57 protein-coding genes and 1 tRNA gene (2 of these 58 only partly in view) are annotated in these 54,691 nt (G+C 68.8%); 31 read left to right on the forward strand and 27 right to left on the reverse strand.

Annotated features, from left to right (window positions below; all coding sequences use genetic code 11):
- Nucleotides 1–102, reverse strand: partial view of an EamA family transporter gene (locus ACZ7OI_RS05190; RefSeq protein ID WP_470262901.1) — the 5' end (the start) only. 798 nt of this gene lie to the left of the window's left edge; only the first 102 of its 900 coding nucleotides appear in the window; it begins with the start codon at nucleotides 100–102; its stop codon lies off the left edge, out of view.
- An 86-nt stretch (nucleotides 103–188) separates the two neighbouring features.
- On the opposite strand from ACZ7OI_RS05190, the gene ACZ7OI_RS05195 reads away from it, so the two are divergent.
- Nucleotides 189–1,094, forward strand: a complete 906-nt coding sequence (locus ACZ7OI_RS05195) for a LysR family transcriptional regulator (protein WP_470262902.1) — start codon at nucleotides 189–191, stop codon at nucleotides 1,092–1,094.
- Here ACZ7OI_RS05195 and ACZ7OI_RS05200 read toward each other — a convergent pair.
- Nucleotides 1,091–1,645: a TetR family transcriptional regulator gene (locus tag ACZ7OI_RS05200; protein ID WP_470262903.1), complete on the reverse strand. Its 555-nt coding sequence runs from the start codon at nucleotides 1,643–1,645 to the stop codon at nucleotides 1,091–1,093. The genes ACZ7OI_RS05195 and ACZ7OI_RS05200 overlap by 4 nt on opposite strands.
- Before the next feature lie 63 nt (nucleotides 1,646–1,708).
- On the opposite strand from ACZ7OI_RS05200, the gene ACZ7OI_RS05205 reads away from it, so the two are divergent.
- Nucleotides 1,709–2,839, forward strand: coding sequence for a serine hydrolase domain-containing protein (locus ACZ7OI_RS05205; RefSeq protein WP_470262904.1), 1,131 nt, complete (start codon nucleotides 1,709–1,711; stop codon nucleotides 2,837–2,839).
- Nucleotides 2,840–3,346: 507 nt separating this feature from the next.
- Complete coding sequence (locus ACZ7OI_RS05210) at nucleotides 3,347–4,264, forward strand: SDR family oxidoreductase (protein ID WP_470262905.1); 918 nt, start codon at nucleotides 3,347–3,349, stop codon at nucleotides 4,262–4,264.
- On the opposite strand, the gene ACZ7OI_RS05215 is transcribed toward ACZ7OI_RS05210, so the two are convergent.
- Nucleotides 4,255–5,229, reverse strand: a complete 975-nt coding sequence (locus ACZ7OI_RS05215; protein ID WP_470262906.1) for a helix-turn-helix transcriptional regulator — start codon at nucleotides 5,227–5,229, stop codon at nucleotides 4,255–4,257. The two genes, ACZ7OI_RS05210 and ACZ7OI_RS05215, sit on opposite strands and share 10 nt — an antisense overlap.
- A 10-nt stretch (nucleotides 5,230–5,239) precedes the next feature.
- Nucleotides 5,240–7,024 carry a 2-isopropylmalate synthase gene (gene leuA, locus ACZ7OI_RS05220; protein WP_470262907.1) on the reverse strand — a complete coding sequence of 595 codons (1,785 nt, stop codon included), beginning with the start codon at nucleotides 7,022–7,024 and terminating at the stop codon, nucleotides 5,240–5,242.
- A 244-nt stretch (nucleotides 7,025–7,268) separates the two neighbouring features.
- On the opposite strand from leuA, the gene ACZ7OI_RS05225 reads away from it, so the two are divergent.
- Nucleotides 7,269–7,646, forward strand: coding sequence for a hypothetical protein (locus ACZ7OI_RS05225; RefSeq protein WP_470262908.1), 378 nt, complete (start codon nucleotides 7,269–7,271; stop codon nucleotides 7,644–7,646).
- Here ACZ7OI_RS05225 and ACZ7OI_RS05230 read toward each other — a convergent pair whose 3' ends face one another.
- The 3 genes from ACZ7OI_RS05230 to ACZ7OI_RS05240 form a co-directional block, all read right to left on the reverse strand.
- Nucleotides 7,647–8,288 (reverse strand): hypothetical protein, encoded by a 642-nt coding sequence (locus ACZ7OI_RS05230; RefSeq protein WP_470262909.1) that lies wholly within the window; start codon nucleotides 8,286–8,288, stop codon nucleotides 7,647–7,649.
- 69 nt (nucleotides 8,289–8,357) lie between these two features.
- Nucleotides 8,358–8,996 (reverse strand): hypothetical protein, encoded by a 639-nt coding sequence (locus ACZ7OI_RS05235; protein WP_470262910.1) that lies wholly within the window; start codon nucleotides 8,994–8,996, stop codon nucleotides 8,358–8,360.
- A 131-nt stretch (nucleotides 8,997–9,127) separates the two neighbouring features.
- The gene (locus tag ACZ7OI_RS05240; RefSeq protein WP_470262911.1) at nucleotides 9,128–9,718 is read right to left on the reverse strand and encodes a nitroreductase family protein; all 591 of its coding nucleotides are present in this window, start codon (nucleotides 9,716–9,718) and stop codon (nucleotides 9,128–9,130) included.
- Nucleotides 9,719–9,954: 236 nt separating this feature from the next.
- On the opposite strand from ACZ7OI_RS05240, the gene ACZ7OI_RS05245 reads away from it, so the two are divergent.
- The 4 genes from ACZ7OI_RS05245 to ACZ7OI_RS05260 all read left to right on the forward strand — a co-directional run bounded on the left by ACZ7OI_RS05245 (nucleotide 9,955) and on the right by ACZ7OI_RS05260 (nucleotide 14,456).
- A complete protein-coding gene (locus tag ACZ7OI_RS05245) occupies nucleotides 9,955–11,220 on the forward strand; it encodes an aspartate kinase (protein ID WP_009084527.1) in 1,266 nt (421 codons plus the stop codon).
- Nucleotides 11,220–12,260: an aspartate-semialdehyde dehydrogenase gene (locus ACZ7OI_RS05250; protein WP_470262912.1), complete on the forward strand. Its 1,041-nt coding sequence runs from the start codon at nucleotides 11,220–11,222 to the stop codon at nucleotides 12,258–12,260. Before ACZ7OI_RS05245 ends, ACZ7OI_RS05250 begins: the two co-directional genes overlap by 1 nt.
- Before the next feature lie 569 nt (nucleotides 12,261–12,829).
- On the forward strand, nucleotides 12,830–14,020 hold the full coding sequence (locus tag ACZ7OI_RS05255; RefSeq protein ID WP_470262913.1) for an RtcB family protein: 1,191 nt from the start codon (nucleotides 12,830–12,832) through the stop codon (nucleotides 14,018–14,020).
- A gap of 58 nt (nucleotides 14,021–14,078) precedes the next feature.
- Nucleotides 14,079–14,456: a hypothetical protein gene (locus ACZ7OI_RS05260; protein WP_470262914.1), complete on the forward strand. Its 378-nt coding sequence runs from the start codon at nucleotides 14,079–14,081 to the stop codon at nucleotides 14,454–14,456.
- 482 nt (nucleotides 14,457–14,938) lie between these two features.
- Here ACZ7OI_RS05260 and ACZ7OI_RS05265 read toward each other — a convergent pair whose 3' ends face one another.
- Entirely contained in the window at nucleotides 14,939–16,087 is a 1,149-nt protein-coding gene (locus ACZ7OI_RS05265; protein ID WP_470263442.1) for an MFS transporter, read from the reverse strand.
- Nucleotides 16,088–16,760: 673 nt separating this feature from the next.
- Between ACZ7OI_RS05265 and ACZ7OI_RS05270 the strand changes: the two genes are divergently transcribed.
- Nucleotides 16,761–17,312: a hypothetical protein gene (locus tag ACZ7OI_RS05270; protein ID WP_470262915.1), complete on the forward strand. Its 552-nt coding sequence runs from the start codon at nucleotides 16,761–16,763 to the stop codon at nucleotides 17,310–17,312.
- A gap of 112 nt (nucleotides 17,313–17,424) precedes the next feature.
- Here ACZ7OI_RS05270 and ACZ7OI_RS05275 read toward each other — a convergent pair whose 3' ends face one another.
- Complete coding sequence (locus ACZ7OI_RS05275) at nucleotides 17,425–18,477, reverse strand: alpha/beta hydrolase (RefSeq protein ID WP_470262916.1); 1,053 nt, start codon at nucleotides 18,475–18,477, stop codon at nucleotides 17,425–17,427.
- Nucleotides 18,478–18,606: 129 nt separating this feature from the next.
- On the opposite strand from ACZ7OI_RS05275, the gene ACZ7OI_RS05280 reads away from it, so the two are divergent.
- From ACZ7OI_RS05280 to ACZ7OI_RS05300, 5 genes are all read left to right on the forward strand, one after another.
- Nucleotides 18,607–19,179, forward strand: a complete 573-nt coding sequence (locus tag ACZ7OI_RS05280) for an NADPH-dependent FMN reductase (RefSeq protein ID WP_470262917.1) — start codon at nucleotides 18,607–18,609, stop codon at nucleotides 19,177–19,179.
- A gap of 133 nt (nucleotides 19,180–19,312) precedes the next feature.
- On the forward strand, nucleotides 19,313–19,735 hold the full coding sequence (locus ACZ7OI_RS05285; protein ID WP_470262918.1) for an organic hydroperoxide resistance protein: 423 nt from the start codon (nucleotides 19,313–19,315) through the stop codon (nucleotides 19,733–19,735).
- A gap of 40 nt (nucleotides 19,736–19,775) precedes the next feature.
- The gene (locus ACZ7OI_RS05290) at nucleotides 19,776–20,252 is read left to right on the forward strand and encodes a Dps family protein (protein ID WP_470262919.1); all 477 of its coding nucleotides are present in this window, start codon (nucleotides 19,776–19,778) and stop codon (nucleotides 20,250–20,252) included.
- A 94-nt stretch (nucleotides 20,253–20,346) separates the two neighbouring features.
- A complete protein-coding gene (locus ACZ7OI_RS05295) occupies nucleotides 20,347–21,738 on the forward strand; it encodes a glutamate decarboxylase (RefSeq protein ID WP_470262920.1) in 1,392 nt (463 codons plus the stop codon).
- Nucleotides 21,739–21,813: 75 nt separating this feature from the next.
- Nucleotides 21,814–22,440, forward strand: coding sequence for a TIGR03085 family metal-binding protein (locus ACZ7OI_RS05300; RefSeq protein WP_470262921.1), 627 nt, complete (start codon nucleotides 21,814–21,816; stop codon nucleotides 22,438–22,440).
- Between the two features lie 363 nt (nucleotides 22,441–22,803).
- Here the strand turns inward: ACZ7OI_RS05300 and ACZ7OI_RS05305 are convergent, their stop codons facing one another.
- Nucleotides 22,804–24,651, reverse strand: a complete 1,848-nt coding sequence (locus tag ACZ7OI_RS05305; protein WP_470262922.1) for a S9 family peptidase — start codon at nucleotides 24,649–24,651, stop codon at nucleotides 22,804–22,806.
- Nucleotides 24,652–24,690: 39 nt separating this feature from the next.
- Between ACZ7OI_RS05305 and ACZ7OI_RS05310 the strand changes: the two genes are divergently transcribed.
- The gene (locus ACZ7OI_RS05310) at nucleotides 24,691–25,434 is read left to right on the forward strand and encodes a methyltransferase domain-containing protein (RefSeq protein WP_470262923.1); all 744 of its coding nucleotides are present in this window, start codon (nucleotides 24,691–24,693) and stop codon (nucleotides 25,432–25,434) included.
- On the opposite strand, the gene ACZ7OI_RS05315 is transcribed toward ACZ7OI_RS05310, so the two are convergent.
- The 3 genes from ACZ7OI_RS05315 to ACZ7OI_RS05325 all read right to left on the reverse strand — a co-directional run bounded on the left by ACZ7OI_RS05315 (nucleotide 25,424) and on the right by ACZ7OI_RS05325 (nucleotide 27,028).
- Nucleotides 25,424–25,750 carry a hypothetical protein gene (locus ACZ7OI_RS05315; RefSeq protein ID WP_470262924.1) on the reverse strand — a complete coding sequence of 109 codons (327 nt, stop codon included), beginning with the start codon at nucleotides 25,748–25,750 and terminating at the stop codon, nucleotides 25,424–25,426. The genes ACZ7OI_RS05310 and ACZ7OI_RS05315 overlap by 11 nt on opposite strands.
- A 242-nt stretch (nucleotides 25,751–25,992) precedes the next feature.
- A tRNA-Pro gene (locus ACZ7OI_RS05320) sits at nucleotides 25,993–26,066 on the reverse strand.
- A 29-nt stretch (nucleotides 26,067–26,095) separates the two neighbouring features.
- On the reverse strand, nucleotides 26,096–27,028 hold the full coding sequence (locus ACZ7OI_RS05325; RefSeq protein WP_470263443.1) for a metallophosphoesterase: 933 nt from the start codon (nucleotides 27,026–27,028) through the stop codon (nucleotides 26,096–26,098).
- Nucleotides 27,029–27,231: 203 nt separating this feature from the next.
- On the opposite strand from ACZ7OI_RS05325, the gene ACZ7OI_RS05330 reads away from it, so the two are divergent.
- Complete coding sequence (locus ACZ7OI_RS05330) at nucleotides 27,232–27,489, forward strand: hypothetical protein (RefSeq protein WP_470262925.1); 258 nt, start codon at nucleotides 27,232–27,234, stop codon at nucleotides 27,487–27,489.
- 57 nt (nucleotides 27,490–27,546) lie between these two features.
- Here ACZ7OI_RS05330 and ACZ7OI_RS05335 read toward each other — a convergent pair whose 3' ends face one another.
- On the reverse strand, nucleotides 27,547–29,697 hold the full coding sequence (locus ACZ7OI_RS05335) for a transglycosylase domain-containing protein (protein ID WP_470262926.1): 2,151 nt from the start codon (nucleotides 29,695–29,697) through the stop codon (nucleotides 27,547–27,549).
- Nucleotides 29,698–30,034: 337 nt separating this feature from the next.
- Here ACZ7OI_RS05335 and ACZ7OI_RS05340 point away from each other — a divergent pair, with 337 nt between their 5' ends.
- On the forward strand, nucleotides 30,035–30,328 hold the full coding sequence (locus ACZ7OI_RS05340; protein ID WP_020664154.1) for a WhiB family transcriptional regulator: 294 nt from the start codon (nucleotides 30,035–30,037) through the stop codon (nucleotides 30,326–30,328).
- Nucleotides 30,329–30,373: 45 nt separating this feature from the next.
- Here the strand turns inward: ACZ7OI_RS05340 and bagB are convergent, their stop codons facing one another.
- Genes bagB through ACZ7OI_RS05355 form a run of 3 tightly spaced genes read right to left on the reverse strand, consistent with a single transcriptional unit; the run spans nucleotide 30,374 to nucleotide 32,767 of the window.
- On the reverse strand, nucleotides 30,374–31,492 hold the full coding sequence (gene bagB / locus ACZ7OI_RS05345; protein ID WP_470262927.1) for an ATPase BagB: 1,119 nt from the start codon (nucleotides 31,490–31,492) through the stop codon (nucleotides 30,374–30,376).
- Entirely contained in the window at nucleotides 31,492–32,496 is a 1,005-nt protein-coding gene (gene bagA, locus ACZ7OI_RS05350) for an ATPase BagA (protein ID WP_470262928.1), read from the reverse strand. The genes bagB and bagA overlap by 1 nt, the downstream gene beginning before the upstream one ends.
- A gap of 22 nt (nucleotides 32,497–32,518) precedes the next feature.
- Entirely contained in the window at nucleotides 32,519–32,767 is a 249-nt protein-coding gene (locus ACZ7OI_RS05355; protein WP_470262929.1) for a hypothetical protein, read from the reverse strand.
- Nucleotides 32,768–32,908: 141 nt separating this feature from the next.
- On the opposite strand from ACZ7OI_RS05355, the gene ACZ7OI_RS05360 reads away from it, so the two are divergent.
- The 7 genes from ACZ7OI_RS05360 (at nucleotide 32,909) to ACZ7OI_RS05390 (ending at nucleotide 37,382) form a co-directional block, all read left to right on the forward strand.
- Complete coding sequence (locus ACZ7OI_RS05360; RefSeq protein WP_020664158.1) at nucleotides 32,909–33,070, forward strand: DUF4177 domain-containing protein; 162 nt, start codon at nucleotides 32,909–32,911, stop codon at nucleotides 33,068–33,070.
- Nucleotides 33,071–33,080: 10 nt separating this feature from the next.
- Entirely contained in the window at nucleotides 33,081–33,536 is a 456-nt protein-coding gene (locus tag ACZ7OI_RS05365) for a RidA family protein (RefSeq protein ID WP_470262930.1), read from the forward strand.
- A complete protein-coding gene (locus ACZ7OI_RS05370; RefSeq protein WP_037808399.1) occupies nucleotides 33,536–34,165 on the forward strand; it encodes a hypothetical protein in 630 nt (209 codons plus the stop codon). The genes ACZ7OI_RS05365 and ACZ7OI_RS05370 overlap by 1 nt, the downstream gene beginning before the upstream one ends.
- A 38-nt stretch (nucleotides 34,166–34,203) precedes the next feature.
- Nucleotides 34,204–35,391: a hypothetical protein gene (locus ACZ7OI_RS05375; RefSeq protein ID WP_470262931.1), complete on the forward strand. Its 1,188-nt coding sequence runs from the start codon at nucleotides 34,204–34,206 to the stop codon at nucleotides 35,389–35,391.
- Between the two features lie 135 nt (nucleotides 35,392–35,526).
- Entirely contained in the window at nucleotides 35,527–36,354 is an 828-nt protein-coding gene (locus ACZ7OI_RS05380) for an NUDIX hydrolase (RefSeq protein WP_470262932.1), read from the forward strand.
- Complete coding sequence (locus ACZ7OI_RS05385) at nucleotides 36,355–37,131, forward strand: MBL fold metallo-hydrolase (protein ID WP_470262933.1); 777 nt, start codon at nucleotides 36,355–36,357, stop codon at nucleotides 37,129–37,131.
- Complete coding sequence (locus ACZ7OI_RS05390) at nucleotides 37,128–37,382, forward strand: glutaredoxin domain-containing protein (protein ID WP_470262934.1); 255 nt, start codon at nucleotides 37,128–37,130, stop codon at nucleotides 37,380–37,382. The genes ACZ7OI_RS05385 and ACZ7OI_RS05390 overlap by 4 nt, the downstream gene beginning before the upstream one ends.
- A gap of 784 nt (nucleotides 37,383–38,166) precedes the next feature.
- Here the strand turns inward: ACZ7OI_RS05390 and ACZ7OI_RS05395 are convergent.
- Complete coding sequence (locus ACZ7OI_RS05395; RefSeq protein WP_470262935.1) at nucleotides 38,167–39,240, reverse strand: DNA polymerase III subunit beta; 1,074 nt, start codon at nucleotides 39,238–39,240, stop codon at nucleotides 38,167–38,169.
- Between the two features lie 109 nt (nucleotides 39,241–39,349).
- Entirely contained in the window at nucleotides 39,350–40,609 is a 1,260-nt protein-coding gene (locus tag ACZ7OI_RS05400) for an MFS transporter (RefSeq protein ID WP_470262936.1), read from the reverse strand.
- A gap of 92 nt (nucleotides 40,610–40,701) precedes the next feature.
- Between ACZ7OI_RS05400 and ACZ7OI_RS05405 the strand changes: the two genes are divergently transcribed.
- Complete coding sequence (locus ACZ7OI_RS05405) at nucleotides 40,702–41,859, forward strand: glycosyltransferase (RefSeq protein ID WP_470262937.1); 1,158 nt, start codon at nucleotides 40,702–40,704, stop codon at nucleotides 41,857–41,859.
- Between the two features lie 421 nt (nucleotides 41,860–42,280).
- Here the strand turns inward: ACZ7OI_RS05405 and ACZ7OI_RS05410 are convergent, their stop codons facing one another.
- Together ACZ7OI_RS05410 and ACZ7OI_RS05415 are read right to left on the reverse strand one after the other, a co-directional pair.
- Nucleotides 42,281–42,955, reverse strand: coding sequence for a Crp/Fnr family transcriptional regulator (locus ACZ7OI_RS05410; protein ID WP_009084463.1), 675 nt, complete (start codon nucleotides 42,953–42,955; stop codon nucleotides 42,281–42,283).
- A 159-nt stretch (nucleotides 42,956–43,114) separates the two neighbouring features.
- Nucleotides 43,115–43,366, reverse strand: a complete 252-nt coding sequence (locus ACZ7OI_RS05415; RefSeq protein WP_037369289.1) for a hypothetical protein — start codon at nucleotides 43,364–43,366, stop codon at nucleotides 43,115–43,117.
- Between the two features lie 237 nt (nucleotides 43,367–43,603).
- On the opposite strand from ACZ7OI_RS05415, the gene nth reads away from it, so the two are divergent.
- The 4 genes from nth to ACZ7OI_RS05435 are packed head-to-tail and all read left to right on the forward strand — an operon-like array spanning nucleotide 43,604 to nucleotide 46,791.
- On the forward strand, nucleotides 43,604–44,287 hold the full coding sequence (gene nth / locus ACZ7OI_RS05420; protein WP_470263444.1) for an endonuclease III: 684 nt from the start codon (nucleotides 43,604–43,606) through the stop codon (nucleotides 44,285–44,287).
- Nucleotides 44,284–44,886: a TlpA family protein disulfide reductase gene (locus ACZ7OI_RS05425; protein WP_470262938.1), complete on the forward strand. Its 603-nt coding sequence runs from the start codon at nucleotides 44,284–44,286 to the stop codon at nucleotides 44,884–44,886. The genes nth and ACZ7OI_RS05425 overlap by 4 nt, the downstream gene beginning before the upstream one ends.
- Nucleotides 44,883–45,599, forward strand: a complete 717-nt coding sequence (locus tag ACZ7OI_RS05430; RefSeq protein ID WP_470262939.1) for an NUDIX hydrolase — start codon at nucleotides 44,883–44,885, stop codon at nucleotides 45,597–45,599. The genes ACZ7OI_RS05425 and ACZ7OI_RS05430 overlap by 4 nt, the downstream gene beginning before the upstream one ends.
- 7 nt (nucleotides 45,600–45,606) lie before the next feature.
- Nucleotides 45,607–46,791, forward strand: a complete 1,185-nt coding sequence (locus tag ACZ7OI_RS05435; protein WP_470262940.1) for a MarP family serine protease — start codon at nucleotides 45,607–45,609, stop codon at nucleotides 46,789–46,791.
- A 69-nt stretch (nucleotides 46,792–46,860) separates the two neighbouring features.
- Here the strand turns inward: ACZ7OI_RS05435 and ACZ7OI_RS05440 are convergent, their stop codons facing one another.
- The 3 genes from ACZ7OI_RS05440 to nhaA are packed head-to-tail and all read right to left on the reverse strand — an operon-like array spanning nucleotide 46,861 to nucleotide 49,539.
- Nucleotides 46,861–47,778: an alpha/beta fold hydrolase gene (locus tag ACZ7OI_RS05440; protein ID WP_470263445.1), complete on the reverse strand. Its 918-nt coding sequence runs from the start codon at nucleotides 47,776–47,778 to the stop codon at nucleotides 46,861–46,863.
- Nucleotides 47,779–47,797: 19 nt separating this feature from the next.
- Nucleotides 47,798–48,295: a phage holin family protein gene (locus ACZ7OI_RS05445; RefSeq protein ID WP_116204929.1), complete on the reverse strand. Its 498-nt coding sequence runs from the start codon at nucleotides 48,293–48,295 to the stop codon at nucleotides 47,798–47,800.
- 59 nt (nucleotides 48,296–48,354) lie between these two features.
- A complete protein-coding gene (gene nhaA, locus ACZ7OI_RS05450; RefSeq protein ID WP_470262941.1) occupies nucleotides 48,355–49,539 on the reverse strand; it encodes a Na+/H+ antiporter NhaA in 1,185 nt (394 codons plus the stop codon).
- Nucleotides 49,540–49,826: 287 nt separating this feature from the next.
- On the opposite strand from nhaA, the gene ACZ7OI_RS05455 reads away from it, so the two are divergent.
- Entirely contained in the window at nucleotides 49,827–51,284 is a 1,458-nt protein-coding gene (locus ACZ7OI_RS05455; RefSeq protein ID WP_470262942.1) for a peptide MFS transporter, read from the forward strand.
- On the opposite strand, the gene ACZ7OI_RS05460 is transcribed toward ACZ7OI_RS05455, so the two are convergent.
- Nucleotides 51,281–52,003, reverse strand: coding sequence for a VIT1/CCC1 transporter family protein (locus ACZ7OI_RS05460; RefSeq protein WP_470262943.1), 723 nt, complete (start codon nucleotides 52,001–52,003; stop codon nucleotides 51,281–51,283). The two genes, ACZ7OI_RS05455 and ACZ7OI_RS05460, sit on opposite strands and share 4 nt — an antisense overlap.
- A 121-nt stretch (nucleotides 52,004–52,124) precedes the next feature.
- Between ACZ7OI_RS05460 and ACZ7OI_RS05465 the strand changes: the two genes are divergently transcribed.
- Nucleotides 52,125–52,463: a cupin domain-containing protein gene (locus ACZ7OI_RS05465; protein WP_470262944.1), complete on the forward strand. Its 339-nt coding sequence runs from the start codon at nucleotides 52,125–52,127 to the stop codon at nucleotides 52,461–52,463.
- Nucleotides 52,464–52,525: 62 nt separating this feature from the next.
- Here the strand turns inward: ACZ7OI_RS05465 and ACZ7OI_RS05470 are convergent, their stop codons facing one another.
- On the reverse strand, nucleotides 52,526–53,047 hold the full coding sequence (locus ACZ7OI_RS05470; protein ID WP_470262945.1) for a DUF6319 family protein: 522 nt from the start codon (nucleotides 53,045–53,047) through the stop codon (nucleotides 52,526–52,528).
- A gap of 137 nt (nucleotides 53,048–53,184) precedes the next feature.
- A protein-coding gene (gene acs / locus ACZ7OI_RS05475; RefSeq protein WP_470262946.1) for an acetate--CoA ligase crosses the window boundary here: on the reverse strand, nucleotides 53,185–54,691 show its 3' portion. Its footprint extends 473 nt past the window's final position; the window shows 1,507 of its 1,980 coding nt (coding positions 474–1,980); its start codon lies off the right edge, out of view; the stop codon is at nucleotides 53,185–53,187.

Raw genomic sequence — 54,691 nt, forward strand, 5'->3', positions numbered from 1 at the left:
GAACATCGGCGGGAACTGGCCGAGTGTGGCGTGGATCGCAATGAAGTTGAGGCCCCACAAGACGGCGACGAACACAGTGAGCAGACGGTCCCGGATGGCCATGCCTCAACTGTGCCTAGGCGAACTTTGAAGCACCAGCGAGAATAACTGCACTGACTGTGTAGCGTTGCTTCACATACACTGCCCGGATGGACTTGGGCAGGCTTCGGACGCTGCGGGAATTCGCCGATCGGGGCAGCGTCACCGCCGCTGCTCAGGCGTTGCATTGCACGCCGTCGGCGATCTCGCAGCAGTTGCGCGCGTTGCAGGCGGAGGTCGGCATCGCGCTCACCGAACCGGCTGGTCGCGGCCTTCGGCTCACCGACGCCGGCCGCGCGCTCGTCGCCCGCGCCGACGACGTGCTGGCCGCGCTGGACCGGGCCGAGGCGGAGCTGGACACCTACCGCAGCGCCCCGCGCGGCCGCGTGCGGATCGCGATCTTCCAGTCCGCCGGCCTGATGCTCCTGCCCGGCCTGCTGCGCCGCATCGACCGGCACGAGAACCTCGAGGTCGACGTCCGCGACGTCGACATGGTTCCGCCGCAGGTGCCGGGCCTGGTCGCCGACTACGACGTCGTCGTCGCCCACCGCGACGAGCACGCGGCCGAGTTCGACACCGAACGCCTCGACGTGGTCCCGCTGCTGCGCGAACCCCTGGACGTCGCCCTCCCGGTCGGCCACCGGCTCGCCGGCAACCGCCGCGTCGGCCTCGCCGATCTCGCGGACGAACGCTGGATCTCGGTGGACCACGGCTTCCCGGTCGACGACGTCCTCCGCTCGCTGACCGTGCGCACCGGCGTGCGGCCGCAGATCGTCCAGCGCATCAACGATTTCCGCATCACCGAACGGCTCGTCGCGGCCGGGCACGGGATCGCGCTGATGCCTCGGTACACAATGGACACTCGACGAGGCAGCGGCTTGGTCGGCCGTCCGCTGGCGGGGATCCGCGCGGCGCGGCTGGTGGAAGTGGTGTGCCGCACCGGTGCGGCGAACCGTCCAGCGGTCGCGACGGTCATCGACGAGATGCGTGCCGAAGTCGCCGCCCTCACGACCTAGCCAGGTTCCCGGGCGGGCAGGCCCCGCAACAGGGTGTCGAGGAAAAGCTCGAATCGCGGTGCGTCCGGTCCGAGGTCGAGCGGGTTTTCCCGGACGGCGAGCCAGCTGACCGTGCAGGTGATGAAGATGTACCAGCTCTGCTCGGCCAGTTCCGGGCGCACTCCGGCATTGGTGAACGCCGTGACCACCTGAGCGCGCAGGCGGCCGAAGGAGTCCGCGTTGTGCCGATGCGGCCGGGACAACCGGCTCGCATAACCGGGTACCGCGAGAAACTGATCGTGCATCGCCCACGCGACCTTCGCGAGCCACGGCCGCCAAGACCGTCGCGGCGGCCCCTCCGCGGGAAGCACCCGATCCAGCACCACCTCGCTGACCAGATCGAACAGCGCGTCCCGGTTGGCGACCCAGCGGTAGAGCGCGCCATGCGTCACGCCGAGCCGCGCGGCCAGTTCGCGCATGGTCAGCGTGTCGAGATTCCCTGCCGACAACGCCGCGTCGACGATCCGCTCGCGATCGAGCTGTGCGGGACGGCCGGGCCGCGGTCGAGTCATGGTCGGGGACTCTACCGAGAAGCATTAGTGACCATTGGTTACAAACTGGTGTAGCGTGGCGGCATGGCAGACATCAACGGCACCGTGCGGCCCGGCTTCGAGCAAGTGCGGGACGAGTTCGCCGCAGTAGCCGACGGATCCGCGCAACTGGCGGTGTACCGCCACGGCGAGCAGGTGGTCGACCTCTGGACCGGCGAGGACATCGACGGGGATTCCCTGATCGGCGCGTACTCCGCGTCGAAAGGGGCAGCGCACCTGACTGTCGCGCTGCTGGTCCAGGACGGCGTACTGGACCAGCAGCAGCGAGTGAGCCACTACTGGCCGGAGTTCGCGGCCGAAGGCAAACAAGACGTCACCCTGCGAGAGCTTCTGGCGCACCGAGCCGGACTGGTCGGATCCGACGAAGGCTTCAGCCGCGCGGAACTCGCGGACGACCGCATCGTCGCCGAACGACTGGCCCGGCAGCGCCCGTTCTGGCGGCCCGGCACCGCATTCGGTTACCACGCACTGGTAATCGGCGCGCTCAGCGGCGAAGTCGTCCGCCGCGCGACCGGCCGCACCCTCCAGGAAACCTTCGCCGACCGCGTCAGCGCTCCGTACACAGTGGACTTTCACCTCGGCCTGTCCGCCGAACTGGAGCCGCGATTCGTTGCCACGCAACCGATGGTGCTGACCCCCGAACGTCAGCTCCCGCTGCCCGCCGCGAACAGCCTCCAGGGCATCGCGTTCAACCGGCACCATCCAGACGCCCCGGAGGTGTGGGAACTGCCGAACCTCCCGGAAGTCCGACGGCTCGGCCCGGCGTCGTTCGGCGGGGTCGCCTCAGCCCGCGGCCTGGCCCGGATGTACGCGGCGGCGATCAGCCCGCTGGACGGCGAATCGCCCTTGCTGAAGCCGGAAATCGCCGCCGAGTTCGCGCAGATCCATTCCATCGGGCGCGACGTGGTGCTAGGCGAGCAGAAGGCGTTCGGCATCGGATTCCACGCCACCGCCGAGCGCTACCCGGAGCTGGGCCAGGGCAGTTTCGGCCACAGCGGCGCGGGCGGCCAGCAGGCTTTCGCCGACCCCCGCAACGGCATCGCATACGGCTACACCCGCCGCCGCATCCCGTTCCCCGCCGCAGCCGCTCCGGAGAACGAACCGCTGATCAGGGCGCTGTACTCGGCGCTCCGTGCCGTCGAATCCCGACGGTGATCGCCAAACCCAGCAACACCGCGATGGCCAACGACAACGCCAAGCTCACTCCCGGCAGGGCAACCAACTACCCACCGACGTAACCGAAAACGCGCCATACGACGTCCACCGCAGCACCCCCAGCGCAACGAGCCAGCCAACAGCCACCGCGCTACCACCAAGACCGGCCGCGGATGCCTCTGCAGGCATCCGTCGAGCCAGGCCAGCCCGACGGCCACACCCCTGCCGAGCAACGTCACCTCGGTGAGCAACACCCGAGATCGCGCCGGTTTCTGGACTGAGCGATTCGACGGCCCCCCGGGCCGGCGAATCGGGAGGGAAGAAACCGGCTCCCCGGCGATCTCGGCTCCCCGGCGATCTCGGCTCCCCGGCGATCTCGGCTCCCCGGCGATCTCGGCTCCCCGGCGATCTCGGCTCCCCGGCGAAGCCGGGGCAATCAACCCGGACAGTAGATGTCAGGGTTCGCGCGCACGCTGGTGGTCCACCGAGAGAAAGGGGACGAACGGAATGAGCGGGGTACTGGCCGGCAAGGTCGCGCTCGTGGCGGGCGGCACGCGCGGGGCGAGCCGGGCGATCGCGGTCGAACTGGGCCGGGCCGGGGCGTACGTGTACGTCACCGGTCGCACGACGCGGGCCGGACGGTCCGAAGTGGACCGTCCGGAGACCATTGAGGACACTCTGAAGCGGATCGAAGCCGCCGGCGGCAAGGGAAGCGCGCTGCGGGTCGACCATCTGGTGAGCGACGAGGTCGCCGCGCTCGCCCAGCGGATCGACGCCGAGCACGGCGGGCTCGACATCCTGGTCGACGGCATCTGGGGCGGCGATCGCTATCTCGAGTGGGGCAAACCGGTCTGGGAGCATTCGCTGGATGCCAGCCTGCGGATGATGCGGCTGTCCCTCGACGCGCACCTGATCACCAGCCACCATCTGTTTCCGCTGGTCATCCGGCGTCCGGGCGGGCTCGTGATCGAGTTGACCGACGGCACCGCCGAGTACAACGCGAAGTACCGCGAGGGCACTTCGCTGCCGTACTACCTGGCCAAGGCGGCGATCAACGTCCTGGCCGTCGGCGAGGCAGCCGAACTGAAGGCGCACGACTGCACGGCGATCGCGTTCACACCGGGTTGGCTGCGTTCGGAGGCGATGCTGGAGATCTTCGAGGTCACCGAGGAAAACTGGCGCGACGCGACGGTCCGCGAGCCGCACTTCGTGATCTCGGAATCGCCGACCTTCTCCGGCCGCACAGTCGTCGCGCTCGCCGCCGACGCCGACCGGCACCGCTGGACCGGCCAGACCGTTTCCAGCGGACAGCTGGCGAAGGTCTACGAGATCGACGACGTGGACGGCAGCCGTCCGGACGCATGGCGGTACATCGAGGAGGTCCAGGAACCCGGAAAACCGGCCGACGCTTCCGGCTACCGCTGAGCCTTATTGCGGTCGGCGAGCGCCTGACCGAATTCCGCGACCGCGGCGCGGATCTCCGGCGGGGCCAGCACCTCGACGCCGGGGCCGAGCGAAACCAGCTGTCCGACGGCAACTTCCTTGCCCTCCATGGCGAACTCGGCCTCGGCCCACCCGTCGTCGTCCTTCGGGCCGAGCGACACCAGCACCTCGTTCACGTGCTCCGGCCCGAAAACCCGCCGCAAGGCACCCGCCGCGGACCGGTCGAGCCGAGCTGTCACCTTCAACGGCAGCGGCATCTTCTCGAACTCCGCCGACGACGCGCGCCACCAATCGGCGAGCGAGAATTCTTCCGGCCGCGCAAAGGTTTCACCGGTTTCGGCGACCGCTTCCAACCGGGAGACGCGATACGTCCGCAGGTCCTCTCCGACCCGCGCAACCAGGTACCAAACCCCGGCTTTCAACACGAGACCCAGCGGATCGAGCGTCCGCCGGGTGATCTTGTCGCGCCGCCGATACCGCACGTCGAGCTGCCGTTGAGTCCACACCGCCTTCGCGACCGCAGGCAGCGCTGCGGCGTCGTCCGGCGAGCTGAACCAGGCAGAGGCGTCGAGATGAAACCGCCCGGCGACTGTCCGAGCCTGTTCCTGCAGCTCAGCCGGCATGCTCGCGGACACTTTCGCGTGCGCGGCGGCCACAGCGGTGCCGAGGCCGAGCCCAGCCAGCGCGTCCGGAACGTCGAGGGCCAGCAGCGCGACGGCCTCCCGAGAAGTGAGGCCGTCGAGCCGCGAACGCCAGCCGTCGACGAGCCGGATGCCGCCGTACCGCCCTGGTTCACTCCAGAGCGGCACGCCGGCTTCGCGCAATGCGGCGAGATCGCGCCGCATCGTCCGTTCGGTCACGCCGAGTTCGCTGGCCAGCTCCCCGACGGTGCCCGCGCGTTTGCGGTGCAGCGTGAAGAGAAGCGCGACCAGGCGCTCGGCTCGCATCAGGCTCGGATCAGCGGTTGGCCCGGTTGACCGCGCTCACCACGGCCCGCAGCGAAGCGGTGACGATCGACGGGTCGATGCCGATGCCCCAGAACACGCGGTCGGAGATCGCGCATTCGATGTAGGACGCGGCGCGCGAGTCGTCGCCGGGGCTCAGCGTGTGCTCGCTGTAGTCCAGGAGCCTCAGGTCGTAGCCCACAGTGGACAGTGCGTCGAAGAACGCGGCGATCGGCCCGTTGCCGCGGCCGGTGATCTCGTGCTCGTCGCCCTCGACCTTCACCGTGGCCTCGAGGTCGTACTCGCCGCCGCCGTTGTCGGTGACGCGCTGCTTGATCAGCTCCAGCGGGGTCTTCGACTCCAGGTACTCGGCCGAGAACGCGCGCCACATGGTGGCCGGGTCGACCTCGCCGCCCTCGGTGTCGGTGTAGGCCTGGATGACCTTCGAGAACTCCATCTGCAGCCGGCGCGGCAGGTCCAGCTGGTGCTCGGCCTTCATGATGTAGGCGACGCCGCCCTTGCCGGACTGCGAGTTCACCCGGATCACGGCCTCGTAGGTGCGGCCGACGTCCTTCGGGTCGATCGGCAGGTACGGGACCTCCCACGGGTGCTCGTCGACCGGGACGCCCTTCTTGTCGGCGGCGTCCTTCATCGCGTCGAGACCCTTGTTGATCGCGTCCTGGTGGCTGCCGGAGAAGGCGGTGAACACCAGGTCGCCGCCCCACGGCGAGCGTTCCGGGACGGGCAGCTGGTTGCAGTACTCGACGGTCCGCTTGATCTCGTCCATGTCGGAGAAGTCGATCTGCGGGTCGATGCCCTGGCTGTAGAGGTTCATGCCCAGCGCGACCAGGTCGACGTTGCCGGTGCGCTCGCCGTTGCCGAACAGGCAGCCTTCGATCCGGTCCGCGCCTGCCTGGTAGCCCAGTTCGGCGGCGGCGATGCCGGTGCCGCGGTCGTTGTGCGGGTGCAGCGACAGGATCACCGAATCGCGGCGCTCCAGGTTGCGGCTCATCCACTCGATCGAGTCGGCGTAGACGTTCGGCGTCGCCATCTCGACGGTCGCGGGCAGGTTCAGGATCACCGGCTTCTGCGGCGTCGGCTGCCAGATCTCGGTGACCGCGTTGCACACCTCGAGCGCGTAGGACAGCTCGGTGCCGGTGTAGGACTCGGGCGAATACTGGAAGCGGAAGTCGGTGTCCGGCTGCTTGGCCGCCAGCTCGACGACCATTTCGGCGGCCTGCGTCGCGATCTTCTTGATGCCCTCGCGCTCCTCGCGGAACACCACGCGGCGCTGCAGGATCGAGGTGGAGTTGTAGATGTGGACGATCGCCCGGGGCGCGCCTTCGAGGGCCTTGAAGGTCCGCTCGATCAGCTCGGGACGGCACTGGGTCAGCACCTGGATGTGCACGTCGTCCGGGATCGCGCCCTCTTCGATGATCTCGCGCACGAAGTCGAAGTCGGTCTGCGACGCGGCCGGGAAACCGACCTCGATCTCCTTGTAGCCCATGCGGACCAGCAGGTCGAAGAACTTGCGCTTGCGCGCGGGCGACATCGGGTCGATCAGCGCCTGGTTGCCGTCGCGCAGGTCGACCGCACACCACAGCGGCGCGCGCTCGATGCGCTTGTCCGGCCAGGTGCGGTCGGGTACGTCGATGTTCTCGACGACGTCGTACCAGGGGCGGTAACGGTGAACCGGCATGGACGTGCCGCGCTGCGGGTTCCACGAGGGCTGTCCGGCGGGCGCGGGACGAGAGGGCGTGCGCAGACGGGAGTTAGTGGTGCGGGGGTCGGTGCTCATCGCGGGAAAATCTCCTGAACGGATCGGTGCGGACGACCGGCACCACAAAGCCCCGCGACGAGGAGCCGGTCAGATCAGGCCCCGTCGCGGCAGCGAAGCAGGAGTTCACGCGCCACGGGGTCACTGTAACCACCCGGCACGCCGAAAGGAAAGCCGCCCGCCGCGATCGAACTGTTACGTCGGGTGGCTGATACCTGTTACTAGCGGGTAGCGGGCCGCGAAGCGACGTGCCAGACTGCCCGGCATGGGCGAGCACGCGGAAGAAGCGCAGGAAACCGAGGCGAAGGCGCGGCCCCAGCGCACCCCGGTGGACTGGCGGCGCACTCGTGAGCGCGCGGTGTCGTTCATCGCGTCACTCGTGCGCTGGGCAGGGCTGCTGTTCGCCGCGGTCTTGGTGCTGCACGTGATTTTCGTCATCGGCGAGGCCAACCAGGGCAACGGCATCGTCTCGTTCGTCCGCAGCTGGGCCGACGGGCTTTCGCTCGGCTTCAAGGACCTGTTCACGCCTGGCGACGCGAAGCTGCGGGTGCTGGTGAACTACGGCATCGCTGCGGTGTTCTGGCTGGTTGTGTCGGGGATTCTCGCGAAGATCATCCGTCGCGTCGGAGGCGCTGGCGCCTGATCACGGCTGCCAGACGATCGGATTTTCCCGGTAGTCCGTGCCCTTGGCCAGCCAGGCGAAAGAGTCGTCGTCGTACCTCGCGCTAGTCACTGTGGTGCCGGGGACGGCCAGTTCCATCGTGCACGAGCGGTAGGTCGCGCCCTTGGCCGTGAAGCCGACGGTGGTGTCGCTATGGCACTCCGGTGAGTCCCCGGTCAGGCCCGTCCTGCCTTTGGAGCCGTCCTTGAGCAGGCCGGTCACTTTGATCGAGTAGGCGTCGGAGAAGTCATCGCCGGTCTCGTTCGACACGGTGACCTGGACGTAGAACGGCACCAGCCCGGTGAGGTCGTCGCCGAGATTCATCTTGGCCAGTTCCGCCTCGGTGCCCCGGTCGATGCGGGTCACCATGACGCCGATCGCGCCGAGAGGCGAGGAGTCGGTCGTGAACGGCACCACGGCCTTCTCGCCGATTTTGAGAATCGTGCCCGGCTTGGTGTAGGCGATCTTCGGCCGCGCGTGCGCACTGGTCGAGGCAGGTGCCGAGGTCGAGGCGGGCGCTGAGGCCGAGGCGGTGCCCGGCGGCGGCGCGTCGGGCGCGCCCGAACACGCGGACAGTGTGAATGCCAACGCCGCCACCACGACGATCGGTCTTCTGCCAGACATCAGTTCTCCCCAGAACGCGAAAGGGGCGTCAGCCCTCGGCTGACGCCCCGCGGCGGTTTCGCGCCCAGCTTACTGCCAGGTCACCGCGTCCTTGCCGTAGTCGGTGTTCGGAGCCAGGTCCCGGTAAGTGCTAGCTCCGTAGCTAGCCCCCTTGACCTCCGCACCGGCCGGAGCCAGCGCCAGCACGCAGCTGGTGTACGAAGCGCCCTTCGTGGTGAACGCCTTGCCCGAGTTGCCGCTGTCGCACTTCTCGAACTTGCCGATCACGCTCACGTGCGGGCCGCTGGTGCCGTCCGCGAGCAGGCCGTTCATCAGGCCCAGCGAGCTGTAGGCGAAGTCCGAGCCGGTCTCGTTCGTGACCTTGACCTGGATGTAGTACGGCGTCATCCCCTTGGCTCGGTCGCCGAGCTTCAGCGGGGCCAGGTCGGCCTCGACGCCCTTGTCGATGCCGGTCACCGTCACGCCGATCGCGCCGGTGATCTTCTGCGACTTGAACGGCACCACGGCCTTCTCGCCGATCTTCAGCTTCGTGCCCTGCTTGGTGTAGTCGGCCGAGGCGGACTCGCCGGCGGGCGCGGCGGACGAGGAAGACGAAGGCGCGGCCGCGGACGAGGCGGGCGGCGTGGCGATCGCCGGAGCGGGAGCCTTGTCGTCCGAGCTGGAACACCCGGACAGTGCGAACGCCATCGCCGTTGCGGAAATCGCCATTACAACCGGCAGCCCAGTACGCATCTCGTCGCTCCTTGAGGATTCTCCTACCGATTCAGTGGCCTGACCGGCTTGGTGCCTATCTGACCGCAGAAGCGGGTTGCCGGTTCCCTCGAATGCTCACGAAACGGTCACAGTGCCGGAGACCCCCATTTGTCGCCGAAGGCGAACTCCTCGATCGGCAGCCGTCGCCGAGGGGCGAGTTCTCGTTCGATGCGTCGCGGGTCCTCCAGTACCGAAGCGTCAGCGGCCGATCCGACGGCGATCGCCACCCTGGCCACCGCCTCGTCCGGCAGGCTGAACTCCGCGCGGACCGCGTCCGGCGAGAAGCCCGCCATCTGGTGCGCGATCAGGCCGAGTTCGACCGCCTGCAGGACGAGGTTCTCGGTCGCCAAGCCCAGTCCGTAGTCGGTGTAGGGCACCTCCCCCTTCTCGTTCGTGGTGACCATCACGCCGATCAGCAACGCGCTCGCCCGGAACGCCCAGGCCTGGTTCCCGGAGTTCAGCGTCGCGAGGATGCGCGGGAAGACCGGGTCGCCTCGGCGGCCGACGAGGTAGCGCGCCGGCTGGGTGTTGCCGAAAGACGGTGCCCACCTGGCGGCTTCGAGCAAGGCGGTCAGCTGGGCGGCGGTGATCTCGGCGGTCTCGTCGTAGGCCCGCGGGCTCCAGCGCTCGGCGATGGCCGGCGCGACGGGGACGCTCGTCTCGGCTGGTTTGCGCATGCGGCGAACCGTAGTACGACCGGGAGTGCTCTCCGTCACTCCGGAGGAAGGGCTTCGAGCTTTCCCCTGGCGTCAAGGAAAATTTACTTCCAAATGCTCCGAGCGGGCCGTGGCGGACCACTCGATGGGGTGGCGGGCGCCGTTCGCGCCGGTAGGCTCTTCTCCAAATGAAGGGCCGTGGGCGCTCCTCGGTGCCCTCCAAGGAGTACGCCCCGGCCCGTCAAGGAGGTTCGGGCGTGGCCCTCGTGGTCCAGAAGTACGGCGGATCGTCGCTGGAAAGTGCCGACCGGATCAAGCGCGTGGCAGAACGGATCGTCGCGACCAAGAAGGCGGGCAACGACGTGGTCGTCGTGTGCTCGGCGATGGGCGACACCACTGATGAGCTGCTCGATCTGGCGCAGCAGGTGAACCCGGCGCCGCCGGAGCGGGAAATGGACATGCTGCTCACCGCCGGTGAGCGCATCTCGAATTCATTGGTCGCGATGGCGATTTCCGCGCAAGGCGCGCAAGCCTGGTCGTTCACCGGTTCCCAAGCGGGCGTGGTCACCACGTCGGTGCACGGCAACGCGCGCATCATCGACGTCACTCCGAGCCGCGTCACCGAGGCGCTGGAGCAGGGTTACGTCGCGCTGGTGGCCGGTTTCCAAGGCGTGGCACAGGACACCAAGGACATCACGACGCTCGGCCGCGGCGGTTCCGACACCACCGCGGTGGCGCTCGCCGCCGCGCTGAACGCGGACGTCTGCGAGATCTATTCCGATGTGGACGGTGTGTATTCGGCCGACCCGCGGATCGTGCCGGACGCCAAAAAGCTCGACACCATCCCGTACGAGGAGATGCTGGAGCTCGCGGCGAGCGGATCGAAGATCCTGCACCTGCGTTCGGTCGAGTACGCGCGCCGCTACGGCGTGCCGATCCGAGTCCGTTCTTCTTACAGCGACAAGCCGGGCACCACGGTGGCCGGATCGATCGAGGAGATCCCCGTGGAACAAGCGCTGATCACCGGTGTGGCACACGACCGCTCGGAAGCGAAGATCACCGTGACCGGCGTGCCGGACCACGCCGGGGCCGCGGGCAGGATCTTCCGGGTCGTCGCCGACGCCGAGATCGACATCGACATGGTGCTGCAGAACGTGTCCAGCACGTCGTCCGGCCGCACCGACATCACCTTCACGCTGTCGAAGGCCAACGGGGCCAAGGCGGTCAAGGAACTCGAGAAGATCAAGGCGGAGATCGGCTTCGAGTCGGTGCTGTACGACGACCACGTCGGCAAGGTGTCGCTCGTCGGCGCCGGGATGCGCTCGCACCCTGGCGTCACGGCGACGTTCTGCGAGGCGCTGGCCAACGCGGGCGTGAACATCGAAATCATCAACACCTCGGAGATCCGCATTTCGGTGCTGATCCGCGACGCGCAGCTGGACGAGGCCGTGCGCGCGATCCACGAGGCGTTCGAACTGGGCGGCGACGAGGAAGCCGTCGTCTACGCGGGGAGTGGTCGCTGATGGCACAGGGTCTTCGCGTCGGCGTGGTCGGGGCGACCGGCCAGGTCGGCGCCGTCATGCGCAAGCTGCTCGACGAGCGGAACTTCCCGGTCGAGCAGATCCGGTACTTCGCCTCGGCCCGTTCAGCGGGACGCACGTTGCCGTGGCGCGGCGAGGAAATCACCGTCGAGGACACCGCGACCGCTGATCTGTCCGGTTTGGACATCGCGCTGTTCTCCGCGGGCGGCGCGACTTCGCGCGAACAGGCGCCGCGGTTCGCCGAGGCGGGCGCGATCGTGGTCGACAACTCGTCGGCTTTCCGTCGCGACCCGGACGTGCCGCTGGTCGTCAGCGAGGTCAACCCGGAAGCGATCAAGAACGTGCCGAAGGGGATCATCGCGAACCCCAACTGCACCACGATGGCCGCGATGCCGGTCCTCAAGCCGCTCCACGACGAAGCCGGTCTGGTGCGGATCATCGCGAGCACCTACCAGGCAGTCTCCGGAAGCGGCCTCGCCGGCGTCGACGAACTCGCCGCTCAGGTGAACGCCGTCGCTTCGCGCGCGGCTTCGCTCACGCACGACGGTTCGGCGGTCGAATTCCCGGCCCCGGCCAAGTATGTCGCGCCGATCGCATTCAACGTCCTGCCGATGGCCGGGTCCATTGTGGACGACGGCACGTTCGAGACGGACGAGGAACAGAAGCTGCGCAACGAAAGCCGGAAGATCCTGGGCATCCCGGAGCTGCTGGTTTCGGGCACGTGCGTCCGCGTTCCGGTGTTCACCGGGCACTCGCTGTCGGTGAACGTCGAATTCGAGCGGCCGCTGTCGGTCGAGCGAGCGACGGAACTGCTGTCGACCGCGCCGGGCGTGCAGCTGGCCGACGTGCCGACGCCGCTGCAGGCCGCCGGCATCGACCCGAGCCTGGTCGGGCGCATCCGCACTGACCCGGGCGTCCCGGACGGCCGAGGCCTGGCGCTGTTCGTTTCCGCCGACAACCTCCGCAAGGGGGCGGCGCTGAACACCGTGCAGATCGCCGAGCTGGTGGCGCAGAACCGCTGAGTTCGCTGGCAAAACTGCCCGGTCCCTTGTTCAGGGGCCGGGCAGTTTTCACTTCTTCTTCTGCCGCGGCCTGATCGGTTTCAGTCCGAACGCGACCCGGATCTCCGGCTTCCGCACGGGCCGCAGGACGGAAGGCCACGGCGCTCGAGGTGCCGCCAAGCCCGAGCAGGCAACCGACGAACGCCACGAGCGCTAGATAGAGCACGGCCTGGCCGCCGATCGCCCGCCGCATCGCCCGGATTCCCCGCCGCACCTCCCGCTCCGCGTTCGCGCCGGACGCGGGCATCGGCTGGACGGGATCACCTCGGACAACCACCTCAGGTTCGGGAACCGGGCCAGGAGACCGCCGGGTGTCCGGGACCGCTCCCCGCTGCTCGGCGAACCGGCTGGCGCGGCTCCGGATCTTCCGGAGCAGCCCGGCCCAGTGTGGCTCCTCGGTCGCCGCCGCGTTGCCGGGCGCCGATTTCCGTTTTCGTTCCACCTGTGCCCCGATGACGGAAAACCCGTTGTCGCGAGCGGCCCGGTGCCGGATGCTGAGCGGGCAAACTTCGTTCTGGGAAAGGAAAGTCATGTACACGGCAGTGGACGGCGCGCGGGTTCCGATCCGGATGTGGGCAGATCCCGCGTCGGTCGAAGACCAGGCGATGCGTCAGCTGCGCAACGTCGCCAACCTTCCTTGGGTGCACGGCGTCGCGGTGATGCCCGACGTCCACTACGGCAAGGGCGCGACGGTGGGCAGCGTCATCGCCATGCGCGACGCCGTCTCTCCGGCCGCGGTCGGCGTCGACATCGGCTGCGGGATGAGCGCGGTGCGGACGTCGCTCACCGCGAGCGACCTGCCGGACGACCTCGGCAAGCTGCGCAAGCGGATCGAATCGTCGGTGCCGGTCGGGTTCGGGCTGCACAAGACGCCGGTCAACACCGCGAAGGTGCACGGCGTCGGCGGCTGGGACACGTTCTGGAAGGCGTTCGGCGATCTGCACGAGGGCGTTCAGGACCTGCGCAAGCGAGCGCACCTGCAGGTCGGCAGCCTCGGCGGCGGCAACCACTTCATCGAGGTCTGCCTCGAACAGGGCGGAGCCGACGAGGGCCGGGTCTGGCTGATGCTGCATTCGGGTTCGCGCAACATCGGCAAGGAACTCGCCGAGCGGCACATGGCGATCGCGCGGAAGCTGCCGCACAACCGGGATCTGCCGGATCCCGACCTGTCGGTGTTCGTCGCGGACACGCCGGAAATGCAGGCCTACCGGCGCGACCTGTTCTGGGCGCAGGACTACGCGGCGCGGAACCGGGCGACGATGATCGCGCTGGTGAAGCTCGCGGTCTCGGACGTGATCCCGGGAACGACTTTCGACGACGCGATTTCGTGCCACCACAACTATGTCGCCGAGGAAACCTACGACGGCGTCGACCTGCTCGTGACCCGCAAGGGCGCGATCCGGGCCGGCTCCGGCGATCTCGGGATCATCCCGGGCAGCATGGGAACCGGCTCGTACATCGTGCGCGGGCTCGGCAATACCGCGTCGTTCGAATCCGCGTCCCACGGAGCCGGACGGCGGATGTCGCGGACGAAGGCACGCAAGACGTTCACCGCCGCCGACCTCGCCGCGCAGACCGCGGGCGTGGAATGCCGGAAGGACACCGGGGTCGTCGACGAGATTCCGGCCGCGTACAAGGACATCGAGACGGTGATCAAGGCACAGACCGACCTGGTCGAGGTGGTCGCCCACCTCAAGCAGGTCGTGTGCGTGAAGGGCTGAGGGATTCCCGCGGGCGAACCGCACTGGTCCGCTCGCGGGACCCGCTACCCTGAAGTTCATGAAGAACTGGGGGATGGCTGTCGTTTTGGTGGCGGCGGGAACGTTGCTGGCCGGCTGCGACCAGGTCGATTCGGCGGTCAATCAGACGAATTCCGCGGTGGACAAGGTCTCCACGTGCACCGAAGCGCTGGGGCTGGCGGACCTGAACCCGTTGGTGGACGGCGAAAAGCTCAAGGCCCGAGCGCAGGACAAGGAACGACGGCTGCGCGAGCTGGCGGCGAACGTCAAGGAGGAGGACGTCAAGAACGCCCTGCTCGGTATGGCTGACTCGTATGTCCAGGTGCAGAAGGAACACCTCGAGGACGCCGGGGTGATCGCCCGGTGGACCAAGCGGAACCTGGAGAAGCTCGACGGGCTGCGCAAAGCCTGCACCTGATCGCCGCCCGTCCTGGCCTGATCTGCCCCCGGTCCTGCACCGCACCCTCCTGGCCCGCATCGACCTGGCCCGCACCGACCTGGCCCGGCCGACCTGGCCGATCTGGTCTGGCTCGCACCGGCCGCCCCGGCCCGGCCCGCTCGGCCTCGTCCTGGCTTGGTTTGGCTTGGTCGACCTGGCTCGCCCCGGCCGACGTGGCCCGTCTGGTCGACGTGGCCCGTCTGGTCGACGTGGCCCGTCTGGTCGACGTGGCCCGCCCCGGTCGACCTGGCCCGGCCCGCGCAGGCCGATCTGGTCTGGCTGGCACCGGCCGCCCCGGCCCAGCCCCCTCGGCCCGTCCTGGCTTGGCTCGGTCGGCCCGCCTTGACCTGGCTCGATCCAGCCCAGCCTGGCTCGATCCAGCCCAGCCTGGCTTGCTCCAGCCCAGCCCGCCTCCAACGCAACCGGCCACCACCCGAACCTCCGGCCCGCGGCCGTTCAACTCACCGACGAGCCCGCACCGCGGCCGCCAGTGAAGGCGTCCGCACCGGCCTCCGGCGCAGCGACCACACGAGACCCAACGCCGCCAGCGCCAGCCCGCCGAATCCGGCCGCCGCGAAACCCCACGCCGGGCTCGAATGGTCGATCGCGAACCCGACCACCGGGCTCCCCGCGGCCAGCCCGAGCCGCGTCGACGCGTCCTGCAGGCCCATCGCCTCGCCGCGAACGGCGGGCGGCGCGAGTTCGCTGACCGCCTCCGTGGTGGCCGCGAGCGTCGGGGCGCAGACCAGGTTCGTCGGGATCAGCACGAGCATCAGCAGCCACCACGGCTGCGTCACCAGCCCGACCGGGATCACCAGCAGCGCGAGCAGCAGCATCAGCATTCCCTGCGGCAGCGACTTCCGCACCGCGCCGTGCACGATGCCGCCGATCATCGAAGCCGCGCACATCACCGCGATGACCAGGCCGGTCCAGCTGACCTCGTCGTGGGAGCGCAGCGCGGCCAGCGTCGCGACCTCCGTGCCGACCAGGCAGAACAGCGTCCCGGCGGCGATCAGCAGGGTCGCCAGCAGCCGTCCGGTCAGCCAGGACCGCAGCGGCGGGCGCACGGTGCCGGTCGGGGCGAGTTCGTCCTCGTTCCGGATCGGCGGGTTGAGCAGGAAGATCAGCAGCGCGGTGACACCGAAGACGGTTCCGATGCCGCTCAAGGTCAGCGTCGCCGACAGTTGCGAGATCGCCGCGATCCCGGCCGCCGGGCCGATCATGAACGACGCCTCGACCAGGATCGTGTCCAGCGAGTACGCCGCGCGCCGCTGTTCGGCGGGCACGAGCGCGGCGAGGATCTGCCGCGCCAGCGAACCCGCGGGTACGGACAGCACGCCGGCCGGCAGCGCGCACACCACCAGCGCCCCGTAAGAAAGATGCGGCGCCGCGAACCAGAACGCGGTGGACGACAGCCCGCACACCGCGACCACCGGGCGCAGGCCGTAGCGGTCGATGGTGCGCCCGATCACCGGCGCGCCGAGCGCCATGCCCAGCGTGACGGCCGCGCCGACGACGCCCGCCGCGCCGTAGCCCCGGCCGAGGCCGCTGACGACGTACAGCGTCAGCGTCACGCCGGTCATCGTCATGGGCACGCGTGCGAAGAACATCAGCGCCATCGACGGGCGGACCCCGGGGACGCTCAGGACGCGGCGATACGGCTGAAAAGGCACGTGCCCCATGAGAGCAAGAGTTGGTACGAGCGTGCAACTTCTTTTCGTCACACCCTCCTGAGCGCCGCCGTGCGCCCGGCCGGGTGTCGCGCGGGCGTCCGGCGGGGCCGGAAAATGCGCGCGCGACCTGGGTGATAACTTCATCGGCATCGCGGAAAGCATTCTCGCCGCCCATTCGCGAACAGTTTTTCATATTTCTGCGCCGACCTTGGAGTTCTCCGGTCGAAGCGGCGGCGAGCCCCGGAAAAAAAGGGGAGCGGCCCCGAATGCGGGCGGCGGTGCGTGCGTGGGGGACCCACCACGGTCGGACGAGCGAGATCGCGCGTCCCGACGGGGTGATGAAGGTAATCGATCACGAACTACGCCTGTGTGAGTGAGCAGTACCGCCATTCGGGCAATCCGGCTACTATGAGTCAGATTCAGCTCTGCGGTCCGTGATCGTCGGGGGACGCGCAAGCCGTCCACGTTAATCAATTGCGGGCCGGTTCCCGGTCTTTGAATTCGGCACGTAAGGGTTAGAAAAACTCCCTATCCGGTGATCGGCTGGTGTTGGGCCGACACGGCGGGTATCGATTTACCCGGCAGGTCCCAGAGGCCAGGGAGGTAAAGAATGAAAGGCAAGATCGGGCGGATCATCGCTGTGGTCGCCGCGGGCAGTCTGCTGGCCGTCGGCACTTCGGGGATGGCCTCCGCGAGCCCGGCGGGCGGCAAGGGCTCCTCGGCCACTCAAGCCGTCGCCGCGCAGGTACTGCAGATGCGTGACGACCTCACCAAGGTGGCGTACGCCGGAGACGTCGCGAAGACCAGGGCGGACCTCACCCGGCTCAGCCCGGTGCTCGCCGACATCGCGGCGGGCAAGCGCTACCAGGTCCAATCCGAAACCCAGCAGCTCTCGTCGGCGGCGAAAGTCCGCGCGGACGAGTCCAACCGGCTCCTCAGCGACCCGACGGCGACACCGCGGCAAATCCCGCCGTTGCCGATCCCGCCGCTGCCGGACCTGCCCGGGCCGCTCAAGGCGGTGAGCGACCTGGTCAAGGGCCTGCTCGCCGCGGTCACCAGCCTGCTGGCCGGGCTGCTCGGCGGGGTGCCGGCGCCACCGCTGCCGACGCCGCCGCTTCCGGCCCCGCCGGTGCCCGCACCGGTGCCAGTGCCTGGCACCTGAGCAGTTCGAACAGGAGGGGAAAAGGCCCGGAGCCTGGTGCGTTCGCCGCACCAGGCTCCGTTCCATGTCAAGCCTCGTGAGTGGCTACGCCGGTTCTAACCGGCATCGTCACTCACGAGCGCTTGGCGAGCCCCACCCGCAGCGCTCCGGCCATCTCGGCGATCGCCTCCCGGAACCGCGTCCCGACCCCGGCGAAGTTGAGGAATCCGTGGATGAGGTCGGCCTGCCGGCTGAGCGCCACCGGAACCCCCGCCGCACGCAGTTTTTCCGCGTACGCCTCGCCTTCGTCGCGCAGCGGGTCGAAGCCCGCGGTCACGATGTACGCGGGCGGGAGTCCACTGTGGTCAGACGCGAGCAGCGGCGACATCCGGGGATCGGCCTTGTCGACGCCCTCGGGCGCGTAATGCCCCTCGAACCACACCATCGCCTCGTCGGTGAGGAAGAGGTCTTCGCCGAACAGCGTGCGAGACCGGCGTCGTGTGGTGAAGTCGACTGCCGGGTAGATCAACAGCTGGAACGCCGGCGCCGGGCCGCCGCGCCGGGTCGCCTCCAGCGCGACGACGGCGGACAGATTGCCGCCCGCGCTGTCGCCGCCCACCGCGATCCGGTCCGGGTCCGCGCCGAGGTCGGCTGCCTTGGCGTGCGCGTAGTCGAACGCGGCCAGTGCGTCGTCCACCGGCCCGGGGAACGGGCACTCCGGCGCGAGCCGGTATTCCACTGACAGCACCCGGACTCCGGCGTGCTTCGCGAGGTAGCGCGCGGCGTTGTCGTGCGTGGCCCGGCTGCCGATGACCCAGCCGCCGCCGTGGAAGAACACCAGCAGCGGGGACGGCTCCGGCAGCCCGGCCGGGGTGTAAAGGGTGGCTTCGAGGGACGCGTCGCCGGACGGGATGGCGACGTCGCGGGTCGCGACGGGGTTGATCCGCTTGCCGTTCACCAGGTGCTGGCTCGCTTCCAGCAGCGCGCGCGACCGCTCGACCGAGCCGTTGACCAGCGAAGCGCCGGAGAACTTCTGCAGCCGCAGCAGCAACTGGGCGTCGAGGGCGAGTTCCTGGCCGTCCAGCCGCAGCGGCGCTCCGGCGATCAGTCTGCGCACCGGCCGGGGCAGCCAGAACACCAACTGGGCGGCGGCAGTCTGGGCGCGGATCTGCAGCGGTATGGCCATCGTTCCTCCTCGAACGCCGGATGAGCCGAGGTTACTTGCCAGTAGGTACGTTGGTCCAGTCGGTGTGTGACCCAAGCCTCCGTCCCAGATTCTGGTCCTCCAGTTAGGTCGAGGGGTTAGCCTCGACCTGTGACTTCGGCGAAAAAGGTCAAGGTGCTGGGTATCGGCGGCTCGCTGCGAGAGGGCTCGCAATCCGAGCGTGCCTTGCGTATCGCGCTCGCCGCCGCGGAGGAACGCGGCGTCGTGACCGAGCTGATCCCGGGTCCCGAGCTGGTCCTGCCGTTTTATGACACCGCCACGCTGGAGCGCGACGAACGCGCGAGGAGGCTCATCGAGGGCGTGCGCCAGGCGGACGGGCTCATCGTCGTCTCGCCCGGCTACCACGGCGGGCTGTCCGGGCTGGTCAAGAACGCCCTGGACTACGTCGAAGACCTCCGCGAAGACACCCGCCCTTACCTCGACGGCCGCGCGGTGGGTCTCGCCGCCGTCGCGTACGGCTGGCAGGCCGCGGTCACCACGCTCGAACAGCTCCGCACGATCACGCACGCGCTGCGCGGCTGGTCCACTCCGCTGGGTGGTTCCATCAACTCCGCCGAGACGAAATTCGACGAGGGCGGCGGGGCTTCCGACGAGAAGAGCATCCGGACGTTGCGGCTCATCGGTGAGCAGGTCGCCGAGCACGCGCTGCTTCGCGCGCGCTGACGTTTCGCCTCCTCATATCCCGGTTATTCCTGGCGTGATGACTGCCATGCCGGGGCACTGTTCCGCGGATGCGGAGTGTTGAACTCATTGAGACGCTGACTCCGGAGGCGTCCCCGATGAGGAGGTAACACGCATGGCCGAGCCGATCTACACCGCCGTCGCGACCGCGCGAGGAGAAGGCCGCAACGGCGACGTGACGTCCTCGGACGGCGTGATTGACGAGTCGCTGGCGATCCCCAAGGAGATGGGCGGACCCGGCGGCGACAAAACCAACCCGGAGCAGCTGTTCGCCGCGGGGTACTCCGCGTGTTTCCTGAGCGCGCTGCAAGCCGTGGCCCGGCAGGCGAAGGTCGCGCTGCCCGCGGCGACGGTGACCGGATCGGTCAGCGTGTTCAAGAAGGACGTCGGGTTCCAGCTCGGCGTGCGGCTCGACGTCTCGCTGCCCGGTCTGGCGAAGGCCGACGCCGACCAGCTGGTCGAGCAGGCGCACCAGGTCTGCCCGTACTCCAACGCGACCCGCGGCAACATCGAGGTGGAGCTGACCACCAGTGTCTGATTAGGCACCGTCTGACCAAGACAGAGGAGGGACACCCGAGATGACCACTTCCCCCATCAAGAGCCCGCTTTCCGACGCGGACAAGGAGATCACCGGCAACGCGCTGCAGGCGACGCTGACCGATCTGATCGACCTCTCGCTCATCGCGAAGCAGGCGCACTGGAACGTGGTGGGCCAGAACTTCCGCAGCGCGCACCTGCAGCTCGACGAGCTGGTGTCGACCGCGCGGCAGTACGTCGACGAGGTGGCCGAGCGTGCCGCCGCGATCGGGGTTTCGCCCAACGGCAAGGCGAAAACCGTCGTCGCGACGTCCGGTGCGCCGGAGTACCCGGACAACTGGCAGTCCGTCGACTCGACCGTCTCCGCGATCGTCGACACCCTCGCGGCGCTGATCGAACGGCTCCGCAAGCGCATCGACGAGACCGACAAGAGCGATCTCGTGACGCAGGACCTGCTCATCGAGATCACCCGCGCGCTGGAAGAGGCGCACTGGATGTGGCAGGCGCAGCAAGCCTGACCCGCTTCGCCTGAAGAAAGCCGTCCGCCTTTGCCGCGGACGGCTTTTCTTCATCCGGTGGTCGTCGCGGGCGCCCGGCAGTAGGTTCGCTGCCATGGTGCTGCATCAGGGGAAACAAGATCGGGCAGACCGGAAGACGGGCACGAATCCGTTGTACGCCGGGAGCAATCCGGCGCTCGCCGCGGACTTCACGATGCCGCGCGACCGGCTGCGGGACGATTCGCTGCCGCCGGACACGGCGCTGCAGCTGGTGCGCGACGAGCTGATGCTCGACGGCAACGCGCGGCTCAACCTCGCCACGTTCGTCACGACGTGGATGGAGCCGCAGGCGCGCGAGCTGATGGCCGAATGCGTCGACAAGAACATGATCGACAAGGACGAGTACCCGCAGACCGCCGAACTCGAGCGGCGCTGCGTCAACATCCTCGCCGATCTGTGGCACGCCCCGGATCCGGCTGACATCATGGGCTGTTCGACCACCGGGTCGTCCGAGGCCTGCATGCTCGCCGGGATGGCGCTGAAGCGGCGCTGGTCGAAGCTGGGCCGCACCGGAAAGCCGAACCTGGTGATGGGCGTCAACGTCCAGGTGTGCTGGGAAAAGTTCTGCGAATACTGGGAAGTCGAACCGCGGCTGGTGCCGATGGAGGGCGACCGGTATCACCTGTCCGCGGAAGAAGCAGTGAAACTCTGCGACGAGAACACCATCGGCGTCGTCGCGATCCTCGGCTCGACCTTCGACGGCAGCTACGAGCCGGTCGCCGAGGTCGCGGCCGCGCTCGACGCGCTGCAGGAGCGGACCGGCTGGGACATCCCGGTGCACGTCGACGGCGCGTCCGGCGCGATGATCGCCCCGTTCCTCGACGAGGACCTGGAGTGGGACTTCCGGCTGCCGCGCGTCGCGTCGATCAACACCTCCGGGCACAAATACGGCCTCGTCTACCCCGGCGTCGGCTGGATCGTGTGGCGCGACAAGGCCGCGCTGCCCGAGGAATTGGTGTTCAACGTCAATTACCTGGGCGGCGACATGCCGACCTTCGCGCTCAACTTCTCCCGCCCTGGCTCGGAAGTCGCCGCGCAGTACTACACCTTCGTCCGGCTGGGTCGCGAAGGTTTCCGTGCGGTGCAACAAGCTTCGCGCGACGTGGCGATGTATCTGGCCGACGAGATCTCCAAACTGGAGCCCTTCGAACTCCTCACCCGCGGCGACCAGTTGCCGGTTTTCGCTTTCACCACGCGCCCGGACATCACCGCGTTCGACGTCTTCGACGTTTCCCGCCGCCTCCGCGAACGCGGCTGGCTCGTGCCCGCGTACACCTTCCCGGACAACCGCACCGACCTGGCGGTGCTGCGCGTCGTCGTCCGCAACGGCTTCACCCACGACCTGGCCGACCTGCTGCTCGCCGACCTGAAGCGCGTGCTGCCGGAACTGAACCGCCAGCCGTCCCCGCAGCACGACCCGGCCACATCGACCGGCTTCCACCACTAACCGGCGAGTACTCCGCCTTCCTCCCCTCCGCCGCCCTCAACGGAGTGGCTTCGCCACGCAGTACTGTCCCTAGGCATGGGCCTTGCCAAGGATGAACGCCAAGCGCTGAGCGACCTCTTCGAGCAGCTCGGCCCGGACGCCCCGACCCTGTGCGAGGGCTGGCAGACGCGGGATCTGGCCGCGCACCTGGTCGTGCGAGAACACCGGCCGGACGCGATGCCCGGGATCGTGGTGCCCGCTCTCGCCGGCCACACGCAGCGGGTGCAGGACGGCGTCGCGGCGCGCCCGTGGGACGACCTGGTCGGCCAGGTGCGCCGAGGCCCGTCCCGCTTCTGGCCGACGTCGATCGGTCCGGTGGACGAGGCGACGAACAGCGCGGAATTCCTGGTGCACCACGAGGATGTCCGCCGGGCGCAACCGGATTGGACCCCGCGCCCGGCCGACCCGTCGAGGGACGCGGCGGCTTGGCGGTTGGCTACGCGGACGGCGAAGCTGAACCTGCGGAAGTCGCCGGTCGGGGTAGTGCTGCGGACTCCGGACGGCCAGTCGGCCTCGGTGAAGTCGGGGGCTCCGGTGGTGTCTGTGGTGGGCGAGCCGGTGGAGTTGCTGCTGTTCGTCTTCGGGCGAGATGCGGTGCAGGTGACTTACGAGGGGGATGAGGCTGCGGTGGAGCAGTTGAAGGGCGCTAAGCGCGGGCTGTGAGCCGGGCCGGGTGTGATTACTGGCCGAGTCGCTCGCTGATGTCGCTCCAGCGGGGTGCGCGGGTGCCTTGAGAGGTCGCGAGCGGCACACGGCCGAATAAACCGATTTCGCAGAGGACGCCGGACGAAGGAGTGGAATCTGGAGCCGGTAGTTCCGGTGCCGGTGGAGCGATCCCGGTCTGGGCGGCGGTGGATCGAGCGTGAACTCCTCGACCGCGATGTGCGAACCCCGGTGAACGTCCAGGCCATGGTCACCGGGTGATCAAGGCATTGATGGTCGCCGTTCCAGCCGTAGCGATTTCGCAGTCTGCCCCGATGTTCCGAAAGCCCGGGCCGCCCAGGAAACCCTGGACGGCCCGAACCCTCAGCGCATTCCCAGCGCCCGCAAAGCGAAATACACCTCAATAGACGTCTGCTTGATCGTCTCCGCGATCACCAGCGAGCCGTGCCCCGCGTCGTACCGGTAGAACTCGTGGGGCGCGTCGCGCTTGGCGAGGCGGTCCAGGTAGTTCTCGATCTGTCGGATCGGGCAGCGCGGGTCGTTGTCGCCGGCCAGGATCAGGACCGGGGCGGCGACCGCGTCCACGTATGTCAGCGGCGAGCATTCGCGATACACCGCCGGCACGTCTTCCGGAGATCCGCCGAACAGGGCGCGGTCGAACGAGCGCAGTTGTTCCATCTCGTCCTCGTAAGCGGCCACGTAATCGGCCACCGGCACGCCCGCGACTCCGGCTGCCCACCGCGTCGGCTGGGTGCCCATTGCCAGCAGGGTCAGGTATCCGCCCCACGAAGCGCCGTTCACGACGCACTTGTCCTTATCGGACAGTCCACTTTCGACAGCCCAGTCGTGCACCGCCGCGACGTCTTCCAGTTCCGTCAAGCCCGGGCGGCCTTCGATGGCGTCGCGCCACGCCGAGCCGTAGCCGGTGGAACCGCGGTAGTTCACCTCGACCACGGCGAATCCGGCGTCCAGCCAGGTCGCGCGGTAGGCGGAGAAGCGGTCTTCGTCGGCCGCGTGCGGGCCGCCGTGCAGCGAGAACACCGTCGGCAGCGGGCCGTCGGGAGCGTCCGCCGGGCGGGAAACCAGCGCGTGGATCCGGCCGCCGACACCCTCGACGAACGCGTCGGTGACCGGCGACGAACCCGGTGCGCGCTCGCCCGGCGGCGTCAGCAGGACGGAGTCGGTGCCGTCAGCCGCGCGGGCACGGACCGCGGCGGGCTCCGCGGCGCTGGACCACGAGTACTCGATCGTTCCGTCCGGTCGCACGCCCGCGCCGCCGATCCTCCCGGCTGGAGTGTCCACAGCGGACAGTTCGCCGGTGTCGAGGTCGTAGCGGTACAACGAACTGCGCGCCTCGTGGAAGTGCACGACCAGCAACGCGCGAGCGTCCGGATACCAATCCGCGACGACCTCGCCGGGCAGATCGATCAGCAGTTCGGTTTCGGTGTCCGCCTGCACGTCCCACACCAGCAGTTCTTCACGACCGCGGCGTTCGTGCAGGACCAGCACGCGCTGGTCGCCCGGCAGGGGCGAGAACTCCAGCGCCTGCAAGCCTTTTCCTTCGCCGTCCCACTTCTCGGCGACGGTGGCGAACCCGTCGGTGGACAGCACCCGCAACGCCGGATGCCGCGAATCCCCGTGCTCGGAATGGGAAATGGCGAGCAGGCTTTCATCGCGCGACATCGACGCGATCCCGGCGTCGTCCGAGTGCTGGTAGAAACGCTCGGTGACGCCGTCGATTTTCGCGAACAGTTCGCTGCCGTCGTCAGTCGAAACGCCGGCCGCGATCACTCGCCTGCCGATCTCGAGACCGGCCGGATATCCGTCGTGAATATCGGGCAATGCTTTGACGGCCGCGGAACTGTCGCCGTCGAACGGCTGGCTGCGCCACGATCCGAACTCGTCGCCGTCGGTGTCGTCGAACCACCAGATGGCCGTTCCGTCGGGCGCGGGCGTCGCGTGCAGGGTGCCGTTGGGTCGATTGGTGACGCGCCGGTGACTGTCGGTGGCCCGGTCCCACGCGTAAACCTCCCATACGCCACTGGCGTTGGAGACGTACACGTTGGCGTCGGGTGCGTCGCGGGCCCACTCGGGCACCGAGATGCGCGGCGCGTGGAACCGCGCCAGCCAGCGCTTTTCGGCTTCGGCGTCGTCGAACAGGCGGTCCGGGACCACCGCGGGCGGATTTTGGTTGCCTGACTGCGTGCTCACCCCTCGATCCTGCCACCTTCCACCCGTACTCTGTGCGGGGTGCTGGAGGGTTACGCGCCGGGCTACGCCCAAGACGCGCTGTCGATGATGAACACGCGCACAGCGAGTGACCGCGCCGCGTTCGCCCGATCGCTCTTCACTCCGGGCGCAAGAATCCTGGACCTGGGCTGCGGCCAAGGCTCGATCCTCAGCTCCCTGACCCCGGCCGTGCGGGTGGTCTGCGTCGACGTCTGTCCCCCGGCACCCGCTTCGCTGTCCACAGCGGACTACGTGGCCGGAGCGGTCTACGCACTTCCCTTTGCCGCTTCATCGATCGACGTAGTGTTCTCGCACTCGCTCTTCGAGCATCTGTCCGACCCGCACGCGGCTCTGACCGAAATCCGCCGAATCCTGCGCCCTGGCGGCAGGCTGGCGTTGGCCGCGCCGGACTGGAGCCGGGCGAAAATCCGGCCCAGAACAGCAAACGTGGACGCCGCACTGCGCGGTTACTACCTCGTGCGCCGCCGCGCGGGCGGCGACCCTTTCGCGGGTCGCGCTATCGCCGCCCACGTCGCCGATGCCGGATTTACGGACATCGTCGAGCGTGCTCGCTTCCGGGAAGATCTGTCCTACCGATCCTTGGCCGCCTACATGGAATCCCGGCTGGCCGTCGCCTTGTCGGAATCCGGCGGGAACGATCGCGACCAAGTGACCTCCGCGGCTCGTTCCGCCTGGTCCTGGGCAAGAACCGCCGCGGTGGGCGACTTCCAGCAGTGCTGGCAAGAGCTGACCGCTACTTGCTAAACACACCCGCTGCCACGAGGACGGCGGGTATCGCGCCGAGCGCGACACAGAACAGCCCGGCAGGCCAGAGCGTCCGGCTGTAGCTCCGCCGAGACAGCCAGACCGCGAATCCGCCTGCCAGCAGGGTCCAGACCGCACCCGCCGCGAACATGGTGAACGCCGCGCCCGCGTTGACCCAGCCTTGACCGCCGCGGCTTAATGCGAGAACGAAGAGAAGCCCGCAAACAGCGGCAATTCCCAGCGCGAGCAAGGCCAGCCCGAGAACCAGGATTACCGTTCTCGCGGTCCGGATGTCCCGGCCGCTGTCGTCTGGCATATCCGGACGATATCGGGTCGAGAAATTGATTCGGGCAACCTGGGTCAAGATCGCGGCTACCTGTCCACTTCGCACCGAGAACTCGATCGGCGTGCCAGGAATACCTTTGGTCCAGACCATGTCGCCGCCCGCGCCGGGAACTCCGGATCAGTCGCCGCAGGTCACTGACAGTGATCTGACAAACCGGTGAAAATAATGAAGGCCGGGTAGTCACGAGATCGCGACTACCCGGCCTTCATACGTCGGGGTGGCGGGATTTGAACCCACGACCTCCTCGACCCGAACGAGGCACGCTACCAAGCTGCGCCACACCCCGAGGTACTGCTTAGCGGGTCGGGAGTAAGTCTAGCGGACGGGTTTCGCGGCTTTACGCGGGGCTGGTTTGCGGGGGTCGGCGGCGCCGGATCCGCGCGGGACCAGCGTCAACAGGCTCGCTTCGGGCGGGCAGGCGAAGCGGGCGGGGGCGTAGGGGGAGGTGCCGAGTCCGGCGGAGACGTGGAGCCACATCCGGGCTCCCCAGCGGGAGGCGCCGCGGGCGCGGCTGCGGTCGAGTTCGCAGTTGGTGATGATCGCGCCGTAGCCGGGGATGCGGAGCTGACCGCCGTGCGTGTGGCCGGCGAGGACGAGGTCGTAGCCGTCGGTGGCGAACGTGTCGAGGACGCGCGGTTCCGGGGAATGGGTGACGCCGAGGCGGACGGCCGCGGTGGTGTCGGCGGGTCCGGCGATGTCGGAGTAGCGGTCGCGGTGGAGGTGCGGATCGTCGACTCCGGCGGCGAAGACGGCGCGGCCGCCGACGTCGACGGTGCGGCGGACGTGCGTGAGGTCGACCCAGCCGTGTTCGACGAAGGCGGCGCGGAGGTCGCGCCAGGGCAGCTGGGTGCCGTGGATGCGCTTCTTTTTGCCGCGGGGCATGAGGTAGCGCGCCGGGTTTTTGGGTTTCGGCGCGTAGTAGTCGTTGCTGCCGAAGACGAACACCCCGGGCCGGTCGAGGAGCGGGCCGAGCGCGCGGAGCACGGACGGGACCGCGGTGCGGTGGGAGAGGTTGTCGCCGGTGTTGACGACGAGGTCGGGTTCGAGTTCGTCGAGCGCGGCGACCCAGCGCTGTTTGGCCTGGTGGCCGGGCAGCATGTGCAGGTCGGAGACGTGCAGGATGGTGAACGGCGGCGTGCCGGGCGCGAGTACGGGCAGTTCGGCGGTCCGCAGGGTGAAGCGGCGGCGTTCGATGCCGACGGCGTAACCGAGGGTGGCGGCCCCGAGGGCGATGGTCCCTGCGGCCAACCGCTTCGCGGTGCCCCCGGGCGGACTGGCGTTACCGAGCGTGCTCACAAGGTCGAGGATACGTGTTCGGACGGGTCGTCCGCTGTGGCCGGTGCCGGTTGGCATAGGGCGAAGGTCTCAGCCGCATTCTCTCGACATCCGGAGCCGGGCGTCGTTCGATCGAATTGGACTGGACCAGCCGGACAACGATGCGGAGCCGGGCTATGGGAGCAGCGATTCTCTTCTTGCTGGCGGTGCTTGTCCTGCTGGTGGTGCTGGCGGTGCTCCCGTGGCGGCGGGGAATGAAACCCTGGGCGCTGGGCGCGATTCTGCTGTTCTCTTTCGGATGGCCCGCCTACGAGTACTGGGAACGCGGCATACCCAGCGGCTGGGCGCCGCAGGTGTGGCTGATCGTGTTAGGACCAGGTGCACTGATCGCGATCGTCCGGCTCTGGCGAATGGAGCCGAAAGACCGGCGTTGAGCCCGGACAAGCGAAACGGGGCGGGAGATCGCGTCTCCCGCCCCGTTTTCACCGGCTTCAGTTGGTGTACGCCGGATCCTCCGGAGGCAGCGGGACGACCGGCTGGTCCGCCATGATGTTCTTCATCGCGCCGAACCAGGTCTGCGCGGGCGTCTTGCCGCCGAACATGTTGCCGGTGCCGCAGGTGGACACGTCGCCGACGCCGTTGTAGCAAAGACCGCCGCTGCCGCCTTCCGGACGGAACACCATGGCCGCACCCGCCATCTGCGGAGTGCCGGCCACGAAGGTCGCCGAACCGTTGTTCTGGGTCGTACCCGTCTTGCCGACGAGCGGCCGGTTCCAGCCGACGGCTTCGGCGGCCTTGGCGGACGTGCCGCCGGGCTGGTCGTCCTTGCTCATGCCGACCGCCATGGTGTTCGCGAGGCCTTCCGGCACGACCTGCTCGCACGCCGCTTCCTTGACCGGCACCGGTTTGCCGTCGCGGTCGGTCACCGACACCAGCGGGGTCGGCGGGCACCATTTGCCGCCGCTCAGAATGGTCGCCGCGACGTTCGCCATTTCCAGGCCGCTCGTCGGGCTGAAGCCCAGCGTGAACGCACCCGTGCCCGGGTAGTTGCCCTTGGGGCCGTAGGCCTGCGCCTGGGTCTGGTTCTTGCCTGCGTCGGTCGACTTCGGGTCGACCTTGCCGCCGCCGGGGTTGCTCGCCATCGTCTCGCGCATGCCCAGCTTGGTCGCCATGTCGATGGCGGGGCCGGTGCTGCCGAGCTTGTCCTCCAGCGCCACGAACGCGGTGTTCGGCGAGGTCGCCAGTGCTTGCTGCAACGAACCCGACTCGGGATAGCCGTTGCCGGCGTTGCCCACGCAATACCAGCGAGTGTTCGGCGCGCCGGTGGCCGGACAGTGCGGCTGGCTGCCGGTGAAGACGTGCGAGACGTAGCTGCTGCCGATCGGGATGTTGCTGTAGATCCCGGCGATATGCTGGTTCAGCACCGCCGCGGTGGTGAAGATCTTGTAGCTCGACCCCGCGCCGCCGGTGTTGAACACGCCGGACGGCAGCGCGTACGTCGTCTGCCCTTGATCCGCGTCGATGCCGTAGTCCCGGTTCGCCGCGAGCGCCACCACTTCGTGCCGGTCCTTGCCCGGCCGGATCAGCGAAAGCGTGTTCGCGACGTTCTTCTGGGTTTTGCTCACCTGTTGCTCGGCCGAGACCTTTGCCTCGTGGTTGGCCTTCTCGTCCAGCGTGGTCTTGATCGTGTACCCGCCGGTGTACAGCTGGTCCTCGCTCATCCCGGCCTTGATCAGGTAATCCTGGACGTACTGGCAGAAGAAACCGTTCTCGGTCCCGGCCCCGGTGCAGTTCGACGCGGGCTTCTGCGGGGTGTCCGGCACCACGCCGAGCGGTTCCGCCTTGAACTTGTCGGCGTCCGCCTTCGCCAGCTTCTGGTTGCTGACCATCCGGTCGAGCACCAGGTTGCGCCGCTTGGTCGCTTTGTCCGGGTGGTTCCACGGGTCGAGGACGATCGGGTTGTTCACGATGCCCGCGAGCAGCGCGGCCTGCGGCACGGTCAGGTTCTCCGGCGTGGTGTTGAAGTAGGCGTGCGCGGCCGCTCCGACCCCGTAGATCTGCCGGGAGAACTCGACGATGTTGAGGTAGCCGGCGAGGATCTGGTCCTTCGAGAGCTTGGTCTCGAGGTTGATCGCGATCCGGGCTTCCTTGAGCTTGCGCGAGAGCGACTGCTCCTGCGCCTTGGCCTGACCGTTCTTGTCGCCCCGGTAGACGACGTTGATCAAGTAGTTCTTCACGTACTGCTGCGTGATCGTCGAGGCGCCCTGCGTGTCCCCGCCCGCGGTGTTGGAGACGGCGGCGCGCAGCGTCCGGCCCCAGTTCACCCCGTGGTGCTCGTAGAACGCCTTGTCCTCGGCCGAGAGCAGCGCCCACTTCAGCGCCGGGTTGATCTGGTCCGGCCGGACCGGGATCCGGTACTGCTTGTAGAGCGTCGCGATCGGCTTGCCGCCGGAGTCGGTGATGGTCGTCACCAGCGGCGGAGGGATGTCGGCGAGGTCGGAAGACGTCTTGTCGACCGTCTCGCTCGCCTGGTTGGACACGACCCCCGCGGCGCCCACCACCGGGAACATGATCCCGGCGACCAGCACCCCCGCCAGCAGGCACAGGCCGATGAGCTTGAAAAGACCATCCGTTTTGCGCACGAAAGCCAGGGTACTGAAGGCCCGTGTCACCTTCGTGACCTCACGCCCGCGAGCCCCCTCGCGCGATCGATAACGGGACCCCGTGTCGTGACCTTTGGTAACGGAATGCATGCTAGGTCTCGACGGAGGGAACCGAGGGACCCTACAGTCCGTCAACGTCTCACGTAGATGCCGACAGACGGAGCAGCCCGGGTGGGAGCCTGGCTGGTCCGGACAGCGGCAGCGGCACCGGGGAGGTGCCGTCACCGACGTGCGACGCAGTGGGAAACGCTCGCGGGGGTGGGAGCGGGAGCTTCGCCTTCGCTGGTGCCATACACCAGATGAGGGAGCTGGGGGTATGCAAACCAATCAGGTTGGCTGGCGGGTCGATGCCTCGTGCCGGGACGCTGATCCCGACGGGTTGTTCGTGCGAGGCGCCGAACAGAACAGGGCGAAAGCCGTGTGCATGGGGTGTCCGGTCCGCACCGAATGCCTCGCCGAGGCACTCGACGGCCGGATCAATTTCGGGGTCTGGGGCGGGATGACGGAACGGGAACGGCGCGCTTTGCTGCGCCGTCGTCCGGACGTGACCAGCTGGACTGACCTGCTCGAAGCGGCCAAGCGGGACGCGCTGGCCGCCGCGGCGGGCTGAAACCTGCTCGTGAGTGGCTATGCCGGTGCTGACCGGCGTAGCCACTCACGACGTCAGTTTTGCTCCGATGTCGCGCAGGCCTTCGAGGTCGTGCACGTCACCGGCAAGCGCGGGCACCCGGGTGAGCGGTACTTCCGGATGCGCGCGGGTGAAGCGCGCCAGCAGGCGGTTTTCCCGCTCGGCCAGCGCGACACGGTCGGCGTGCAGCCGCAGCACGGCCTCGGCGAGCGGCGCGTTCTGCACCGACTCGGCGGCGGTCAGCGCTTCGGTCGCGGACAGCGGTGCGAGCACCGGGTGCGTGCGGTTGGCGACCAGACCGGCCAGCGGCATCGATTCTCCGGCCAGCCGCTCCACGAAGTAGGACGCCTCGCGCAGCGCGTCCGGCTCCGGCGCGGCCACCACCAGGAACGAGGTGCCCGACGACCGCAGCAGCTCGGCGGTCTTGCGCGCGCGTTCGCGGAATCCGCCGAACATGCTGTCGAAGGCTTGCATGAACGCCGACGCGTCGGCGAGCAGCTGTCCGCCGATGATCGTCGAGACGGCCTTCGCGAACATCGAGAACCCGGCGCTGACCACCTTGCGCAGACCCCAGCCGCCCGCTTTCGCCGGGCCGGTGAGCAGCCGGATCATCCGGCCGTCGAGCGCGGTGGACAGCCGGGTCGGCGCGTCCAGGAAGTCGAGCGCGGACCGGCTCGGCGGCGTGTCGACGATGATCAGATCCCATTCGTCGGTCGCCGCGAGCTGGCCCAGCTTCTCCATCGCCATGTACTCCTGCGTGCCGGAGAACGACGTGGAAATGGTCTGGTAGAAGGGATTCTGCAGCAGCTGCTCGGCCCGCTCCGGGCCGGCGTGCACGCGCACCATGTCGTCGAACGTGCGACGCATGTCGAGCATCATCGCCCACAGCTCGCCCTTGGGCTCGAAGCCTTCGACCTGCACCTGCTTCGGCTGATTGCCCAGTTCGCGCAGCCCGAGCGCCTGCGCGAGCCTGCGTGCCGGGTCGATCGTGAGCACCACGGTCTGCCTGCCGCGTTCGGCGGCCCGCAGCGCGAGCGCCGCGGCGGTGGTGGTCTTGCCGACGCCGCCGGAACCGCAGCACACGATCACGCGGCTGGCCGGGTCGTCGAGGAGGGCGTCCACGTCGAGCATCGTGTCGGCGGGCATCAGCGCACCCCCTGTTCCTGCAGCGTTTCGGCGAGTTCGTAGAGCGCGGCGACATCGACGCCGTCGGTGAGATCCGGCAGCTCCAGCGTCGGCAGATCGGCCTCGGTGAGCTGTTCGCGGGCCCGTTGTTCGGCGGCGACGCGGACGGCGTGCTCCACGGTTTCCTCCACGAGCGCCTCCAGCGTCGCCTCCGGCAGGTTCAGCCCGGCCGAGGCGAGGCCGGAGCGGACCCGGTCGGCGTCCACCCGGCCGTCGGCGGCAGCGGTCACCGAGCGCGCGGGCAGCCGCGGCGGACGGACCCGGTTCACCAGCACCGCGCCCGGACGCAGGTCGGCGCCGTCCAGCTCAGCCACCGCCTCGACGGTCTCGCGCACCGGCATCTCCTCCAGCAGCGTGGTGAGGTGCACGGCGGTCTCGCCGGAGTGCAGCAGCCGCACGACGCCGTCGGCCTGGCCGCGGATCGGGCCGGTCTTGGCGAGGTCGGTGAGAGCCTTGGTGACGTCGAGGAACTTCACCACGCGCCCGGTCGGCGGCGCGTCGACCACGACCGCGTCGTAGGTGTGGCGACCGTCGGATTCCGTGCGCCCGACGCATTCCTTGATCTTCCCGGTGAGCAGGACGTCGCGTAGGCCCGGCGCGAGCGTGGTGGCGAACTCGATCGCCCCCATCCGGCGCAGCGTCCGCCCGGCGAAACCGAGGTTGTAGAACATCTCGAAGTATTCGAGCAGCGCCGCTTCGACGTCGATGTGCAGCGCGCGCAGTTCGCCGCCGCCGGGGACCGACGCGATCCGCTGTTCCGCGTACGGCAGCGGTTCGGTGTCGAAAAGCTGGGCGATGCCCTGGCGGCCCTCGACCTCGATCAAGAGCACCCGGCGGCCGCCCGCGGCGAGCGCGAGACCCAGCGCCGCGGCGAGCGTGGTCTTGCCGGTTCCGCCCTTGCCGGTGACGAAATGCAGCCGGGCCCTGGCGAGCTCGTCGGTCCAGCCGGCGGAGGGTGTGGTCACATCCTCAACACTAAACCGGTGCTCAGCTGGCCAGCATCATGACGCTGACCGCAGCCGCGACCACCGCGACGACGATCCAGGTCACCAGGGCAGGCAGCACGGTCAGCGTGAGCACTGCCACCACGATCAGCCCGGTGAGGGTGACCGCGCCGGCGATCGCGACCTGGCCCGAATCGTTCACCCGGTCCCGGGTTTTGGCCATCACGGCCAGCACGAGCGGCAGTCCGGCAACGGCGAGCAGCACGGTCGCGACGATCCGCCAGATCTCCACGGGCCCACGCTAGCGAGCGACGATCGGATGTGAAGTGACCCACACTCACCCGGCCTAGCCAGGCGTACCCCTGGACGGGTGACGGGCTTTCGGCAGCCGCGGTCCGGAGGGGCCTTGCCCGCTTGGTTACGCTCCCGAGTCATGAGTGCGACCAAATGGGAGTACGCCACCGTCCCGCTGCTGATCCACGCCACGAAGCAGATTCTCGACCAGTGGGGCGAGGACGGCTGGGAGCTGGTGACCGTGCTGCCCAACCCGAGCGGCGAACAGCACGTCGCGTACCTGAAGCGGCCGAAGAGCTGAGGGGGCGGCGTTGACCTGGAGCGACCGGCTCGCCGAGCTCGGCATCGAACTGCCCGGAGTCGCCGCACCGCTGGCCGCGTACGTGCCGGCCGTGCGCTCCGGCTCGCACGTCTACACCTCCGGCCAGCTGCCGTTCGTCGACGGAGCGCTCGCCGCGACCGGCAAGGTCGGCGGCGAGGTCAGCCCGGAGGAAGCCAAGGGCCACGCCCGCACGGCGACGCTGAACGCGCTCGCCGCGGTGCACGCCCTCGTCGGCATTGACTCTGTTGTCCGGATTGTCAAAGTGGTCGGTTTCGTCGCCTCCGCGGAGGGCTTCACCGGCCAGCCCGCGGTCGTGAACGGGGCGTCCGAGCTGCTCGGCGAGATCTTCGGCGACGCCGGGGTCCATGCCCGGTCGGCCGTCGGCGTCGCGGAGCTTCCGATCGCTTCGCCGGTGGAAGTCGAACTGATCGTGGAGGTGGAGTGATGGACCCCGACATCGAACAGTCCCTGCACGAACTGCTGCTGCGGCTCGCCGGCCGCACGCCGGACCAGTTGTTGTGGCGTTTCCGCGACTGGCTCGGCGAAGGCGCGATGGGGACGCTCGCGCGGACCCTGCCGAGGTCTTTGCTCAAGCACAGGATCGATTTGGACCAGGCGGAGTACCGCCTGCTCGTGGCCGGTCTGATCCCGCACGGCGCCGACTGGCACCAGGTCAGTTCGACCCTGGGGGTAGACGACGTCACCGAGACCAGGTACACATTCACGCAGAGTGCGCCCGAATGGGTGAACTCCGTCGACTCTGTGTCCGTCTTGCTCCACGCGACGTTGCGTGGACGCGCGGATGTGGGGGAAGTACGGCAGAGCTGGCGGCGCCTGGGCGCTTCCGGCGAGGGCGGGGCGAAGCGTGTCCTGCTGGTGACGGCGACCGCGGGACAGCCCCGGCTCACCGGTGAACTGCAGCGGGTGCTGCGGGTCATGGGGGACGAGGAACCCAGCGTCGAGGTCATCCCGCCGCGCTTCGACCTTCCCGGGTACCACCGGGCCGCGCTCGCCGAGTCCGAGCTGGTCTGCGTAGGCGCCGCGGGCGCCGGTCATCGACTTGTCGCCGCTTAATGCTCGTTGCCGCCAGGCGAGCTGGGAGGAGCAGAGCCATGGTGGAGGTTCACGACGGCCCGATGGACGGGTTCTCGGTGCCCCTGCGCCTGCATAACTTGTTGCTGGCCCTGGCGGGCCGCATCGACGACAGCGCCCTTACCGAAGCGCGGGAACTGATCGCCCGGGCCCACATCGACGAGGCGGTGGAACTCACCACCGGCACGTTGATCGCGGGCCGGATCGGGGTGAGCGAGGCCGAGCAGCGCGAGCTGGCGCTGGTTCTCGAGATGAGCCGGTCGGACGCGACGCTCGCGAACGACCTGCTGGTCACCGACCACGAGCCGATGCACACGCACCGGTTCACGGGCGACAACCAGCCCGAGTTCGGTCTCGCCGAGGCGCTCGACCGCACCCTGCAGGTGCTGCCCGACGTGCGTTCCGTGCACGCGGTCTGGCGCAACACCCCGGCGGGCAGCGTGCCGGGCGCGCTGCCGCAGCGGGTCGTGCTGGTCGAGCTGGGTCCGGAGGGCAATCCGCCCGCGGTCGCTTTCCGGGTCGACACCGCGTTGCGCCGGGCGGGCATCCGCTCGGTCGTCGAGGTGAGCGGCCCGGGGATCCCGCAGTCGGATTACCACCAGGCCGCGGGTGCTGTCGCGAGCCCGGTGTGGGTCACCGGCAGCACGCATTCGGCCCCGGACTACCGGCCGGAACCGACGCCGCAGCGCAGCGCCCCGGCGCCCGCTCCGGCTCCGGTGCCCGAACCGGTCTCGGAAGCCCCGAGCCGCCACGGTCACCGTCAGCCCGAACCGGAACCGGTAGCCGCCGCGGAGCCGGTGGTTCCGGTCGCGCCCGTGGTGCCGATCGTGCAGGCCGTGCCCGCACAGCCGGTCGCGATGCCGGAGACGGCGGCTGAGCCCGCCGCGTCTTCGGAGCGTCCGCGGACGGCCGGGTCGGAGACACGTGCCGAGCGCACGTCGGACCTGACTCCGTCCGAGGTGGCGCAGCTGCGGCGCGCGCTGGCCGAGGATCCGGAGAAGGGCCGCGAGATCGCCGCGGGCAAGCCGAGCATGCACGAGGTGGTCGAGCTGCCCGCGCTGGATCTGGACGATCCGAGCCTGTCCGAACGCGACCGTGCGTTGCTGCGCGAGCTGCACGAAGAACTGGCTGAGCGCGAGCGTGCCGAGGCCGCCCGGTTGCGGCTCAACGGCGCGTCCCGTTCCGGCGGGGACCAGCACTGGTCCTGACGCCACTGTTTGTTCGGTGAAGGGCCCCTCGTGATTCGCGCGAGGGGCCCTTCGCTGTTTTTCGGTCCGCGCGGACCGTCTCGAGGTGACACAAGTAATCCGCGACGCGTACGGATTGCGAGGTATGTTGCCCGGGTGGAACGGCCGCGTGAATTCGTTTTCGACATCCCCGCCCGTCCCGGCATCGCGATCCGGGACAACGCGGATGGCCCGCCGGCGACCCCGAAGGACGCCGCCACGGTGATCCTGCTGCGGGACACTTCGGACGGTGGCGTGGAGGTCTTCCTCCAGCACCGTGTGATGGGCATGGCGTTCGCCGGCGGCATGACTGTGTTCCCCGGCGGCGGGGTGGACCCGCGCGACGCCGACGCGTCCGTGGCCTGGGCCGGGCCGCCGCCGTCGTGGTGGGCCGAGCAGTTCACCTGCGACGAAAGCCTCGCCCGCGCGCTGGTGTGCGCTGCGGTGCGCGAGACGTTCGAGGAATCCGGCGTGCTCTTGGCCGGGACGCAGGACGCGGTAGTCGCCGACGTCGCGCCGTATCACGAAGCGCGAAAAGCCTTGGAATCACGGGAAATCTCGCTCGCTGGCTTCCTCGCCGACGCCGGGCTCACGTTGCGCGCGGACCTGCTCCACCCGTACGCGCACTGGGTCACGCCGCCGCAGGAACAGCGTCGATACGACACCCGCTTCTTCGTCGCGAAGCTGCCCGAAGGCCAGCGCGCGGACGGCGCGACGTCCGAAGCGGCCGCCGCCGGTTGGCAACCGCCCGCCGAGGCAGTCGCGGACGCACGCGAAGGCCGTCGCACGCTGATGCCGCCGACCTGGCTGACCCTCGTCGAACTCGCCGAGTTTTCCGAGGCCGACGCGGTGCTCGCGGAGCCGCGCGAGATCGTGAAGACCGTGCCGACCCTTGTCCGGGACGGCGAGAACATCCGCGTTGTCCTCGATACTTCGGAGTCCTGAGTGACCACTCCTGCCTATGGCGTGCTGCGCCGTGTTTCCGAGACCGCGTCGGTGCTGTTGGAGAACAACCCGTCCACGATGACGTTGGAGGGAACCAACACCTGGTTCCTGCGCGGCAGTGCCGCCGCCGCGTCCGTGGTCGTCGACCCCGGCTATCACGACCTGGACCACCTGGAAAAACTCGCCGCGGTCGGCCCCGTCGAGCTGATTCTCCTTACGCACCACCATCCGGATCACGCCGAAGGCGCACCGTGGTTCGCCTCGAAAACGGGCGCACCCGTTCGAGCCTTCGACGCTTCCCTCTGCATCGACGCACCCCCGTTCGCCGACGGTGATGTCGTGACCGCGGGCGGCCTGGATTTCACTGTCCTGCACACCCCCGGCCACACCGACGATTCGGTGTCGCTGCTGGTAGCGGGCCAGATCCTGACCGGCGACACGATCCTCGGCCGAGGCACCACGGTCCTGCACGACCTGGGCGACTACCTGCGCTCGCTGCGCAAACTGATCGCCCTGCCCGCGGGTACCCCGGGCCTGCCAGGCCACGGTCCGGAGCTGCCGGATCTGCCCGCGACCGCCCGGGAGTATTTGGCGCACCGGGAACAGCGCCTGGATCAGGTGCGTTCCGCCTTGCGAACGCTCGGCGAAGACGCAACGCCGCGGCAGGTGGTCGAGGTCGTCTACGCCGACGTCGACCGTGCGCTGTGGGCACCGGCCGAGGCGAGCGTGCGTGCACAACTGGACTACCTACGGGCTTCTTCGGAGGACGGACAATGAGCAACGTCGAGGTCGAGTTCTACTGGCGCCCAGGCTGCGGCTTCTGCTCAGCCCTGCGCCGGCCGCTGATGGAGAGCGGCCTGCCGGTGCGGGAAATCAACATCTGGGAAGAACCGGGCGCGGCCGAGCGAGTACGCGCGGTGGCGAACGGGAACGAGACGGTGCCCACGGTGATCGTGGGGTCGACCGCGCTGGTGAACCCGACTTTCGACGAGGTCAAAGCCGCGGTGGCCGCGGAGACGGCTGCCTGAGGACGGTTCTGGGCGCGTTGGGGGCTTTGGGTGCGTCCTGGGCTTGCAGCGGGCGCATTGGGGCGGCTTCGGGTGTGCCCTGGGCTTGCGGTGGGTGCGCCCTGGCTTGCAGCGGGCGCGCTGCAGAGGCCCGGGTGGCTCCGGGCTTATTCGGAGTGCCACGGCGCAGGTCCGGGTAGCCGGGTAGCTCCGCAGGCGGGAGAGCAGCAAGCTCGTCGCCGCGGGCCCGTGATCACCGTGCCGCCCGTGGCAGAAGAGGCCGCCGCGAACCGGCAGCGGCGCGACTCCGGCCAACCCTGCTCAACTCGGTGCGGCTCGTCACGGCCAAGCCAACTCAGCCACGGTCGCGGCTCAGTCCGGCCCAGCCCAGTCCGGTCCAGTCCAGTCCAGTCCGGCCGAGCGCGGCCCAGCCTGTCCAGCCGCATGCTCCGCGCGCAAGACTGCCGCGGTCCGGCTCGGGCCGGGGCCGAGCCGAGCGTGGCCCAGTGCGGCGCGGCCCGGTCGGCATGGTGCGGGTGACTTCGCGCTGCTCGACCAGCCCTGTCCGGCTCGCTCCACCCAATCCGGCTTGGCTGGCCCACCTCGCTTGGCTCCGGCTCGGCTGACCCATTTCGCTTGGTTCCCGTTCGCTCCGGCAGCGCCCGGCAACCAGGCTCAGCACCGTGCAGCCGGGACCGTGCAGCCGGGGCGGGACCGCGACAGCCCTGGATCGCACCCCCCGCCCGTGCGAATCGGCCGTCTGCTTGGACCGGGCTCAGCGAAGACCAGACTCAGCGAGCACCGGTCACCGAGACAGCATCGGCATCAGGTAGTACTTCAACCCCACCTCCCGTCCCTCCGCCTCCGCCGGAGTCAGGACGCACGCTCGCAGTCCCGGCTGGATCGCCAGTCGTACCCGTTCTCCGCCGAACGGGGCGAGCGCGTCCAGGAGGTACCGGGCCTGAAATGACGGTGACGTCCTGCCTCCGCAAACGTTTGCCTTCAGGAGTTCCTCCGCCTCGCCGGTGTCCTGCCGAGCACTCGCCAGGCGGAGGTGCGCGTCCCCGACTTCCAGGGTCAGGACGCGGCGGTCCTCGGAGTAGACGCCGACTCGGCGGACGGCGGCGGCTAGCTCGTCGGCGCCGACCTCGACTTCCGTGTCGATTGCGTCGGACGGGATTGCGTCTGCGGACAGGAAGCCTGCGTCCAGGACTGCCGTCGTCACAGTGCCTCCGGGCCAGCTCAGGGCGAAGTGGCCGGTGTCGGCGTGGAGTCCCATCGCACCGGTGCTGTGGCGGGCGGCTTCGGTCAGCAGGGTGGCTGGGACCAAGACGTCGATGGGGTCTCGGACGTCCTGCAGCGGCAAGCGAGCCACAGCCATTCGGTAGCGGTCCGAGGCTGTCAGGCATAGCTCGTTGCCGATGGATTGCACTCGTACGCCGGTGAATACCGAGAGCGGATCGTCCTTCGCGGCGGTGCCGGCGACGGTGCGCAAGGCCGTGCCAAGGGCGGCTCCGTCTACTTTGGACAGCAGGGGTGGCGGTGCTGGATCGTGGAGCAGGTCGCGGTCCAGCAGGGGCAGGGCGAAGCGGGCATTGTCCGTTCGGATCGCGAGGCGGGTTCCTTCGACGGCCAGCCGGACCTGGTCGACGTCCAGCATGCGGATCGTTTCGGCGAAAGGCGCGGCTGGCACTACGACCTCGCCGTCGAGATGCGTTGTCGCCGGGCAGGACAGCTGGACGGCCAGGTCGCGGTCGTTTCCGGACACGACGAGACCGTCAGCGCTTGCCCGCAAGCGCAGGCGGGCGTGCCTCGACAGGAGTCGGGCGGCGGCGGTCACGGCTGCCGTGAGCGGCCGTACGAAAGAGGTGAGATCCATGCCACGCAACGTAACGGCGACCACCGACAAAAACGTGAGCCAGAGCCGTTGAGCTGCGAAAACGCGTCGGCACACAAAGCGCGCGAGAAGACCCTGCAAAAGGAAAGAATTAGCTGGCAGCCCCAACAAGATCGCCGTCAGCAGGAACCGGCGAAGCGGCCCGCACGGTCCCGCGCAGCAGCCACACCACCCCGGCCAACGCGACCCCGGCGACCCCGGCGGCCAAGAAAGCCGCAGCCGTCCCGGAATGCTCGACCAGGTAGCCGCTCACCGACTGGCCAGCCGCGAGACCCAGCGTCACCGCGGTGAGGACCCACCCGAACGCCTCGGCCGCAGTGCCGCGCGGGGCGACGACCTCGATCGCCGCGGAATGGGTCGTCGACTGGGGCGTGATCATCGCGCCGGCCAGCAGCATCAGCAACGCCAAGGCCCACAGGCTCGACGGAAGGGCAAGCAACGCGACGAAAGCGCCGAATCCGCCCAGCAGAACGGGCAGGCGCAGGCCGAGCCGGCGCGGCCACGGGTGCAGGCTGTAGGCCACCCCGAACGCCACCGAACTCAACGACCACGCCGACAGCAGCAAACCGCTCAGCGAAGGGTGGCCGGATTCCGTCGCGGCGGCGGGAACAGCGACCTCCACGAACCCGATCACCACGCCGAAACCGAGTGCGGCCAAGGCAAGCGTCCGCATGCCGGGGCTGGCCAGCGCGCCGAGCAGCGGCGTCTTGGCCTTCGGGGCCGGACCCCACGCGCGCACGGTCGGGTTCAGCGCGAACAGCACCGCGCCGGTGACCATGGTGATCGAGCCGACGACCATGCCGGTGCCCGCCCACGGCGCGGTGATCAGCAGGCCCGCGATGCCCGGGCCGAGAATAAAGAAGACCTCCATGCTGATCGCCTCGTACGACAGCGCGGCGTTGCGAGCCGGTCCTTCCGGCAGGATTTTCGTCCACAGCGCCCGCGACGCGGAGCCGACCATCGGTTCCGAAAGCCCGGTCGCGGCGGCCAGCGGGATCAGCGCGAACGTCGGCAGGTGCGCCTCGATCGCGACCGCCAGCGACGCCATCGACAGCGCGAACACGGCGGCGACGATCAGAAGCGGACGGGTCGGCCCGAACCGGTCGATCAGCCTGCCCTGCACGACCGCGCCCACCGAGACCCCGGCGAGCGAACTCGCCGAGACCAGCCCGGCCGCGGCGAACGAACCGGTTTCGCGCTGCACGTACAGCAGCGCGGAAATGCCGATCATCGCGATCGGGAGCCGGGCCAGGATCGACGCGATCACCGGGCCGCGCGAGCCAGGGGCGGTCAGCGCGGCACGGTAGTCGGCGAGCGTGGTGCGGCCTTCGGAATGGGCAGACTGGGACACGCGTACTAGTATGGCGAAATTGGTACGGAGGTACCAGTAATTTTCTGGTCGTCTTGGTCACGCTCGATCGGGTCAGTCGCTACGCTCGCGCGATGCGGCTGATGTTCTCCTCCGGAGCTGGCTACAGCCATATCGAGCCGATGCTGCCGCTCGCGCGGGCCGCGCGTGCCGCCGGGGACGAAGTCGCGTTCGTGACCGGTCCGGAAGCCATGCGGTATCTGGAAAACACCGGGCTGCAGGCCGTCTCCGTAGGCCGTCCGAGCGATCCCGCCGCGGCTGCTGCGACCTGGCAGCGGGCCCGCGAGGAGATGGCCGGGATGACCGCCGAAGAGCGGCTCTCCCATCTGGTCGCCGAGTACATGGTCGGCCTCGGCGCGGCCGAGCGGCTCGACGACATGGTCGAGTTCGTCCGCGACTGGCGGCCGGATCTCGTCATCGCCAACCTCGCCGAACGCGCGGCCGTGATGGCTGCGTGCCTGGTCGGCGTGCCGTACGCGATGCACGCGATCGGCCCGCCCAAGTCCGCCGTGACAATGGAACGAGCCTGGGAAGTCGCCAACGGCCTGGTCCGCCAGCGCGGCCTCGACGCGTTGCCCTCGCGCGACGCCGTGCCGTACCTGGACTTCTGGCCCGAGGGGCTGAGTCCGGCCGACGTCGCCTGGGAGTACCCGACGCGCTGGCCGCTGCAGCCCGCTGGCGTGGTGCCGACGCCTGGTCCGCGCCCGTCGGCGCTCGACGGGCTGCCGTACGACCGGACCGTCTACGTCACCCTCGGCACCACCCACAACGCGCGGCCCGGCGTGCTGGAAGAAATGGTCTCCGCGCTGCGCGACGAGCCGGTGAACGTCGTGGTGACGATCGGGAAGGACGGCGACGTCGGGAGGTTCGGCGAGCAACCGGACCATGTGCGAATCGAGCAGTTCGTGCCGCAGACCCAGCTGCTGCCCGCGGTCGACGCGGTGGTCTGCCACGGCGGTTCGGCGACCGTTCTCGGCGCGCTCGCGCACGGGGTGCCGCTGGTGGTTTGGCCGTTGGCGTCTGATCATTTCGAAGTCGCCGCGCAGGTTCAGGCGGCGGAAGCCGGGATCGTGGCCGACTCCGGCGACGGAATTCTCGATGCGGTCCGCACGGTGCTCGCCGACCGGAAGTACTGGGCGTCCGCCGAGTCCCTCGCCGCCCAGATCGCCGGGCAACCCGCTCCGGCTGAGGTGGTTGCTCGGTTGCGCGAACTGAAGGTCTCGATCCGGTAACAGCAGCTGGATTCTGCGTGAACTCGTGCAACGAAGACGCGGTCTTGGCGTCCTTGAGGGTGAATGGCCTTGAATTCGTGAGTTTTGGCCGTGATGGTTGAACGACAGCCCGTTGCGGGCTGACAGCACTGCAACACCCAGCTCCCTCCGGCATATGGGTCGGGGCCTGGTCCGGAGGGCGGGGAGCGCGGGTCGTCGGGGGATGATCCGTGCGCAGGCGAGGAGCCGGTGCGCCACGTCGGGGGTGGCGCCCGGCTCCTTGTCATTTTCCTGCCTCGACGAGGCAAAAACCGGCGGCGACACGGGGCGGGACCGGAATGCCGCTCTTGTGGGGGATAGTCCGGTACGCACGCACGAAGGCCACCCCCGGTAGGAGGTGGCCTTCGAAAAACCCGTGCGGATTAACCCACTCGGGGGAAGATCAGCGGGCGCGGCGAGCGAGCCGCTCCGGGTCCAGGATCAGGACGCTCTTGCCCTCGAGCCGCAGCCAGCCGCGGTGGGCGAAGTCGGCCAGTGCCTTGTTGACGGTCTCGCGGGACGCGCCGACGTACTGGGCGATCTCTTCCTGCGTCAGGTCGTGGGTGACCCGCAGCAGACCGGCTTCCTGGCTGCCGAAGCGCTGCGCCAGCTGCAGCAGCGCACGGGCCACGCGGCCGGGGACGTCGGTGAAGATCAGTTCCGCGACCATGTTGTTCGTGCGGCGCAGACGGCGCGCGACGACGCGCAGCAGCTGCTCGGCGATCTCCGGGCGGGTGGCGATCCACTGCCGCAGCGCCGGGCGGTCCATGGTGACCGCGCGGACCTCGGTGACCGTCGTGGCGCCGGACGTGCGCGGGCCGGGGTCGAAGATGGACAGTTCGCCGAACATGTCGGACGGACCGGCGATCCACAGCAGGTTCTCGCGGCCGTCCGGGGACTTGCGGCCGATCTTCACCTTGCCGGACTGGATGATGTACAGCCGGTCGCCCGGCTCGCCCTCGTTGAAGATGACATGGCCGCGGGGGAACTCCACGGATTCCAAGGTCTGGGCCAGCGCCTCCGCCGCTGCCGGCTCCACACCCTGGAAAATGCCCGCACGGGCCAGGGTTTCGTCCACCTCGGGTGCCTCCTCGTCGAGAAACGATCACTTCCTTCGCAGGCCGAAGGCAGTGTCGCCGATCACTTTCGCGTCAGTCTAGGGCGTGTCGGGCAGATCGCTCGTCGGCTCGCCGCGCCCGGCGCGGCTGCCTGGAACGATCACGTCCGACTGAGCAGCCTAACTCCGCACCTTGCGCGCGCGTAGCCTGGCTGCCCGTCCGCCGAGCCGGCGAAGCCGGAACAGCTCGAGCGCGCGACCGATCCCGTGCCCGTAAAGGGCCCTGACCTCGTTGGGCTGAGCCTGCTCCAGGAACTCCTCGACCTCGTTCTCCTGGACCGCGACGTGCTTGAGCCGGCTTTCGACGCGCTCCATGAACAACGCGAAGAACATGATCACCAGCGGGACCAAGATCACGAACCACACGGTCATGCCACAGCTCCGCTGTTGTCGGTGACGCACTCGGTCATGGATCTCCAGATCCTCGCTCAGGGCGGACGCGCGGCCCGCAGAGGTGGTGCTCTGGCGGTTCGGCCGTCCACCGGCGGATGCTCCCGACCGGCTCGTCCGACTCGCCCGTAGGCTATCGGGGTGCCCCCTGTTGTCCCGAACGGGCCCCGCGCGGACCGCGACGAAAGCCGGCTCGCCCTCGTGAGACGCGCCCGGCGGATGAAACGTTGCCTCGATCAGGTTTATCCGGACGCGAAAGCCGAGCTGGACTTCACGAATCCGCTGGAACTGCTGGTCGCGGTGGTGTTGTCGGCGCAGACCACGGACGTGCGGGTGAACCTGGTCACGCCCGCTTTGTTCGCGAAGTACCGCACCGCGGCCGATTACGCCGGAGCCGAGCGTTCCGAACTCGAGGAATACCTGCGTACGACCGGGTTTTTCCGGGCGAAAGCGAATTCGCTGATGGGTCTCGGCGCGGCGCTCGTGGAGCGCTACGACGGCGAGGTGCCGAAGAAACTGGACGACCTCGTCACGCTGCCGGGCGTCGGCCGCAAGACCGCGAATGTCGTGCTCGGCAACGCTTTCGACGTGCCGGGAATCACAGTGGACACTCACTTCGGCCGCCTCGTGCGGCGCTGGGGCTGGACCGCTGAAGAGGATCCGGTCAAGGTCGAGCACGCGGTCGGCGAGCTGATCCCGCGGAAAGAGTGGACGATGCTGTCCCACCGAGTGATTTTCCACGGCCGCCGCGTGTGCCACGCGCGGAAACCGGCCTGCGGCGCGTGTCCGCTGCGCAAGGACTGCCCGTCGTTCGGCGCTGGGCCCACGGAGTTCGAAGTCGCCGCGAAGCTCGTCAAAGGCCCGGAGAAGGATCACATCCTCGAACTGGCGGCGCGCGGGTGACTGCAGTCACCAAATGGGCGCTCGGGGTCGCGGTGCTGGCGGTTGCCGCTCTGGTCGCGGTCCTGACGCTTCGCGGCGGCGACGCGAATTCCGCGCCACCCGCTTCTGGCGACCTCACGGCCGCGCGAGGGTCGGCGAAGCTCGAAGCTTGCCCGCCTGCCTCGGCGAAGGAGGTCGGCCAGCTGTCCGGGATCGAGGCGGACTGCCTCGGCGACGGTTCCCGGGTGGACGTCGGCAAGGTTCTCGGCGGCGGTCCGGTGCTGGTCAACGTCTGGGCGTCGTGGTGCCAGCCGTGCCGCACCGAATTGCCGGTGCTGCAGCGGTACGCCGCTGAGCCGGGTGCGGTGCGCGTGGTCGGCGTGCAGGTCGCGAGCCCGGCCGCCGACGGGCTGAGCTTGTTCACGCGACTCGGCGTGCATCTTCCGTCGCTCTACGACGGCGACGGCCAGACCGGTCCGATCCGCACCGCGCTCAAGGCGCCCTCGTCGTTGCCCGCGTCGTACCTGGTCACCGCGGACGGCCAGGTCCGGTTCATCGCGAACCCGCGGTTGTTCGACAACACTGACCAGGTGCGCGCTGCTGTGAAGGACTACTCATGACCACCGGACCGCTCGTCGAACCCGAAGCCGTGCCGGAATGGCTGCGGCCGCTGGTGAAGGTGTCCGGAGAGGTCGACAGCCGCACGTTCACCCGGTTCAGCCCGCCGGAAGACCTGCTCACCCGGGCCGCCGCGGTGCTGATCCTGTTCGGCGAACGGCCTGGCGGAGACGGTCCGGACGTCCTGCTGCAGCGGCGCGCGGACACGCTCGGCTCGCACGCCGGGCAGGTTTCGTTCCCCGGCGGCGGCGCGGAGGACGGCGACGACGGCCCGGTCGGCACGGCGCTGCGCGAGGCCGAGGAGGAGACCGGCGTCGACCCGTCGGGGATCCTGCCGGTCGCGGTGCTGCCGGAGCTGTTCGTGCCGGTGTCGAAGTTCGCGGTCACGCCGGTGCTGGCGCATTGGCACACGCCGTCGCCGGTGCGTGCGGTCGATCCGGCCGAGACGGCGGCGGTCGCGCGGGTTTCGCTGGCCGATCTCGCGGACCCGGCAAACCGGTTCACCGTGCGCCGCGGCGACGCGTCGTGGCGGGGGCCGGCCTTCACCGTCGACGGCCTGTTCGTGTGGGGCTTCACCGCTGGCCTGCTGTCCGTGCTGCTGTCGCTCGGCGGCTGGGAACGGGCGTGGGACACCGGCGATGTGCGCGAGCTTGACGTAGCGTGGGCCGAACATCAGGGCCGGTCGGCGGCCCGGGACGGCGGTATCGAGGAGTGACGGCGCGGTGAACTGGGTCGATGTCGTCGTCCTGCTGCTCGCGGTCATGGCGGCGGTTTCCGGCGCGTTCCAGGGCGTGATCGTCGCGCTGCCCGCGCTCGTGGGCGTCGCGCTGGGCGCGGTGGCCGGGGTGAAGCTGGCGCCGTTCGTGATCAGCCTCTTCGACAGTCCCGTCGCGAAGGTCGCGTTCGCCTTCGCGGTGGTCGTGTTCCTGATCGTGCTCGGGGAGACGCTCGGCGTGTGGGCCGGGCGGAAGCTGCGGCAGAAGATCAATCCGGACAAGCTTTCCGGCATCGACAAGACGCTCGGCGCGATCTTGCAGGCGGCCGCGGTGTTCGTGGTCGCTTGGCTGGTCGCGAATCCGTTGACGACGGTGTCGGCGATTCCCGGGCTGGCGAAGTCGATCAATTCCTCGGTGGTGCTGGGCGAGGTCAATGATCTGATGCCCGCTGAGGCGCAGGGGCTGCCCAGCGATTTGCGGAAATTGCTGGATGCGTCTGGGTTTCCGTCTGCGTTGTCGCCGTTCGAGAAGGCGCCATCGGCGGATACGCCGCCGCCGGATACTTCGCTTAATGTGTCCGCGGTGGCTAAGCGGGTGCATCCGAGTGTGGTGAAGATTCGGGGGAATGCGCCGTCTTGTTCTCGGGCGCTTGAGGGCAGTGGGTTTGTGGTTGCGCCGCAGCGGGTGATGACTAACGCGCATGTGGTGGCGGGGACTGACGAGGTCGGGATTGAGTCGACTTCGGGGGATTATCGGGCTCGGGTTGTTTATTTCAATCCTGAGGTCGATGTTGCCGTGTTGGCGGTGCCTGGGTTGAAGGCTCCGGTGTTGCCGTTTGCTCCGCAGACTGCGAAGGCTGGGGATAACGCGGTGGTGTTGGGGTATCCGTTGGATGGGCCGTATACGGCTACTCCGGCTCGGGTTCGGACGCGGATCAATTTGCGGGGGCCCGATATTTATGACGCTAATACTGTGCAGCGGGATGTGTTCACTGTTCGCGGGACGGTGCGGAGCGGGAACTCTGGGGGGCCGATGATCACGCCTGACGGGGATGTCATTGGCGTGGTGTTCGGGGCTGCGGTTGAGGATCCGGATACCGGGTTTACGTTGACTGCGGATCAGGTGCGCAGTGAGGTTGATGCGGCTCCGTCGCAGACTGCCCGGGTCGGCACGGGGGCTTGTGCTAATTGAGAGGTCGTGAGGGGAACCCTGAGGGAATCAGAGTCCTTCAGGGTTCCCCTCACGGCCTTCTGGCCGAGGTCAGCGCACGAAGTCCACTACGGATTTCGTCACGCGGGTTGGGTCTTCCAGATGGGGGAAGTGGCCGATGCCTTGCCAGATTTTGGGTTCGCTGTGCGGGCCTGCCCAGTGGACTGACGCGAGTGCGGTTTCCGGGAGGATGCAGGTGTCGTCCGCGCCGTGCAGTTGCAGTACGGGGGCGGTGATGCGGCCGTTGACTGCGTCGGTGAAGCGCCTGCCTTCGCCGCGGAATTGTGCGCGGAAGGCCCAGCGGTAGTACTCCAGGGCGGAGTGGGCGACGCCGGGGACCAGCATCGCTTGGCGGAACGGCGGCATCGTCTCGGTGAAGTCCGAAGAGGAGCGCCAGGACTCGCCGGACCACTTGGCGAAGAGTTCTTCCACGGCCGCCGCGTTGTCGCGGACCAGCCATTTCTCTGGGGCCATCGGTACCTGGAAGCGGAAAAGGTGGCCGACGGCGCGGATCTGGCCGCTGGTGCGCTTCACCGCTGACTTGAACGCTAGCGGGTGGGCGGCGCCGATCGCGGTCACCGACGACACGAGGCGTGGGTGCAGCGCGGCGACTGTCCAGGCGAGCATGCCGCCCCAGGCGTGGCCGACCAGGTGTGCCCGGCGGGCGCCTAGGGCCTTGATCAGGCCGCCTATGTCGCCGGCCAGGGTCCAGGCGTCGTAGCCGCGTGGCGGTTTATCCGAGTCGCCGTAGCCGCGCAGATCTACCGCTACCGCGCGGAAACCGGCGTCGGCCAGTGCGGGCAGCTGGTGTCGCCAGGTCCACCAGAAACCGGCGAAGCCGTGCAGGAGCAGCACTAACGGGCCCTCGCCGCATTCGGCTACGTGCAGGCGGATGCCGTTGGCCGAGACGTCGCGATGCGTCCACGGGCCGTCGACCCGCACGCTCGACGGGTCCGGCGTCAGCTCCACCACCGCGCGAGCGCTGGCGTCAGCCCTGCGTCGAGGGCAGGTCGTCGTCTTCGGCCGGCTTGCGCTTGAACGCCTCAGCCGTCTCCTTGACGCTGCTGATGGTGCGTTCCGGCGCGCGCAGCTTCTTCACCTTGCGCCAGCCGAGGAACGCGGTCGCGCCCACGGTGACCAGCATCAGGCCGAACACCGTCGCGAACGCGGGCCAGCGGATGCCCCACCAGTCCGACAGGCCCTCGGCGATCAGCAGGAACAGGAAGAAGGTGCTGTACAGAAAGACGGTGAGGGCGATCAGGAAGAAGACTGTCCCCTTGAGCGCCTTCTTCGCTTCCTGCGCCAGCTCGGCTTTCGCCAGCTCGATTTCGGCGCGGACCAGCGTCGACAGGTGCTGGGTGGCGTCGCCGACGAGCTTGCCGATGGACTGTTCGCTCGCCGCGGCTTCCTCGTCGCTGGACAGGGGCAGGTACGGCACGGCCCCCACGCCGTCGGGGCTGGTGCGCTCGTGTTTGGGGCTGCTCACTGGGTCATCGTGCCACGTGGCCGTACTCGAGGCGCGACGGACCGGCGGGAGTGTCGGGATCAAGCCGCCTTCGCGTGTACTCGGCTGCGCCGCAAGAGGAGCACGGCGGCCGTCAGCGAGGCGATCGCCGACGCGATCAAGACCGCCGCCTTGGCCACTTCAGCGGCTTCAGCGGGCAGGGCGAGTTCGGCGATCAGCAGGCTGACGGTGAACCCGACGCCGCCGAGCACGGACAACGCGGCCACGTCTCGCCAGCTCATTCCGCTGGGCTTTTCCGCCACGTGCAGCTTCACTGCCAGCAGACTCGCCCCGAAGATGCCGACGAACTTCCCGGCGACCAGTCCGATGAGGACAGCCAGCGGCAACGCGGTGGTGAAGACCGTCGACAGCGCGTCGCCGTTCACCGAGATCCCCGCGGCGAACAAGGCGAACACCGGCACCGCGACCGCCGCTGACCACGGCTGCAGCCGGTGTTCGAGCCGGACCGCGGGTGCTTCTTCCTCGCCCTCGTCCTCGCGGACGCGAGTGAGCAGCCCGAGCGCGACGCCCGCGATCGTCGCGTGGATGCCCGCCGAATGCACCGCGACCCAGGTGATCAGCGCGATCGGCACGTACAGCCACGGCGTGCGGACGCGTTTGTGCTGCAGGAAGGCGTAAAGCCCGAGCGCGACCACCGCGACCGCCGCCGCGATCAGGTTGAAACTGCTGGTGAAGAGGATCGCGATGACGAGAATTGCGCCAAGGTCGTCCACCACGGCAAGGGAAAGCAGGAACACCCGCGCGCTGCTGGGCAGGTTGGAGGCGGTCAGCGCGAGCACGCCGAGCGCGAACGCGATGTCCGTGGCCACCGGGATCGCCCACGCCCGGTCGGCCTCCGGCGAGCCCCACGCGATCGAGAGCGCGACCACCGCGGGCACGACCATCCCGCCGACCGCGGCGATCACCGGCAGCACGGCTTGACGCCACCGGGAGAGCTCGCCGACCACCAGTTCTCGTTTGAGTTCAAGCCCGGCGACGAAGAAGAACAGCGCGAGCAGGCCGTCCTTCGCCCAGTCTCCGAGAGAGAGGTTGAGGTGCAGGAACTCCGGGCCGATCCGGAAGTCGCGCAGCGCCTCGTATGCCGGCGCGAGCGGGGAGTTGGCCCAGACCAGCGCGACCGCGGTGGCGGCGAGCAGGATGAGCCCGCCAGTGGTTTCCGTGCGGAGGAAACGGGCGAATTCGGCGACGGCGCGGGCTGGGGTCACGAAAAACTCCTTGTGGGGACAGCGGATCTCCCGCCGACCAGACTTCCCGGCACACCGATGTCCAGTTTACCGTCCGCAGTCGCCGATTACCGGCCGTTGTGACGAACGGCAAACCACGACTGCCCGATGACGCTCGCATTGCTCAGCGCCGCGCGCAAACGCAGGTCAGCCGGTCGCGTCGGCCAAGTTGTCTAGTCCATACTGACGCCGGTTTTTCGTTCACCTGTTCGCCTTCTAGCATGCGAGGAGAGAACGACAATGATGTTGAAGACAGGGACGAGGCAGTAGTGAGCACCCCTATCGACGCCCAGGCCGACACCAGATTCTTCGGGCACCCAAGGGGGTTGGCGAACCTCTTCGGCGTGGAGATGTGGGAGCGCTTCTCCTTCTACGGGATGCAGGGCATCCTCGCCATCTACCTCTATTACCAGGCTGACAAGGGCGGCCTCGGCATCGACCAGAGCGCCGCGCTCGGCATCGTCGGCGCCTACGGCGGCACGGTCTATCTCGCCACGGTCGTCGGCGCGTGGATCGCCGACCGGCTGCTCGGCTCCGAACGCACGCTGTTCTACAGCGCCATCGTGGTGATGATCGGACACATCGCGCTGGCCCTGCTGCCCGGGCTGACCGGCGTCGGCGTGGGTCTCGCGTGCGTCGCGCTCGGGTCCGGCGGGCTCAAGGGCAACGCGACTTCCGTGGTCGGCACGCTGTACGCCGAGGGCGACGAGCGGCGCGACGCCGGGTTCACGATCTTCTACATGGGCGTCAACATCGGCGGGTTCATCGGCCCGCTGCTGACCGGGCTCGCCCAGCAGAACGGCGGCTTCCACCTCGGCTTCGGACTCGCCGCGGTCGGCATGGCGCTCGGCCTGATCCAGTACACGATCGGGCGGAAGAACCTCGGCGCGAAGGCGTCCGAGGTGCCGAACCCGCTGCCGTCCACGCAGCGCGCGCTCGTGATCGGCGTGGCCGTGGTGATCATCGCCGCGATCGTCGCGCTGATCATGTCCGGCGTGGTCACCCCGGACAACCTCGCCGACGTCGTGGTCTACACCGTCGTCGCGATTTCGGTGGTGTACTTCGTCGCGATCCTGACCAGCAAGAAGATCACCTCGGACGAGCGCAGCCGGGTGCTGTCGTTCATCCCGATGTACATCGCCAGCGCCGCGTTCTTCTCGCTGTACCAGCAGCAGGCGACGGTCGTCTCGGTCTACAGCGACCAGCGGCTCGACCGCGACCTGTTCGGCTGGACGATGCCGGTGTCCTGGGTGAACTCGATCAACCCGGTCTTCATCATCGTGTTCGCCCCGGTGATCGCGGCGATCTGGACGAAGCTGGGGCCGAAGCAGCCGTCGACGCCGATGAAGTTCGTGCTCGGCACGGTCCTGATGGGCGCGGCGTTCCTGCTGTTCCTGCCGATGGCGCACACCGGCCAGAACGGCAGCCCGCTGATCGCGCTGGCCGGCATCCTGCTGGTGTTCACGATCGCCGAGCTGATGCTGTCGCCGGTCGGGCTGTCGCTGTCGACGAAGCTCGCGCCGAAGGCGTTCCGCACGCAGATGGTGGCGCTGAACTTCCTTTCGGTGTCACTGGGCACGGCGATGTCGGGCAAGCTCGCGCAGTCCTACGACCCGAAGGACGAGGTGCCGTACTTCAGCATCATCGGCGGCACCGCGATCGTGGTCGGCGTGGTGCTGCTCGCGCTGATTCCCTTCATCCGCAAGTTGATGCGCGGAGTGCACTAACCCACGGTGGTGCCGAAAAGCACCCCGACGAAGTAAGTGACGAGCATGGTGAGGGCGCCGACGCCGACGTTGCGGGCGATCGCGCGCCCCGCCTGCGCGTTGCCGAGCCTCGCGCTCACGAAACCGGTGAGCGTGAGGCCGACGACCACCGCCAGCGCACACGCCCAGACGCGGACGCCGACCGACGTCCAGGCGATCGCCAGCAACGGCAGCAGCGCGCCGACGGAGAACGCCAGCAGCGACGCCCACGCCGCCTGCCACGGGCTGGTCAGGTTGTCCGGGTCGATGCCGAGTTCGGCTTCCGCGTGCGCTTGCAGCGGGTCCTTTTCGGTCAGCTCGCGCGCGACCTGCTTCGCCAGCTCCGGCGAGAGGCCCTTGTCCTCGTAGATCTGCGCGAGTTCGCGTTCCTCGGCCTCCGGCATCGTTTTCAGTTCGTGCTTCTCGAGCCGCAGCAGCGCGCGTTCGGTGTCGCGCTGGGTGCTCACGCTCACGTATTCCCCGCCCGCCATGGAAAACGCGCCGGCGACGAGTCCGGCAATTCCGGCGGTGAGGATCGTGGTGCTGTCCGCGGTGGCTCCGGCGACGCCCACGACGATGCCCGCGACGGACACGATCCCGTCGTTCGCGCCGAGAACCCCGGCGCGCAGCCAGTTCAGCTTGCCGCCGAGGTCCTCGTGCGGTTCGTGCGCGTGCACCGCGTCGCCCATCGTTTCGGTCACCGCTTCAGTGAATCACGGAAATTGTTTCCGCGCGACATTTTCCCGGAGTCGTGGAATGCGGTTAAGAAAGGCAATCCTCAATGAATTGTGCCTTGCCTGACCGGGCGAATAGGCTGCCGGGATGGAGCAGGGGTGGCGGACGTTGTCGATGGTGGAGGGACAGCCGTTGCGCGGCGGCACCGGGCGGATCCGGGAGCGGGCGCGCGCCGAGCACGGTCTGGCGTACGAAATCCGGTACCCGGCAGGCGTCGCGTCGGCCGAGCACAGCCACGACCACGACAGCATCGTGCATGTGCTGGAAGGGCGGTTGCGCGGCACGGTCGACGGGGTGTGGTCCGAACTAGGACCGGGCGACGTCCTCGTGCATCCGCGCGGCGTGCGGCACCACGTCGAAGCGCTGACGGACAGCCGGTGGATCGAGTTCAAAGCCCCGCTGCCGGGACGGCCGCCTGTCGGCTGAAACGACGAACGCCCGGGTCCGGAGCCACAGTGGACACCGGACCCGGGCGAACCGGGTCTAGCTCAGTTGTCGAGTTCGGCCAGCGCCGCCTTCGCGGCTTCGAGCTCGGCCTCCAGCTGCGCGACCTTCGCGGCCTGCGCCTCGCGGGCGGCGTTGATGACCTCGTCGATCGGACCGGACAGCTCCTCGTGCAGCTCCTTGGCCGCACGCGAAACCGCCGCGGCCGGGACCGCCAGGCCCTTCGCGACCCACTTGGCGCCGTTCTTCAGCTCGGCCTGCCACTCGCCGTCCGCCGTGCCGGTGACGGTCAGCGTCAGCTCCACGGTGCGGGTCTTCTTCGCCGTCGACGCCGCGGCCTTCGGGCGGCCGCGCTTCGGCTTCGGCGAGTCGACCGCCGGAGTCTCGTCGGACCCCGACTCCGGCTTCGAGGCGTCCGCCGGGGCGGAGTCCGAAGCTGCCTTCTCAGGGGCGGCAGCGGGCTCGGCGACTTCCGGGGCCTCCGGGGTGCCGGCGGCCTGCGGCGATGACGCCGCCGCCGTCTCGGCCGCAGTGTCCTCGTCGTGCGTCAAGGCTTCCACGGACATTCGTGTCGTCTCCTTGCCCGGATCTGGGTTGGGTACGCGGGCATCTTAGAACATGCGTTCGATGCCCGCACTTTCAGGGGATCAATGCAGGAAGGGACCCTCCCAGCCGGGAGAGTCCCTTCCTGACGGTGAAGAACTTACTCCTCCTTGCCGGAGTTCAGTCCGGAGGAGATGAGGTCCATGACCGACGAGTCGGCGAGCGTGGTGACGTCGCCGATCTGCCGGTTCTCCGCGACGTCGCGCAGCAGCCGGCGCATGATCTTGCCGGAGCGGGTCTTCGGCAGCTCCGCCACGACCATGATCTGCCGCGGCTTCGCGATCGGCCCGATCTCCTTCGCGACGTGGTTGCGCAGCTCCTGCACCGCGCCGTCCCCGCCGTCCACCGCGTTGCCGCGCAGGATCACGAACGCGACGATGCCCTGCCCGGTGGTCGGGTCGGTCGCGCCCACCACGGCGGCCTCGGCGACCGTCGGGTGCGACACGAGCGCGGACTCGACCTCGGTGGTGGAGATCCGGTGCCCGGACACGTTCATCACGTCGTCCACGCGGCCGAGCAGCCAGATGTCGCCGTCTCCGTCGTACTTCGCGCCGTCACCCGCGAAGTAGTAGCCCTGCTCGGAGAAACGGGACCAGTAGGTGTCGCGGAAGCGCTCGTCGTCGCCCCACACGCCGCGCAGCATCGACGGCCACGGCTTGTCCAGCACCAGGTATCCGCCGCCGCCGTGCGGGACCTCGGTGCCGGTGTCGTCCACGACCTTCGCCGAGATGCCCGGCAGCGCGCGCTGCGCGGAACCCGGCTTGGCGGCGGTGACGCCGGGCAGCGGCGAGATCATGATCGCGCCGGTTTCGGTCTGCCACCAGGTGTCCACGACCGGCGTCTTGTTCGCGCCGATCTTTTCCCGGTACCAGATCCAGGCCTCGGGGTTGATCGGTTCGCCGACGCTTCCCAGCACCCGCAGCGAGGACAGGTCGTACTTCGCCGGGATGTCCTCGCCCCACTTCATGAAGGTGCGGATCAGCGTCGGCGCGGTGTAGTAGATCGAGACCTTGTACTTCTGGATGATTTCCCAGTGCCTGCCCTCGTGCGGCGTGTTCGGCGTGCCCTCGTAGACGACCTGGGTCACGCGGTTCGCCAGCGGGCCGTACACGATGTATGAGTGCCCGGTGATCCAGCCGATGTCGGCGGTGCACCAATAGACGTCTTCGCCCGGCTTGTGGTCGAACACGACGTTGTGGGTGTACGCGGTCTGGGTCAGGTACCCGCCGGAGGTGTGCAGAATGCCCTTCGGCTTACCCGTGGTGCCCGAGGTGTACAGGATGAACAGCGGGTGCTCGGAATCGAACGCTTCCGGCTTGTGCTCAGCGGACTGTCCGTCGACCAGTTCGTGCCACCACAGGTCGCGGCCCTCGGTCCACGGCGTCTCGCCATCGAGGTCGCTGCCGGTGCGCTTGACGACGATGACCTTCTGCACGGTTTCCGCGCCCTGCAAGGCTTCGTCGACGTTCGCCTTCATCGGCGCGGCCTTGCCGCGGCGGTACTGACCGTCCGAAGTGATCACGATCTTCGCGGCCGCGTCGTCCACCCGCGCGCGCAGCGCCGTCGGCGAGAAGCCGCCGAACACCACGCTGTGCAGAGCGCCGATC

Source organism: Amycolatopsis sp. NPDC114503 (assembly GCF_055633655.1).

What these genes read in the sequence shown, in the direction of transcription:
- ACZ7OI_RS05200 (WP_470262903.1), bottom strand. Translation starts at nt 1,645, where the DNA reads ATGACTCGACCGCGGCCCGGCCGTCCCGCACAGCTCGATCGCGAGCGG.
- ACZ7OI_RS05315 (WP_470262924.1), bottom strand. Translation starts at nt 25,750, where the DNA reads ATGCCAGACGACAGCGGCCGGGACATCCGGACCGCGAGAACGGTAATC.
- ACZ7OI_RS05290 (WP_470262919.1), top strand. Translation starts at nt 19,776, where the DNA reads ATGACCACTTCCCCCATCAAGAGCCCGCTTTCCGACGCGGACAAGGAG.
- ACZ7OI_RS05205 (WP_470262904.1), top strand. Translation starts at nt 1,709, where the DNA reads ATGGCAGACATCAACGGCACCGTGCGGCCCGGCTTCGAGCAAGTGCGG.
- ACZ7OI_RS05395 (WP_470262935.1), bottom strand. Translation starts at nt 39,240, where the DNA reads ATGGATCTCACCTCTTTCGTACGGCCGCTCACGGCAGCCGTGACCGCC.
- ACZ7OI_RS05405 (WP_470262937.1), top strand. Translation starts at nt 40,702, where the DNA reads ATGCGGCTGATGTTCTCCTCCGGAGCTGGCTACAGCCATATCGAGCCG.
- ACZ7OI_RS05285 (WP_470262918.1), top strand. Translation starts at nt 19,313, where the DNA reads ATGGCCGAGCCGATCTACACCGCCGTCGCGACCGCGCGAGGAGAAGGC.
- nth (WP_470263444.1), top strand. Translation starts at nt 43,604, where the DNA reads ATGAAACGTTGCCTCGATCAGGTTTATCCGGACGCGAAAGCCGAGCTG.
- ACZ7OI_RS05235 (WP_470262910.1), bottom strand. Translation starts at nt 8,996, where the DNA reads ATGGCGATTTCCGCAACGGCGATGGCGTTCGCACTGTCCGGGTGTTCC.
- ACZ7OI_RS05330 (WP_470262925.1), top strand. Translation starts at nt 27,232, where the DNA reads ATGGGAGCAGCGATTCTCTTCTTGCTGGCGGTGCTTGTCCTGCTGGTG.
- ACZ7OI_RS05210 (WP_470262905.1), top strand. Translation starts at nt 3,347, where the DNA reads ATGAGCGGGGTACTGGCCGGCAAGGTCGCGCTCGTGGCGGGCGGCACG.
- ACZ7OI_RS05360 (WP_020664158.1), top strand. Translation starts at nt 32,909, where the DNA reads ATGAGTGCGACCAAATGGGAGTACGCCACCGTCCCGCTGCTGATCCAC.
- ACZ7OI_RS05240 (WP_470262911.1), bottom strand. Translation starts at nt 9,718, where the DNA reads ATGCGCAAACCAGCCGAGACGAGCGTCCCCGTCGCGCCGGCCATCGCC.
- ACZ7OI_RS05370 (WP_037808399.1), top strand. Translation starts at nt 33,536, where the DNA reads ATGGACCCCGACATCGAACAGTCCCTGCACGAACTGCTGCTGCGGCTC.
- ACZ7OI_RS05430 (WP_470262939.1), top strand. Translation starts at nt 44,883, where the DNA reads ATGACCACCGGACCGCTCGTCGAACCCGAAGCCGTGCCGGAATGGCTG.
- ACZ7OI_RS05260 (WP_470262914.1), top strand. Translation starts at nt 14,079, where the DNA reads ATGAAGAACTGGGGGATGGCTGTCGTTTTGGTGGCGGCGGGAACGTTG.
- ACZ7OI_RS05265 (WP_470263442.1), bottom strand. Translation starts at nt 16,087, where the DNA reads ATGTTCTTCGCACGCGTGCCCATGACGATGACCGGCGTGACGCTGACG.
- ACZ7OI_RS05340 (WP_020664154.1), top strand. Translation starts at nt 30,035, where the DNA reads ATGCAAACCAATCAGGTTGGCTGGCGGGTCGATGCCTCGTGCCGGGAC.
- ACZ7OI_RS05275 (WP_470262916.1), bottom strand. Translation starts at nt 18,477, where the DNA reads ATGGCCATACCGCTGCAGATCCGCGCCCAGACTGCCGCCGCCCAGTTG.
- ACZ7OI_RS05215 (WP_470262906.1), bottom strand. Translation starts at nt 5,229, where the DNA reads ATGCGAGCCGAGCGCCTGGTCGCGCTTCTCTTCACGCTGCACCGCAAA.
- ACZ7OI_RS05230 (WP_470262909.1), bottom strand. Translation starts at nt 8,288, where the DNA reads ATGTCTGGCAGAAGACCGATCGTCGTGGTGGCGGCGTTGGCATTCACA.
- ACZ7OI_RS05300 (WP_470262921.1), top strand. Translation starts at nt 21,814, where the DNA reads ATGGGCCTTGCCAAGGATGAACGCCAAGCGCTGAGCGACCTCTTCGAG.
- ACZ7OI_RS05470 (WP_470262945.1), bottom strand. Translation starts at nt 53,047, where the DNA reads ATGTCCGTGGAAGCCTTGACGCACGACGAGGACACTGCGGCCGAGACG.
- bagB (WP_470262927.1), bottom strand. Translation starts at nt 31,492, where the DNA reads ATGCCCGCCGACACGATGCTCGACGTGGACGCCCTCCTCGACGACCCG.
- leuA (WP_470262907.1), bottom strand. Translation starts at nt 7,024, where the DNA reads ATGAGCACCGACCCCCGCACCACTAACTCCCGTCTGCGCACGCCCTCT.
- ACZ7OI_RS05195 (WP_470262902.1), top strand. Translation starts at nt 189, where the DNA reads ATGGACTTGGGCAGGCTTCGGACGCTGCGGGAATTCGCCGATCGGGGC.
- ACZ7OI_RS05250 (WP_470262912.1), top strand. Translation starts at nt 11,220, where the DNA reads ATGGCACAGGGTCTTCGCGTCGGCGTGGTCGGGGCGACCGGCCAGGTC.
- ACZ7OI_RS05465 (WP_470262944.1), top strand. Translation starts at nt 52,125, where the DNA reads ATGGAGCAGGGGTGGCGGACGTTGTCGATGGTGGAGGGACAGCCGTTG.
- ACZ7OI_RS05375 (WP_470262931.1), top strand. Translation starts at nt 34,204, where the DNA reads ATGGTGGAGGTTCACGACGGCCCGATGGACGGGTTCTCGGTGCCCCTG.
- ACZ7OI_RS05415 (WP_037369289.1), bottom strand. Translation starts at nt 43,366, where the DNA reads ATGACCGTGTGGTTCGTGATCTTGGTCCCGCTGGTGATCATGTTCTTC.
- ACZ7OI_RS05270 (WP_470262915.1), top strand. Translation starts at nt 16,761, where the DNA reads ATGAAAGGCAAGATCGGGCGGATCATCGCTGTGGTCGCCGCGGGCAGT.
- ACZ7OI_RS05295 (WP_470262920.1), top strand. Translation starts at nt 20,347, where the DNA reads ATGGTGCTGCATCAGGGGAAACAAGATCGGGCAGACCGGAAGACGGGC.
- ACZ7OI_RS05225 (WP_470262908.1), top strand. Translation starts at nt 7,269, where the DNA reads ATGGGCGAGCACGCGGAAGAAGCGCAGGAAACCGAGGCGAAGGCGCGG.
- ACZ7OI_RS05255 (WP_470262913.1), top strand. Translation starts at nt 12,830, where the DNA reads ATGTACACGGCAGTGGACGGCGCGCGGGTTCCGATCCGGATGTGGGCA.
- ACZ7OI_RS05390 (WP_470262934.1), top strand. Translation starts at nt 37,128, where the DNA reads ATGAGCAACGTCGAGGTCGAGTTCTACTGGCGCCCAGGCTGCGGCTTC.